This is a genomic window from Paraburkholderia flava (assembly GCF_004359985.1).
In the GTDB taxonomy this organism is placed as follows: domain Bacteria; phylum Pseudomonadota; class Gammaproteobacteria; order Burkholderiales; family Burkholderiaceae; genus Paraburkholderia; species Paraburkholderia flava.
On the sequence record NZ_SMRO01000003.1, the window covers coordinates 684,658 to 739,849 of the forward strand.

Consider the following 55,192-nt stretch of genomic DNA (forward strand, 5'->3'; position numbering starts at 1 on the left):
CCTTTCGAGCCCTTGAATCGTTTGAAAAAGCTGAACATGTTCTGGCGTGGCTCGACGGCGGAGTGCGGAGCGACGGTGCGGGATGCAACGCGCTGAAAACCCGTCATTTTATCAGGCCGGCCCTACCGCGTCGTGGCAGCCGCACGCCCGGAGCCGCCGGGCCCGTGTGGTAACGTTGGCGCTCCGGTCCGCCTGCGCGGCACCGCGTTCTGTTCACGCTTTGTCCATTCAACCCGATTCACATGCCCCGTTCTTCTCCTTCCCGCGCACATGGCGCATCGACCGGTCGCGGCAAACCGCACGCGATCCGTATCATCGGCGGCGACTGGAAGCGCACGCCGCTGCCGGTACTCGATCTCGACGGCTTGCGGCCGACGCCCGATCGCGTCCGCGAGACGCTGTTCAACTGGCTCGGTCAGCGGCTCGAAGGGCAGCGCTGCCTCGATCTGTTCGCGGGTAGCGGCGCGCTCGGTTTCGAAGCGGCGTCGCGCGGCGCGGCGCGCGTGCTGATGGTCGAGCGCAACGCGCGCGCCGCCGCGCAACTGCGTGCGAATCAGGCGCATCTGTCGGCCAAGACGATCGAAATCGCCGAAGCCGATGCGCTGCGTCTGGCCGCGAGTCTCGCGCCCGGTTCGTTCGATGTTGTGTTCCTCGATCCGCCGTTCGACGGGGATCTGCTCGGCCGCGCGCTCGAACTCGTGGTGCCCCTGCTGAGTGCCGACGGCATGCTTTATGTCGAATCGGGCGAGGCGCTCGACGTCGCGCAGATCGAAGCGCTCGCGGGTTGGAGCGTCGTGCGGCAGGGCAAGGCGGGGGCGGTTCACTATCATCTGCTGCAGCGGGACGGCTGACGTTCCGGGCAGCTGTCTCGTCTCGTCTAGTCCGACGATGCGTCGGTGTCGATCAGATATCGAACGAGCAGATCCCCGAGCGGCGTGAGCGCGTTGAAATCGCGAACGCACAGATGAAGACGCCGCGACGCCCACGTGTCGACGATCGGCAGAACCACGAGGCCTGGACGATACAGGCTCGTCACCGATGCGCGTGACAACACCGCGATGCCGACGCCGGCTTCGACCAGCATGCCGACGTCCTCGACGCTTTTCAGCTGCACGCGATAGTTGATCTTGTGTCCGAGACGGGCGGCGCGATCGCCGAGATGAATCTCCAGCGCGGCATCCTTGTGGCCGACGAACGCATCGTCGACGATATCGGCGAACAGCACGTGCTGCCTGTCCGCGATGCGATGCGTGCGGCTCGCGACGACGACGAGCTGATCGTCGGCGACGCAGCGGGTTTGCAGTGTGCCGATATCGGTGATGTCCGCGACGAGGCCGACTTCCGCGCGCCCCTCGGCGACTGCGAGGACGATCTCGCGGCTCGGACGCTCATCGATATCGACCGATAGATCCGGATACGCGGCGAGAAACCGGCAGAGTTTCTGCGGGACGAACACGGCGAGCGCGGCGGTATTCGACAGCAGCGCAATGCGCCCCTTGAGCCCCGTTCCATACGCGCGCAGTTCGCCGCGCATCTGTTCCACCTGACCGAGAATCTGCCGTGCGTGGCGCATCAATGCCTTGCCCGCTGCGGTCGGTGTGACGCCGCGACGAGTGCGGTCGAGCAATGGCGTACCGAGCGCGGCCTCCATCCCCGAGATGCGCGCGCTCACCGATGCGAGCGCGAGATTGGTCATCTGTGCGCCCTTCGTGAGGCTGCCATGCTCCACGACGGTCAGGAATAACCGCATGTCGGTCAGGTCGAACCGCATTGTCGTCCCTTCGGTTTTGGCGAAGTCTAGCATTGGAAATGGCAGATTGTGGAACACGGATTTTGTTCTTACGATGCGTCCATGAACCACCTTCTATTCCTCTCTGCTGCGGGTCTCGTCGCCGGTGCAATGAATGCGCTGGCGGGCGGCGGCTCGTTCGTCAGCCTGCCGGCGCTGATCCTCGCCGGTGTGCCATCGGTTCAGGCGAATGCATCGAGCACGGTGGCGCTGTATCCGGGCGGCCTCGCGAGCGCGTGGGCGTATCGCGACGGGCTCGGTCCGGTCGGCGCCGTCGGGTTGCGCCCGCTGCTGCTGTCGACGCTCGTTGGCGGGATGCTTGGCGCTGTGTTGCTGCTCGTGACGTCGTCGGCGGCATTCAATTTCGTGCTGCCGTGGCTGCTGCTGCTTGCGAGCCTCGCGCTCGCGTTCGGACGCGCGCTCGGCGAGCGGTTGCGGCAACGCTGGCGCATCCGGCCGTGGGCCGTGCTGATCGTCCAGTTCGCGTTAGGGATCTACGGCGGCTACTTCGGCGGCGCGGTCGGCATCATGATGATCGCCGTGTGGGGTTTGCTCGACAGTAGCGACGTGAAGCGCCTGAGCGCGCCGCGGACGCTGCTGGTCAGCGCGGCGAACACGATGGCGGTGCTTACGTTCATCGCGGCCCGCGTCGTGCACTGGCGCGAGACGGCGGTGATGCTGGTCGCGGCGATCGTCGGCGGGTATGGCGGCGCGCAGATCGGCCGACGGACGCCCGCGAAACTGATTCGTGTGGGGACTTTAGTGGTCACGGCGTGCATCACCGTGGCGTTCTTCGTGCGGGCGTATTTCCCGAAGCTGGCGGGATGACGGTGCCTGGCTTCGGAGCGGTTGAACCGATGCAACAACGGGAGGCGGACATGATGACGGCCCTTCTTGAAACGATCGGCGCACTGGGCGTGCTGGCGAGCATCGCGGCGAAGTTCTCGCTCTTCGGCTGGGGGCGTGGCGGCAGGAGTAAAGCCGGAATCCCGCGTCGCTGATTGCGGCGGGGCGTTCACGTATGATCTGTCGATCGGGGTCGGCTGGGTGCCGTGCACGGGGATGCGGCTGTCGGGTCAGGGATTGCCCGATAGTTTTTCCACTCGCGTGAAAATGAGGAATAATGCGCGTTCGAAAACAGGCGCCGTGACGGCTAGCCCCTATGGCGAGCGGTCACAGGCGGCAAGTGTGTCCCGACGATGCGCATTGATATGCCCATTTGTCTGAAGAGAGGAGAAGTCGCATGGTAGTCGCCGTGTACCCAGGTACCTTCGACCCGCTGACGCGCGGTCACGAAGACCTCGTTCGGCGTGCATCGAGCATTTTCGACACGCTGGTAGTGGGCGTCGCGGACAGCCGCAACAAGAAGCCTTTCTTCACGCTCGACGAACGTCTCGACATCGCACACGAAGTGCTCGGCCATTATCCGAACGTGCAGGTGATGAGCTTCAAGGGGCTGCTAAAAGACTTCGTCCGCAGCAACAACGCGCGTGTGATCGTGCGTGGCCTGCGAGCCGTGTCCGACTTCGAATACGAGTTTCAGATGGCGGGGATGAATCGCTATCTGCTGCCGGACGTCGAGACGATGTTCATGACGCCGTCCGATCAGTACCAGTTCATCTCTGGAACCATCGTGCGCGAAATCGCCCAGCTGGGCGGCGACGTCAGCAAGTTCGTGTTCCCGTCCGTCGAAAAATGGCTGCACGAGAAAGTGGCCGCGCTGGGGCAGGATAACGGCTGAGCGAATGCGGCGGGGGCTCGGATCTCCGCCCCTCGCATGCACTGCTGCGATCGGTCGAATCAATCGACGACGATCGAATACCTCGCGAACGTCTGCGCCAGATCGGCGAACGCGAACTGCCGGTTCGCGATAAACACACCCATGCGCCCGCGCGCTTCCTTCAAGCCGCAGAAACGCTCGACGACGTGATACTCCGGTCGATCGAGATAATCGTCGAACAGGATCGTCGTCCCCTCGCGCGCGCAGATCAGCGTGTATAGAAACGACGCGACACGAAACCGTCCGTCGACGAGCACGAGCTGCGGAACCAGGCCCGCTGCGTTTGCAGCTTCCCACGGCATTGCAGCGTATCGGTGATAGTCGGCGATGCGTGCATCGTCGACCGGGCGTCCCCATGCGCCCACTTCGCCGAGATCGCAGTGAACGAGATGGACCTGCGTGCCGTACTGCTTCGTTCCTTCGCGGACGGCATCGATCCACACGCTCGATGTATCGACCGCAATCAGATTCTTTACACCCGATCTCGCCGCGAATACGGTGCTGCCGCCGCATCCGTATTCGAGATACGTGTCGATGCCTGCGATGTGTTCAGTGAAGGCGGCGAGGCCGCCTTCGTCCATATGCGGTGAGTCCGGTACGTTCACGACTGTGGTTTCCGTTTGATTCGGTTTGGTGGCGGTTTCCGAGTCTACCTGAGCGGGTTCTCGTGGCGCGGTGGTTTCAGCGGACGCGCCGATTGTGCGCGAGGCGTAAAATAGCGCTTTGGCGCGCATCGGGTCGCGACTTCACGGGGCCTGCATGTATGGTCCCGCGAATGAACCGGACGAGCCGTCCCATTTTTCTCGATGTCCTGGAAGCAGCATGGCCCTGATGATTACCGACGAGTGCATCAACTGCGACGTGTGCGAGCCCGAGTGCCCGAACGACGCAATTTCGATGGGCGCGGAAATCTATGTGATCGACCCGGGCAAGTGCACCGAATGCGTCGGCCATTTCGATGAGCCGCAATGTCAGCAGGTGTGCCCGGTCGAATGTATTCCGCGCGATCCGCAGCACGTCGAAACGCCTGACGGCCTGATGGCGAAGTATCACGCGCTGCAGGCTGCGAAGAGCCAGTAGCGCCCGCATCTTGCGCGGGCGCGTGTTCCTCACTTTCCGTCGATCATCCCGCGCAACGCGCCGAGCAGCGCATCGCATTCGGCATCGGTGCCGATCGAAATGCGCAGATGCTGGTCGATACGCGGCGCGTTGAAGTGCCGCACGAAAATCTCCCGTTCCTTGAGCTTCGTCATGAGCGTTGCGGCGTCGTGCGTTCGATGCCGCGCGAACACGAAGTTCGCCGCCGACGGCACGACGTCGAAGCCGAGCGCGGTCAGTTCCGCGGTGAGCCGCGTGCGCGCGGCGATTACTTTTGCGCAGCTGTCGCGGAACCACGCGTCATCTTCGTAGGCGGCGCGCGCGGCGACTTGCGCGAGACGATCGAGCGGATAGGAGTTGAAGCTGTCCTTCACGCGGTTCAGCGCGTCGATCAAGGTCGGATCGCCGAACGCGAAGCCGATACGCATGCCCGCGAGTGAACGCGCCTTCGATGCGGTCTGCACGACGAGCAGATGCGGATAGCGGTCGATCAGTTTGATCGCAGACTCCGCGCCGAAATCGACATACGCCTCGTCGATCACGACGACAGATCCGGTATTCGCCGCGACGAAACGTTCGATTGTCGCGAGCGGCAGCGGCTGGCCGGTGGGCGCATTCGGATTCGGGAACAGCACGCCGCCGTTCGGCGACGCGTAGTCGTCGAGATGCAGAGCGAAAGTGTCGTCGAGCGCGACGGTCCGGTATGCGACGTCGTAGAGACGCGCGTAGGCCGGATAGAAGCTGTACGTGATGTCGGGAAACAGGATCGGATGGTCGTGCTTCAGCAGCGCCTGGAAGACGACCGCGAGCACTTCGTCGGAGCCGTTGCCGGCGAATACCTGTTCGGCCAGGATGCCGTGATGCGCGGCAACCGTCTCGCGCAACGCGCGGGCGGTCGGGTCGGGATAGCGCCGCAGCGTATCGCCGGTCGCGCCGAGTTCGTCGCGGATCGCGTCGACGACGCGCGGCGACGGCGGGTACGGGTTCTCGTTGGTGTTCAGCTTGACCGGATGCGAGAGCGCAGGTTGCTCGCCCGGCGTATACGGCGTGAGACGGCCGACGATGTCACTCCAGTAACGGCTCAAGCGTGCCTCCTGCGAATGGCTGACTACGCGATACGAAGACGAAGAGGGCGCGTATTACGACGCGCGATGCAACTGCATCATCGCGCGTTCGAGTTCGCCCTTCACGATCTGCGGCATCACCGCGAGCGAGCGCTCGATCGACGCATCGATGACATCCTGTTCTTCCCGGCGCGGCGGTTTCAGCACGAAGTTCGCGACGTCCGGTTTCGCGCCGGCGCGCGCGTTTTCGGGGATCAGGTCACGCGGATGGCCGATACCGATCCGCAGACGCCAGTACTGCTGCGTCGACAGATGCGCGGAGATGTCTTTCAGGCCGTTGTGGCCGCCGCTGCCGCCACCGAGTTTCAGCTTCACGGTGCCGGGCGGCAGATCGAGTTCGTCGTGCGCAACGAGAATCTGGTCGGGCAAGACCTTGAAGAAATGCGCGACGGCGACGACCGATTGCCCCGAGCGGTTCATATAGGTCTGCGGCTCGAGCAGATGCACTTCCTCGCCATGCAGCCGCGCCTTCGCGTAAAAGCCGTGGAAGCGTCGTTCGTCGCGCAGCGTGGTACCGGCCTCGCGCGCGAGTTGATCGACCAGCCAGAAGCCGGCGTTGTGGCGCGTCGCGGTGTATTCGGCGCCCGGATTGCCGAGCCCGACGATCAGCTTGATCATGATGGAGAACGGTGCACGGCAAGAAGCCGCAACGCCGGAAAAAAGTCGAAAAAAAACCCGCCGGGGCGAACCTCGGCGGGTCACGTCGACCGTTTCATTGAAACGGATCGAGAGGATAGCGTCGCTTGAACGATCAGGCGGCGGGCGTTTCGCCCTTACCTTCGCCTTCGGCAGCAGCATCATCCGCGACGGCACCAGCCGGAATCGTCGCCGAAGCGATGACCGGGTTTTCTGCGTCGACGTGCGCGACCAGCGCGACACCCTTCGGCAGCGTGATGTCCTTCGCGTGCATCGTTTGACCGGCTTCGATCTTCGCGAGATCGACTTCGAGGAATTCCGGCAGATCGGCCGGCAGGCACTCGACTTCGATTTCGTTCAGCACGTGCGAGATAACTGCGCTCGACTGCTTCACGGCCGGGTTGCTTTCCTGGTTCATGAAGTGCAGCGGAACGCGCGTGTGCAGCTTCTTCTTCGCGTCGACGCGCTGGAAGTCAACGTGCAGCACGAGCTGGCGGAACGGATGGTATTGCACGTCGCGCAGCAGAACCTGTTGTGCCTTGCCGGCGACTTCCAGGTCGAGGATCGACGAGTGGAAAACTTCCTTCTTCAGGGCGTGCCACAACGCGTTGTGATCGATCTCGATCAGTTGCGGTTCAGCACCAGCGCCATAAACGATACCCGGGGTCTTGCCCGTGATACGCAGGCGGCGGCTCGCACCCGTACCTTGCAGATTGCGCTCGAAAGCGACTACTTTCATCTTGATTCTCCATTAGCTGCCCGCGACCAGGCAGTAAAACGGGGCCGCTCGCCTTGCGGCTGGAGGCCCCAGACTCAGCGGTACGAACTTTCGTCTGTCCGTACCGATTGTGCAGACATGCAGCAAAAACCTGCTGCACACCCGCAAATGCTTTAACTCTCTGCGAACAGCGACATCACTGAATCGCCGCGACGGATACGTGAGAACGTTTCGGCCAGCAGACCGGCACTCGTCAGCGAGCGGATCTTCGCGCACGAACGCGCTTCTTCGCCGAGCGGGATCGTATCCATGATGACCAGTTCGTCGAGCGCCGATGCCGCAATGCGCTCGCCCGCGCCGCCCGACAGTACCGGGTGCGTCGCGTAGGCAAATACCTGCTTCGCGCCGCGTTCCTTCAGTACCTGGGCTGCTTTGCACAGCGTGCCGGCGGTGTCGACCATGTCGTCCATGATCACGCAGGTCCGGCCTTCCACTTCACCGATGATGTTCATCACTTCGGCGATGTTCGCTTTCGGACGACGCTTGTCGATGATCGCGAGATCGCAGTTCAACTGCTTCGCCAGTGCCCGGGCACGCACCACGCCGCCGACGTCCGGCGATACGACCAGCAGATCTTCGTAGTTCTGCTTGCGCAGATCGCCGAGCAGCACGGGCGTCGCGTAGATGTTGTCGACCGGGATGTCGAAGAAACCCTGAATCTGGTCAGCGTGCAGATCCATCGTGATGATCCGCTCGACGCCCGCGATTTCCAGCATGTTCGCGACGACTTTCGCCGAGATCGCCACACGGGCCGAACGCGGCCGGCGGTCCTGGCGGGCATAGCCGAAGTAGGGGATGGCGGCGGTGATCCGGCCTGCGGATGCGCGCTTCAGCGCATCGACCATGATCATCAATTCCATCAGGTTGTCGTTCGCCGGTGCGCAGGTGGACTGCAGAACGAAGACATCTTTGCCGCGGACGTTTTCCTGGATCTCGACCTGGATCTCGCCATCCGAGAACCGGCTGACCATCGCCTTGCCGAGTGGAATACCGAGGATGTTGACGACTTCCTGTGCAAGCGCGGGATTTGCGTTGCCAGTAAAAACCATCAGGCCGTCATGGCTGCTCATCGTGCACCTGCTTCAGGCTGGGGGCGAGGGAAATGCGAGAATTTTTGGCAGGGGAGGAAGGAGTCGAACCTTCGAATGCCGGAATCAAAATCCGGTGCCTTAACCAACTTGGCGACTCCCCTACACTAACTTTGAGCTTCGCCGGATGCAGACCATCCGACGATGCAAAACTTATGACGCGAAGCCGTAGAGTGGATGCGAATCCAGGCTTGAGGTGACTGCGCTGTTCCAGCCGACTGGCAGTCTGGCTTGTGCCATCTGCGCTTCGCCGAGACTCTGGAACGCTGCAAAAACACTGGCGCCCGATCCGGTCATCCGCGCGGGTGCGATGTTATCAAACCACTCGAGCACCTGCGCGACTTCCGCGTATTTTCCCACGACAACCGGCTGCATGTCATTTCGGCCGAAACTGTCTGGCCAGCCCGTATTGCAGCTTTGTTGTGCAAGAAAGACCGTGATTGTGAGGGGCTTTGAGTCCCTTGTCAACGCTTTCTCGGAGAAAATCACCGCAGTCGGGACGTGTACTTTCGGGGTGACGACGAGGAAGTGGCGCGCCGGTAACGGCACCGCCTGCAGTGCCTCGCCGACACCCTCCGCGAACGCGTTCTTGCCGAAGACGAAGAACGGCACATCCGCGCCGAGCTTGAGCGCCAGCGTCTGCAATTCGGCGCGCGGCAGATTCAGCTTCCACAGACGATTCAGCGCAAGCAGCGTCGTCGCGGCGTCGGAGCTGCCGCCGCCGAGCCCGGCACCCATCGGCAGGCGCTTGTCGATCTCGATGTCGACCCCTTCGGCCGTACCGGTGTGGGTCTTCAGCAGCATCGCTGCGCGCACCGTCAGGTCGTGTTCGGGCGGGACACCGGCGACTTCGGTGCGGCGGATCACCTGACCGTCGGTGCGGCGCGTGAAATGCAGCGTGTCGCCCCAGTCGAGCAACTGGAACGCGGTCTGCAACGCGTGATAGCCGTCCGGGCGACGTCCGGTGATATGCAGGAAGAGGTTCAGTTTCGCCGGTGCGAGACAGTCGCGCAGCGAATCGGTTGTTTCGATCATGAGCGGAAAACGACGCGTGCCGTTATTGATCCAGCACGAGCTTGATGTCGAGCGGTGGTTGCTGGCGGTTCAGGTCGACGCGCTTGACGCCGGTGGCGGGAGCGTCGGCGTAGGCCAGGTAGTCGATGGTCCAGCCGTCCTGTTCGATTTCCTTCAGACGGCCCGGCTGCTGCGGATCTTCGATAGTCTTCGCATGCGAGGTCGGCGCGGCCGACGGTTGCAGCCAGTACCTCAAGCCTTCGACGGGCAGCGCGAAGCCGATCGCATTCTGCATCAGCGTCGACACGTTGTCGGCGGTGAGCGGCTGGCGGTTCGGCAATTCGAGCGACGCCGAAGCCGGCGACGATGTGATGATCGCGAGCGTCTGCCCGAACGGATTACGCAACTGCACGGTGACCGTGTCGCCGGTTTCCTGCCAGTCGAAGTTGCCGTACGCGTTGCGCTGCTGGCCGTTCTGGTCGTTGTACTGAACCGCGAAGCGGCCGTGGTACGCGCGGCTGGTCTGTGTCGACAGAGACGTCGCGGCATTCGACGTAGATGGCCCCTGCGGCTTCACCGACGCGCAACCCGACAGCGCGACGAGCGCCGCCGCGCACAGCGCGACACCGAACGACGCGCGTCGGGATATGCGCGGCGCAGCAGAGGGAACGAAACGGACGAGACGGGAAACCAGCATCAGAGATCGTTCACCTGAAAGCGTTTGAGCGTATTGACGAGCGTGTCGTTATCCGGCTCCAGCTTGCGCGCTTCGCGCCACGCGGCGCGCGCCTGATCCTGGTCACCGCTCTTCCACAGCACCTCGCCGAGGTGCGCGCCGATTTCGGCGTTCGGTTGAAGCTCGTAGGCTTTGCGCAGCAGTTTGACCGCATCCGCCGTATTGCCGAGCCGGTACTTCACCCAGCCGACGCTGTCCATGATGAACGCGTCGTTCGGTGCGAGCGCCGATGCTTTCTCGACCAGTCTGTCCGCTTCCTGCAGACGCTGGTTGCGATCAGCGAGCGAATAGCCGAGTGCGTTGTACGCCTGCGGATTGTCCGGCTGCGAGCGGATCAGCTTGCGCAACTGGCCTTCCATGATTTCGTAATGGCCGTTCTTTTCGGCGGCCATCGCGTAGTCGTAGGTCAGATCGGGGTCGTCTGGGTAATCGGCGGTGGCCTGCGCGAGCCGTGCCTCCGCTTCCGGATAGTGCTTCGTGTCGAACAGCACCGCTGCATCCGTGCGCGCGATCAGCGCCTGGTCGCGCGGATCCGGGGCCTTGATGTTCGCGAGCAGTTTGCGCGCGTCATCGGGCTTGCCCTGCTTTTCGAGCAACTGCGCACGCGTGATCTGCGCCGGGACGTACTGCTGGCTCGCGGGCGTGATCTTGTCGAGCCAGTTGGCGGCGCCTGCTTCGTCCTTTTGCTCGAGCGACAATTGCGCGAGATAGATGTACGCCTGACCCGCATCGGCGCCCGGCGTTGCCTCTGCTTTCTGCGCGTATTGCGTGAGCCACGTCTGCGCTTCGGCCGGCTTTTTCTGCTGGATCTTGATCAGCCCGAGCGCCATCAACGGCGTGAGGTCGTTCGGGTTGTCCTTGTGCATCACCTCGAACTGCTTCTGCGCATCGTCGAGACGGTCGCTGGCCAGGTAGACCTGTGCGAGCGCGAGCCGCGCGTCGTGCGACTTCGGATTCTGCTGAACGTACTTCTCGATCGCGGCGGTGCCTTCCTTGCGCTCGTCCGGACCCATCTGCGTGAGCGCCAGCGCGGCGGGCAGATAGTCGGGCTTCAGCGTGAGCGCCTGTTCGAGCGACTTGCGCGCGCCCGGCGCATCGTCGGCGAGAATCTGCTGACGGGCGAGCGCCATTTGCGCCTCGGGCCGGTTCATGTCGTTCTTCAACAGATCCTGCAGCACATGCAGGCCGCCGACACGATTCGGTCCGCGCGACAGCAGCAACTGCAGCGCGAGGATGCCGTTGCCGCGATTGTCCGCCGGGATTCGCGCGAGTTCGCGCGCGAGCAGCGGCGACGCGTCATCCGGTTTGCCGGACAACACGAGCAGCGACGCGTCGAGCTGCGCAGCACGTTCCGAGCTGGGCGCATACTGCTGCCACAGTTGCACGGCGGCGAGCGCATCCGACGGACTTTGCGCGGCCAGCGCGATTTCGGTCGCGCGCTGCGCCATCCGCGGATCGTGCGTGTCGCGCGCGAGTGCGAGATAGGTCTGGTAAGCGGGTGCCGCCTGGCCTCTTTGCAGCGCGACTTCGGCTGCGAGTACCTGGAACACGATCTGGCTGGAGAGCTGAACGTCCGGCAGATCCTTCGCTTCGTCGGCGCTTTGCGGGCCGAGTGCGTCCGGCAATGTCACCGAGGTGTCATCCGAATCGGACGACGGGTCCTGGGCATGCGCGGGCATCGCGACGAACGTCCACGCGGCGAGCACGGCGACGCCGAGAAGCCGGCGCGGGGATACGGCTGTCGGTACGCGCGACGCGCGAGCGGGGCGCTTCATCAAAAGCTGCTTCACGAAGGACAGGTTCATGGAAATCCGTTCAATGTTTCGGACGATTGTAACGCGCTCGCTACAATACGCGCACAACCACTCACGCAAGTTGCAGACCAGTTAGACATGCCAGAGTTGCCAGAAGTTGAGGTTACCCGTCGAGGAATCGAACCTTACGTTGCCGGGCGCCGCGTGGAGCGCGTCGACGTACGCACGCCCGCACTGCGCTGGCCGATTCCGGACGGTCTCGCCGCGATGCTGCGCGGCCGGTTGGTCCATAAGGTCGAGCGACGCGGCAAGTACCTGCTGTTCGAAGTCGACGAGGGCTGGTTCATCGTGCATCTGGGGATGACCGGCACGCTGCGCGTCCTGCGCAACATGCCGCATCCGCCTGCGGCGGCGAAACACGACCACGTCGACTGGATCTTCGACGAGTTCATTCTGCGCTATCGCGATCCGCGGCGCTTCGGAGCCGTACTGTGGCATGCGCGCGCCGACGGCGATGTGCTCGAACATCCGCTGCTCGCGGGGCTCGGCATCGAACCGTTCGCGCCTGCATTCAGCGGCGCGCTGATGCATCGACTGACGCGCGGTCGCAAGGTATCCGTCAAGCAGGTGCTGCTGGCGGGCGAGGTCGTGGTCGGGGTGGGCAACATTTACGCTTCCGAAAGCCTGTTTCGCGCGGGCATCCGGCCGACAACCCCGGCGGGCAGAATCTCGTTGGTCCGTTACGGTTTGCTGGCGGATGCGGTCCGGGTGACGCTCGCCGCTGCAATCGAGAAGGGCGGCAGCACGCTGCGCGATTTCGTCGGCAGCGACGGCGAGAGCGGCTATTTCCAGCTCGACTATTTCGTCTATGATCGCGCGGGCCAGCCATGCCGCGTGTGCGGCACGCCGATCCGACAGATCGTTCAGGGGCAGCGTTCCACTTACTACTGCCCGACCTGCCAGCGCTAATCGAGTCTCCATGTACGTTTCGGCTTCTTCCTTGCGTTCGTCTTCCGCCGCCGCTATGTCGGTGAACTCCGACAGCTGTCCGGATTTCGCCGCGCGCCTCGTCGCGTGGCAGCGGCAGCACGGTCGTCACGACCTGCCGTGGCAAAACACGCGTGACGCGTACCGCATCTGGCTGTCGGAGATCATGCTGCAGCAGACGCAAGTGTCGACGGTGATTCCGTATTACGCGCGGTTTCTCGCGCGCTGTCCCGATGTCGCGGCGCTGGCCGCTGCACCGCTCGACGATGTGATGGCGCTATGGGCCGGCCTCGGCTACTACTCGCGCGCGCGCAACCTGCATCGCTGCGCGCAGGCGGTGGTCGAGCGGCACGATGGCGCGTTCCCCGCATCGGTCGATGCACTCGCCGATCTGCCGGGTATCGGCCGCTCGACGGCGGCGGCGATTGCGTCGTTTGCGTTCGGCGCACGCGCGACGATCCTCGACGGCAACGTGAAGCGCGTGCTCGCGCGCGTGTTCGGCGTCGAAGGTTTTCCCGGCGAGAAGCGGGTCGAAAACGCGATGTGGGTGCTGGCCGAATCGCTGCTGCCGCCTGCCGCGAATGCCGAAGACGTGAGCGCGTACACGCAGGGATTGATGGATCTCGGCGCGACGCTCTGCGTGCGCGGCAAGCCCGATTGCGCGCGCTGTCCGTTCGCCGACGATTGCGTCGCGAACGCGACCGGGCGTCAGCGCGAACTGCCGGCTGCGCGTCCGAAGAAAGCCGTGCCGACGCGTCGCACGTGGATGCTCGTGCTGCGCGACGGCGATGCGGTGATGCTCGAGAAGCGGCCGCCGTCGGGTATCTGGGGTGGTCTGTGGAGTCTGCCGGAAGCCGCCGACGAAGATGCGCTTGCCGAACGCGCGCATGCATTCGGCGCGGACGGTGTGGTGTCGCCGCTTGCGCCGATGACGCACACGTTCACGCACTTCAAGCTCGATATCGAACCGCGCATCGCCGAACTGTCGCGTGGCGTGAGCATCGGTGCGCTTGGCGACGCGGAGACCGCATGGGTCGCGATGCGCGATATCGACGCGTACGGCGTTCCCGCGCCGGTGCGCAAGCTTCTGGATGGACTGCAGGGATCGTTGCTCTAACGGCGGTGTCTAGAGCAGTTGATGCTGCTGCATGTAGTGATGAACGACGTCGATGCGCGCGCCGGCATCTTCCAGTTCCATCAGCTTCTGTCGTGCGCGTAACGCGATCGGCAAAATTTCGGCGAGCCGGTTCGACACCCACGATGGATCGTCGAACCTGAACGGCTCCACGAACGGCAGATTGCTCGGATCTTTCTCGCGGATCGCTTCGATGATCCGCTCGAGCACTTCCGCGCACGCGCCGAACTTCGCAAGATGCTCATTGCTTTCGAGCGGTTGATCGTCGCCGATCGGCTCCGCCATCCCGACGAGCAGACCCGCGGCCGCGACGCGATGCGACAGCAGACGAAAGCGCCGCGTACCGCGCGCACGGATCAACAGCATGCCGAACGTCTCGACGTCGCAGTCGGAAATTTCCGCAAGACAGCCGATCGTTTCGGGCACAGCCGGTTCATCGGGCTTCGCCACTTCGCCGCCGCTTTTCAGCAGACACACGCCGAATGGCGTCTTCGCGCGCAGACAGTCGCGCACCATGTCCAGATAACGCGCTTCGAAGATCTTGAGGGGCAGCAGCCCGTCGGGGAATAGCACCGTATGCAGCGGGAACAGCGGCAGATCGGCGAGTACGGCAGAAGTAGGCATGACGCAACGCTCGGTTAAGGGCCGCGCGAGGCACGGCCCATCAGGCACGGCTGATCAGATCAGGCGCGGCCGGCTAGGCGACCAGCTTCGACGATTCGCCGACGTCGATCGGCGCGTCCCGGTGCCGCACGATCACGTTTGCCGCGCTCGCGAGACGCGCGGCGAGCGTCTGCGCGATGAATACCGAACGATGCTGTCCACCGGTGCAGCCGATGGCGACCGTGAGATAGCTACGATTGTCGTCGCGGAAGTGCGGCAACCACTTCACGAGAAATGCTTCGATGTCGCCAATCATCTGATGGACGACTGGCAGCGCATCGAGAAAATCGATCACCGGTTTGTCGAGCCCGGTGAGCGGACGCAACTGGCTGTCGTAGTACGGATTCGGCAGTGTGCGAACGTCGAATACGAAATCCGCGTCGAGCGGCACACCTCGTTTGAAGCCGAACGACTCGAACGTCAGCGCGAGCCCGGTGCGTTCCTGTTCGACGAAGCGCTTGACCCACGCGCGCAATGCGTTCGCGCGCAGATTGCTGGTGTCGATCTGATGACCGAACTCCGCGAGGCCCGCGACGAGTTCGCGCTCGCGATCGATCGCTTCTTCGAGTGACGTCAGCAGGCCGACGTCCGCATCGTGCGCGGTCGAACCGGATAGTGGATGCCGGCGGCGCGTTTCGGAAAAGCGTTGAATCAGCGACTGCGTGCTCGCGTTGAGGAACAGCACGCGGACGTCGTGTTCGCGCGCGAGGTCGCGGATCATCGCGGGCATCTCGTCGAGCGAGGCGCTCGAGCGCGCGTCGATCGCGACGGCAAGCTTGTCCTGTCCGTCGCTGACGAGATAGGTGGCAAGTTCCGGCAGAAATCTCGGCGGCAGATTGTCGACGCAGTAGTAGCCCGCGTCTTCGAGCGCGTTCAACGCGACCGATTTGCCGGAGCCGGAAATGCCGGTGATCAGGATGATGCGCATGGAGCCTCGAAATCCGTTCGGTTCATCATAGCACCAGGCTTTTCCAGCGGTGGATGCGTGCCCGTCAGATCAGCTTGCCGGGAAACTGGCTGTCCGGATCCTGCATCGCGAGGCGTTGCCGATCCATGAAATCGCGCAGCGTATCGATGCCGCGCAGTTGCAGGATCGTGTTGCGCACGGCGGCCTCGACCAGCACCGCGAGGTTGCGGCCGGCCGCCACCTGGATCGTGACTTTGCTGATCGGCAGACCGAGCACGTCGACGGTCTGGCTTTCGAGCGGCAGGCGCTGGAATTCGCCGTCCGGACGGCGCACGAGTTGCACGATCAGCTTCAGTTTCATTTTGCGGCGCACGGCGGTTTCACCGAAGATCGTCTTGATGTCGAGCAGACCGAGGCCGCGCACTTCGAGCAGATTCTGCAGCAGCGGGGGGCAGCGGCCTTCGACGAAATCCGGACCGAGGCGCACGAAGTCGACGGCATCGTCGGCGACGAGGCCGTGGCCTCGGCTGATCAGTTCGAGACCGAGTTCGCTCTTGCCGAGGCCGGAATCGCCGGTGAGCAGCACGCCCATGCCGAGGATGTCGAGAAACACGCCGTGCAGCGTCGCGCGCGGCGCGAGGATGCGCGACATATAGAGACGCAGGCTGTCGATGACCGCCGCCGGCGACATCGGCGTGGTGAACAGCGGCGTGGACGAGCGGGTACAGCGCAGGACCAGTTCGGGCGGCGCGGCGACACCGCCGGCGACGACGAGAAACGGCGGCTCCAGCGCGATCAGTTCGGCCATGTGACGCGAACGGTCTTCTTCGCTCTGCCGCTGGTAGTAGTTGGTTTCGGCATCGCCGAGCACCTGGATCCGGTTCGGGTGGATCAGGTTCAAGTGGCCGACGAGGTCGGCGCTCGATGTCGCGGTCGTGACGGTTTCGGTCGAGAAGCCGCGTTCCCAGCCTTCATGCCCCGTCAGCCAGCTGAGTTTCAGCGTGGCGGCGTTGTCGTCGAAGATGCTTTGGGCGTTGATGCTGGACGTGTCCATGAGTCCATGACTCCAGTGGGGGCTGCCTGCTCCCGGTGCCTGTCGTGCGTGCTAGTGCGGCAGCGGAAGCGAGGCCCGCGTGATCGCGGGCTGCCAATCATGCATCAAGGTTGCCACTGAGTCAGCAACTGGTGCAATGCCTCGCGGTTTTCTTCGGTATGCAGGCGTTCGCGGGCGTCGCGATCGGACAGCAGCTGGGCGATTTCCGACAGGATTTCGAGGTGCTGCTGGGTGGCCTGTTCCGGCACCAGCAGAAAGATCAGCAGGGAGACCGGCTGGCCGTCGGGGGATTCGAAGGGGATTGGTTCGGCGAGGCGCACGAATGCGGCGAGCGGCTGCTTCAGACCCTTGATCCGGCCGTGTGGAATCGCCACACCTTCGCCGAGCCCCGTCGACCCGAGGCGTTCACGCGCGAACAGATTGTCGGTGACCGTACTGCGGGCGATGCCGTTCTGGTTTTCGAAAATCAGGCCCGCTTGCTCGAAGACGCGTTTCTTGCTGGTGACGGTTAGGCCGAGGACGACGTTCTCGAGGGGAAGAAATTTGGCTAAACGATTCATGTTGGCAGGCGAAAACGTGGCCTGGATTCTCCTCGCTGTGGCGTTCGAGCGGCGCGTATCGCGCCAATCGGGCCTCGCAGCGGTGTACGGTTAAGCCTGTCTAGCGCTGGGCGCTGGCTGAACGACCCCGATATACGACCGGAAAGTGACCGGACCATTATAGAACAGCGCAGCAACGGATGGTGCGGCGCGCCATCGCTCCCGGCGCGTCATGTGCAGCCTGTGCGGACGTTGCGGTGACCGCGCCGGGCTGCGCCCTTCACGATAAAAAACCGCCCTTGCGGGCGGCTTTTCCGGGTGAGGGAATCCCTCTAATAACCGCTATTGCGGCGGCACTTCCGCCTGCGGCGCGAGCGGTTGGTACTTGATCGCGTCGTGTTGATGGCCTTGCAGGCGATCCTTGTGACGCACCACTTGCCGGTCGAGCTTGTCGATCATCAGGTCGATCGCGGCGTACAGGTCGCCATTCGCGCTCTCGACAAAAATATCCTTGCCCTTCAGATGAAGGTTGATTTCAACCTTCTGTCTCTTGTCCTTTTCCTTATGATTGTCGACCGAGAGGACCACACTGCCGTCGATAACCTGATCGAAATGTCTTAGCACCCTGTCCAGTTTGGTGATCACGTATTCGCGCAACGCAGGTGTTACTTCGAGATGGTGTCCACTGATCTTCAGATTCATAGTGCCTCCAAGCGAGTGGCCGCGTATCCGTATGAGGCAGCACCGGTCGATCTGCTGGCCCGTCCGCGTCGTCCCCGGCGACTGACTGCTGGCGGGCTGTATCGGCCGACCTGCTCCGCTCACCACGGTGCGGCCGGAAAATGCCCGCCGCAACACGCAGCAGGCTACAGAGACTTGCGCAGATTCACTGCTGGGATTCGAAGGGCTTCGCGGTATTTCGCGACGGTACGCCGTGCGACCACGAAACCCTGTTCTGCCAGCAGTTCGGCTATGCGGCTGTCTGAAAGAGGAGATTTCGGGTTTTCCGCTCCTATCAGTTGCTTGATGAGTGCGCGAATGGCCGTTGAAGAGGCCGCGCCCCCAGTGTCGGTCGAAACGTGCGATCCAAAGAAGTACTTAAATTCAAGCGTCCCAAACGGGGTCAGCATGTACTTGCCGGTTGTCACACGCGAGACAGTCGACTCGTGTAGGCCCAGCGTATCAGCAATTTCTCGCAAAACCAAGGGGCGCATGGCAATTTCGCCGTGCACAAAAAAATTCTTCTGACGTTCGACGATGGCCTGCGCAACACGCAGAATTGTCTCGAAGCGCTGCTGGATATTCTTGATCAGCCAGCGTGCTTCCTGAAGTTGCTGACGCAGCGAACCACTGCCCGGATCGCCACGGTTATTGCGAAGAATATTCGCATACAGATGATTGATACGCAGCTTCGGAACCACTTCCGGATTCAGTTCGGCCTGCCATCCATGTGTTGTCCTGCGCACCATGATATCGGGCACTACGTAGTCTGCTTCGGCCTTGCCGTACGCTGCGCCCGGAAACGGTTCGAGCGAACGGATCAACGCGTGTGAATCGCGCAGTTCGTCGTCGCTGGCCTTCAGCTGTTTGCGCAGACGCGTGAAGTCGCGTGCGGCGAGCAGTTCCAGATGATGCGCGACGATATCGAGCGCAAGCGTGCGAGTGGGCGTGACAGGTAGCCGCAGCAGTTGCAGCCTCAAACACTCGGACGCGGAGCGTGCACCGACGCCTGCGGGATCGAAGCTGTGAAGCAGCGCGAGCGTTGCGTTCAGTTCGTCGACATCGACTTCGAGTTCTTCGGGCAGATCGGCAAGAATTTCGTCGAAGGTCGCGGTGAGATAACCATCGTCGTCGAGCGATTCGATCAGGAACGTGACGAGTGCGCGATCGCGCGGACCGGCCTGCGTCACGCGCAACTGCGCCATCAGGTGATCGCGCAGCGACGTGCTCGATTCGTGGATCTGCAGCGGCGGCAGATCGTCGTCGTCCGATGCGTTGCCCGAGCGACCATAGTCGTCGAGATTCCACTGGCTCGCATCCGAATTGCTGTCGCTGCCGAGGCCGTTATATTCGTCGACACCTTGGGGCTCGCTCTCTTCGCGGCGCTCGCTCGACGAGGTCGACGACGACACATTGCTGCTCATCGATTCGACGGGCTGCGAACCGGGCGTCTGCGCAATGACCGAACCGTCGGACGCGACGCGTAGCGGGCTCGCGATCCAGTCGTCCTCGTTTTCGAGCAGCGGATTCTGCGAGATGGCCGTCGCCACTTCCTGCTGCAGTTCGAGCGTCGACAGCTGCAGCAGCCGGATCGACTGCTGCAGTTGGGGTGTCAGCGCAAGATGCTGCGACAGGCGAAGTTGGAGGCTGGCTTTCATGGCAATGTGAGATTCATTGTAGAGAGTTTGCCACGACCGCGATACCGGAGCCATTCACGGAAACGCGCGTGCCCGGTTCCGGTGCGACCGGTCCCGAGTACGATCCGTCAAAAATGCCGGCAGGCGCGAGGAGGCCGCCGCGGCAGTGTGACGCACGGCCGCGGACGGAAGGTGGGGCGAAGCGGTTACATGCGGAGGTTACATGCGGAAATGCTCGCCTAGATAGACGCGCCGCACGTTCTCGTTTTCAATGATGTCGCTGGGGGCGCCGGCCGCGAGCACGCTGCCGTCGCTGATGATGTACGCGTGATCGCAGATGCCGAGCGTCTCGCGCACGTTGTGATCGGTGATGAGCACGCCGATATTGCGTTGCTTCAGGAACTTCACGATCTTCTGGATTTCCAGCACCGCGATCGGGTCCACGCCCGCGAACGGCTCGTCGAGCAGGATGAAGCTCGGGTTCGTCGCGAGTGCGCGCGCGATTTCGACGCGCCGGCGTTCGCCGCCCGACAGCGACAGCGCCGGGTTGCCGCGCAGATGCGCGATCTGCAGTTCGTCGAGCAGTGCTTCGGTGCGCTGCGCGATCGCGTCCTTGGTGAGGCGCTTGCCCTGTTCGTCCAACTGCAGCTCGAGCACCGCGCGAATATTTTCCTCGACGCTCAGCTTGCGGAATACCGAAGCTTCCTGCGGCAGATACGAGAGGCCGAGCGACGCGCGCTTGTGGATCGGCAGCAGGCTGATCGACTTGCCGTCGAGATGAATTTCACCGGCGTCGAGCGGCACGAGGCCGACGATCATGTAGAACGACGTGGTCTTGCCGGCACCGTTCGGGCCGAGCAGACCGACCACCTCGCCGCTTTTCACGTCGAGCGATACGTCCTTGACGACCGTCCGCGAACCGTAACGCTTCTTCAGGCTGCGCACGACCAGCGAGCTGCTGGTGCCCGCCGGCTTGCGATGGGGAAGGGCGGGTGTACTCATGGTGCGCTCGATCCAGGTCCAGGCGCCGGGAACTGCGTCGCCGGCGTCAGCGTGGCGGACGCGCCGTTCAGCGGCGCGGGGCCGCCGTTACGCGGCGCCAGCATCGCGCGGACGCGGCCGTTCGGATTGCCCGGACCGGCGACGTCCTTGCCGGCCTTCGCCGTATAGAAGTCGTTCTGGCCGTCGTACGTGATCACGCTGCCGTGCACCTGATCCATGACCGTCGACAGGCCTTGCAGCCGGCGGACCGTCGCGTTGGTCGTCAGCGTGGTCAGGTCCTGCTTGCCGTCGTAGTCGATCCGTTCGGCGGTGCCGTCGATGTATTCGTCGAGCCCTTCGCGCTTCTGGCGGAAATAGGCGAGGTCCTTGCCGGTGGACGTGCCGGTCGCGTACTGGTAGCCCTGCGGATCCTGATGCACCTCGACGCGGTCGGCCTTGATCACGATCGTGCCTTTGGTCGCCACAACGTGGCCGGTGAAGACGTTGACCTGTTTCAGGTCGTCGTAAGTCATGTTGTCCGCTTCGATGTTCATCGGCTTGTCGCGGTCGGCGCGGTCGGCGTGCGCGAGCGGCGCGAAGCCGGCGAGCGGCAACGCGACGAGCAGCGCGGCGAATGCGGCACGGCACGCTGCGAGCGCGCGCGGATAGCCGGTATCAAAGCGGAGGAGCGATTCGTTCATGCAGTCACGCCTGGAATGGATTACCCGGGTTGCTTCAGGGAGCCGCCGGACGAATCTGACGGGGCGATCGCGCCGCGGACGTTGCCGAAGAGCTGTATGACCCGGGTGACGTTGTTGTAGTTCATGCCGCTGGCCGTCATGACGGACAGGCCGCGCTGAAGTTTAACCGGCTTTTCGGTCTCGATCACATCGTCGTTCACGAGCACGCGGAAATGTTCGGAGTTCGCCTGCATCTGCGGGTCGCCGGCGCCCGGTGCACGCAGGATCTGTGCGTTGCCGTACAGATCGACGATCGATACGTCGCCGTTCACCTTGCCGGTATCGCCCGTCGCGGTGACGATCGGCTTGCCCGGCTGGAATGCGCGGAGCGCGGGCAGCGTGAGATCGCTGTTCTCGTCGTCTTCGTAGTGAATCAGGTGCGTCGCCGTCAGACGGTATTGCGTCGCGCCCGACTGGTCGAGTTCGGATACCGAAAAATTGTCGGCGAAATAATCCGGCGTATGGGTTTTCGGCTTGATTTCGCCCTCGTTGGGCGGCGGCAGCGTGGCCTGCAGCAGCCACCACGTGATGCCGGCGAGCGCAGCCATCGCGACGAGCGGCAGCAGCGAGGTCAGACGAAACTGGTTCATCCGTTCACCCTTCGCACGCGGCCTGCAGCAGTGCGTCGTAGCGCTGCTGCGCGCGCAGCAGCGTGTCGCACAGTTCGCGCACTGCGCCGTGACCGCCGCGCGCCTGGCTGACCCAGTGGGCGCGCGCGAGCACTTCCGGATGCGAATTGGCTGGCGCGGCCGCGAAGCCGACCCGCAGCATCACCGCGAGATCGGGCCAGTCGTCGCCCATGTAGCCGCATTCTTCCGGCGCGATGCCGGTCTCGTCCAGCAGTTGCTGAAACGCGATCATCTTGTGCTCGATGCCCTGATACAGATGCTTGATACGCAGTTCCTGCGCACGCACGGCAACGATGCCCGACTTGCGGCCAGTGATGATCGCGGTGTCGATGCCGCCTTCGCGCAGCAGCTTCGCGCCGTGGCCGTCCATCGAATTGAACGCCTTCATCGTGTCGCCTTCGGCGGTGAACAGCAGGCCGCCGTCGGTCAGCACGCCGTCGACGTCGAAGATCATCAGCTTCACGCGGCTCGCGCGTTCGGTCGCGGTCAGGGGGGAAGTCATCAGATCACCTTCTTCGAAAACAGGTCATGCATGTTGAGCGCACCGATCAGCGTGCCGGCATCGTCGACGACGAGCATCTGATTGATCCGGTGCCGCTCCATCAGTTCCACCGCCTCGACGGCGAGGTGGTCCGGACCGATGGTACGCGGTCCGCGTGTCATCACCGAAGCGATCGGCAGGTCGCGGAAATCGCCGGCTTTTTCCAGCACGCGACGCAGGTCGCCGTCGGTGAAAATGCCTTCGACACGGTTCTGTTCGTCGACGATCGCGGTCATGCCCATCCGTTTCGCGGTCAGCTGGAACAGCGCGTCGCGCACGGTCGCGCTGCCGGTGACCTTCGGCACCTGGTCGTCGGTGCGCATTACGTCGCGCACGTAGGTCAGCAGGCGCCGGCCGAGCGCGCCGCCCGGATGCGAGCGCGCGAAGTCGTCCGCGCCGAAACCGCGCGCGTCGAGCACGGCAACCGCGAGCGCATCGCCGAGCGCGAGCGCGGCGGTGGTGCTGGCGGTGGGCGCGAGATTCATCGGGCAGGCTTCTTTGGAGACACCGGCGTTCAGATGCACGTCGGCCAGTTTCGCGAGGCTCGACTGCGGCCGGCCGGTGATACTGATCAGCTTCGCGCCGAGCCGCTTGATCAGCGGCAGGATTGCGACCAGTTCTTCCGATTCGCCGGAGTTCGACATCGCGACGAACACGTCGTCGGCGGTGACCATGCCGAGGTCGCCGTGGCTGGCTTCCGCCGGATGCACGAAGAACGCGGGCGTGCCGGTGCTGGCGAACGTGGCCGCCAGCTTGCGGGCGATGTGACCTGATTTTCCGATGCCGGAGACGACCACGCGTCCGCGGCAGCCGAGGATGAAATCGATCGCTTCGACAAAGCCGCCGTCGAGCTGATCTCGAAGCCCGCGTACCGCGTCTGCTTCGGTGTCGAGCACCTCGCGAGCGAGCGCAAGTGCCCGGTCGCCATTGATTTTCGCTATCATTCGCGAAGTATAGCAAAGGCGTTTGTTCGCCGCGCCGGGCGAGACCAGCCCGGCGGCCGCCCGTACGGGCCTCTCGATCCTGCTGTGCGCACCCAGAAAGCCGGGTGCCGCGCGGCGGTTCCGCTGACGAACGAGGACGCTTTTCCGATGCGTTTTTTCCGATGATCTCCCCGCTCGAAATGACGCTGTTCCTGCTGCTGGCTTCAGTGGTGGGCGTCGTCGTGTTCCGCTATCTGAACCTGCCGCCGATGCTTGGCTATCTGAGCGTCGGGATCGTCGTCGGTCCGCACGCGGCCGGCATCGTGCCGGATTCGACGGGCGCACAGAATCTCGCGGAATTCGGCGTCGTGTTCCTGATGTTCTCGATCGGGCTGGAGTTTTCGCTCGCGAAGCTGCGCTCGATGCGCCGGCTCGTCTTCGGGATGGGGCTGATGCAGGTACTCGGCACGATCGTGGTGGCGGTCGCGCTCGGCTTCGTGCTCGAGCGCTGGGTGCACATCACGTGGCAGGCGAGCGTCGCGCTGGGCGGCGCGCTCGCGATGTCGTCGACGGCGATCGTCAGCAAGATGCTCGCGGAACGGATGGAGATCGAGACCGAGCACGGCCGCAACATCTTCGGCGTGCTGCTGTTCCAGGATCTCGCCGTGGTGCCGCTGCTGATCGTCATCGCCGCGCTCGGCGGCGATTCGAAGGATCTCGTCGCGGTGCTCGGGCTAGCGTCGGTGAAGATCGTCGTCGCGTTGGCGCTGCTGCTGATCGTCGGACAGAAGTTCATGACGCGCTGGTTCAACGTCGTCGCGCGGCGCCGCTCGCAGGAACTGTTCATCCTGAACCTGCTGCTCGTCACGCTCGGTGCCGCGTTCATCACCGACAAGTTCGGGCTGTCGCTCGCACTCGGCGCGTTCATCGCCGGCATGCTGATCGCGGAGACGCCGTACCGGCATCAGGTGGAAGAGGACATAAAGCCGTTCCGCGACGTACTGCTCGGCCTGTTCTTCGTGACGACCGGGATGCTGCTCAATCCGCGCGTCGTGTGGGAGCATCCGTTCATCGTGCTCGGTTTTCTCGTCGGGCCGCTGCTGCTGAAGACCGTGATGATTACCGCGCTCGCGCGCTTGTTCGGCGCGACGCCGGGCGTGTCGATGCGCACTGGCATCGGCCTCGCGCAGGCCGGCGAATTCGGTTTCGTGCTGCTGAACCTGATTCTCGATAAACACCTCGTCGACGCGACGCTGCTGCAGGCGATTCTCGCCGCGATGCTGCTGTCGATGCTCGCCGCGCCGTTCCTGATCCAGAACGCGGACCGCATCGTGCTGCGGCTGTCGTCGACGGAATGGATGCAGCAGTCTCTGCAGATGACACGCATCGCGACGCAGAGCCTCAAGCAGAGCGGTCACGTGATCATCTGCGGCTATGGCCGTTCCGGGCAGAACCTCGCGCGCATGCTCGAACATGAAGGGCTGTCGTACGTCGCGCTCGATCTCGACCCCGATCGCGTGTCGGCTGCGGCGGCCGCGGGCGAATCAGTCGTGTTCGGCGATGCCGGACGGCGCGAATCGCTGCTCGCGGCCGGTATCCACCGAGCGGCGGCGATCGCGATCACCTACGCGAACACGCCGTCGGCACTGCGCGTGCTGCACAACATTCACGAACTCGAACCGACGTTGCCGGTGATCGTGCGTACCGTCGACGATGCCGATCTCGAGAAGCTGCTCGCGGCCGGCGCGACCGAAGTGATTCCGGAAATCGTCGAAGGCAGCCTGATGCTCGCGTCGCATACGCTCGTCGTGATGGGTGTGCCGATGCGGCGCGTCGTTCGGCGTGTCGAGGAAATGCGCGACGAGCGTTACAGCCTGTTGCGCGGCTATTTCCGCGGCGCCGACGACATCGACGATGACGACGGCCACGAACAGGTGCGGCTACAATCGGTGCCGGTCGACGAAAAGGCGGATGCGGTCGGTCGCACGCTCGCCGAGCTGGGTCTGTCGGATGTCGGCGTCGAAGTGACGGCGATTCGCCGCCACGGCATTCGCGGCGTCGCGCCTGATCCGTCGACGAAGCTGTGCGCAAGCGACATCGTCGTGCTGCGCGGTTTGCCGGAAGCGCTCGCGCAGGCCGAGGAACTTCTGTCAAAACGTCGCCGGGCCAGCGCCACGGCGTAGACCCAGCACAATCGAAGCATCGCTGCGACCCGCCGGGCGCACATCATCCGCATCAGTCAGGGAGAGATCATGTCCAACGTGCCAGCGAACGCGCCGTTCGATGCAGCTGCGTTCGTCAACAGCCAGATTCGCACGGTGCCGGACTGGCCGCAGCCCGGCGTACAGTTTCGCGACATCACGCCGCTGCTGCAGCACGCGAAGGCGCTGCGCGTGCTGGTCGATCTGTTCGTGCAGCGCTATATCGATGCGAAGCTCGATTACATCGCGGGTCTCGATGCGCGCGGTTTCATCATCGGGCCGATTCTCGCGTACGAACTGAATCTCGGCTTCATTCCGATCCGCAAGGTCGGCAAGCTGCCGTTTCACACGGTGTCCGAATCGTATGCGCTGGAATATGGCTCCGCGACCGTCGAGATTCACGAGGACGCGTGCAGTCGCGGCGATCGCGTCGTGATCGTCGACGACCTGATCGCGACCGGCGGCACGATGATGGCCGGCAAGAAACTGCTCGAGCGGTTGGGCGCCGTTGTGGTCGAAGGCGCTGCGATCATCGATCTGCCCGACCTCGGCGGATCGAAACTGCTCCGCGACGCGGGCCTGCAGCTATACACCGTCACTGAATTCGGCGGCCACTGAGCCGCCAACGTTTATCCAACGAGGGACACGCCCATGCCTAATTTCATGCTGTTTCTCGCGACGTCGATTGCGATCACGTTCGCGCCCGGCCCTGACAATCTGCAGGTGCTCGCGCGCGGCATTTCGCAGGGACGCGCGGCGGGCTTCGTCGCGGCGCTCGGTTTCGCGGCCGGCATCACGTTCCATACGACGCTCGCGGCGCTCGGCGTGGCAGCAGTGCTGCGCTCGTCGCCGGTCGCGTTCCAGGCGATCAAGCTCGCCGGTGCCGCGTACCTGGTCTGGATCGGCATCAAGGCACTGCGCAGCCGCGGCCTCGCGACCGCGCACGAGCGCGCGCCGCAACCCCTGTGGACCGTGTTTCGCCAGAGCGTGTTCGGCAACATGCTGAATCCGAAAGTCACGCTGTTCTTCATCGTGTTCCTGCCGCAATTCGTCGATCCGCATGGCGTGCAGAGCGTTACGCTGCAGATGCTCGAACTGGGCGGGCTGTTCATGCTGCAGACCGTCGCCGTGTTCTCGGTGTTCGGCGTGTGCGCGGGAATGATCGGCGGCTGGTTGAAGCGGCGTCCGAGCGTCGGCGTGTGGCTTGATCGACTGGCCGGTGCGACGTTCATCGCGATCGGCATTCGCGTCGCGTTGCGTGATTGATGCACGCTTGATGCACGCACGAGGACATTTCGCATGAGCTTGCCCTGCATCGTCGCCGCGCGCCGTTTCGATCCGGCGGCACACCGGCCGTTCGTGATCGATGGACAACAGGTCGGCTGGATTCGCGCAACCGACGTCGCGTTGCTCGCTCGCTGGCCCGACGTGTTCACCATCGACTCGAAGTGCGTCGTGCTGGCATCGCAGTTCGCGACCGTCGATGCGCGAAGTGCAGCGCTAGGCGCCGTGATCGGCGCACTCGCGGCGGACGGCCGGATTCCCGGCTGGCGCGACGAAACCTACGCGATCCGCAATGCGTTCGAGGCGCCGCCGCTCGCGTACATCGAACGCGCGTCGTCGCGCTTCTTCGGCACGATGACGTACGCGGTGCATCTGAACGGCGTCGTAGAATACGCAAACGGCGTACCGCAGTTGTGGATCGCGCGACGCAGCGATACGAAGGCCACCGATCCGGGCATGCTCGACAACGTCGTCGCGGGCGGGATCGGCTGGGGCTTCGGGATCGACGAGACGATCGTCAAGGAATGCTGGGAAGAGGCGGGTATCGAAAGCGACATCGCTTCGCGGGCCACACCGGGCCGCACCGCGCACGTGCTGCAGTCGTTACCCGAAGGCACGCAGGCCGAGCAGATTTTCATCTACGACCTCGCGCTGCCGCCCGATTTCACGCCGCACAATCAGGATGGCGAAGTGGGCGAGCACCGGCTTGCGCGCATCGACGAAGTCGCGCGCTGGATCGAAGACGGCGCGATGACGGTGGATGCGAGTCTCGCGACGCTCGATTGCCTGCTGCGCCGCCGATGGATCGACGAAGACGCGTGCGTGGGTATCGACGCGCTGTTCGCGCCGCCGCCTTTGCCGCACGGTTAACGCGGTAGCGCGCGTCACACCGCACGACCGCACATTGAAACGAATCAGCGACTGGAAGGGAGTTACCGGGTCATGTCGACCGATCACAGCTTTATTCTGAAACTGTCGTGCGCCGACCGGCCCGGCATCGTCCATGCGGTATCGGGCTTTCTGTTCGAGCGAGGCAGCAACATTCTCGACTCGGCGCAGTTCGGCGACAGCCGCACCGGCGAGTTCTTCATGCGCGTGCATTTTCAGCAGGTGGGCGGCGACCCGGGTCTCGACGCGTTGCGTGCGTCGTTCGACACGCTCGCGCAGCAGTTCGAGATGCGCTGGGAATTGCACGACGCGACGGTGAAGCCGCGAGTGGTGATCATGGTGTCGAAGATCGGGCATTGCTTGAACGACTTGTTGTTCCGCTATCGCACGGGGCAACTGGCGATCGAGATTCCCGCGATCATTTCGAATCACAAAGAGTTTTACCAGCTCGCCGCGAGCTACGACATTCCGTTTCATCATTTTCCGCTCTTGAGCGGAACGCCTGATGCGAAGGCTGCGCAGGAAGCGCGCGTGCTTGAAGTGATCGACGAGCATCGTGCGGATCTCGTGGTGCTTGCGCGTTACATGCAGATTTTGTCGCCGCAGTTGTGTGAGCGACTTACTGGTCGCGCGATCAATATTCATCATTCTTTTCTGCCTAGCTTCAAGGGGGCGAAGCCGTATTACCAGGCGTTCGATCGCGGTGTGAAGTTGATCGGAGCGACGGCGCATTACGTGACGACGGATCTCGATGAAGGGCCGATCGTCGAGCAGGAAGTGGAGCGTGTCGATCACAGCATGACGCCGGAGCAGTTGACGGCGATCGGGCGTGATGTGGAGTGTGTGACGCTGGCGCGTGCTGTGAGGTGGCACGTCGAGCATCGGATTGTTTTGAATGGGAGTAAGACGGTCGTATTTAAATAGGAATTTGGTTTTTGGTTTTTTTCGCCTGGTTTCTTTGCTTTCCGCGCGGTGCTTATTTGCGCCTCGCGGCGCAGGCGTTGCCCCTGTGCGGGGCGGCACCTACTTTTCTTTGCCGCGGCAAAGAAAAGTAGGCAAAAGAAAGCCGCTGAGACGAAGCTTCTCCTTTCCGTGTGTGACCACAGTGGCACTCGCCTAAGTGGACACCACGTTCACCACTGCGTAGTGGTCCGAGACGAGACTTGCCCTCGCATTGTTTGCCATCGTGGCAAGGCAGTCATCCGTTCCGGCGCGCTTCGCCGCCGTGAGGCATAACACCCTTCTTTCAATGTGATCGCCTGGCGGGGTGGCCATTGCACATGCGGCCATATGTTTGTGGCGGCCACTCACCGCGCTCAACGCGATCGCGTTTTGCCTGCGCCCCAATCTTCCAGATGGTTTCCCAAGCAGACCGGTCCGCGCGCACACAAGTGCGCCGCGGGATGTGCGGGTGCCTTGTCACTTCGGTTTGCGGCAAGGGAGACGATCTCGTCTCGGACCATCAGGCAGGGTGAACGTGGCGCCCATTTAGGCGAGGGCCACTGGGGTCACACACGGAAAGGAGAAGCTTCGTCTCGGCGGCTTTCTTTTGCCTACTTTTCTTTGCCGCGGCAAAGAAAAGTAGGTGCCGCCCCGCACAGGGGCAACGCCTGCGCCGCGAGGCGCGAGTAAGCACCGCCGTGCGGAAGAAAAGAAGAGGAGCGCACCAAAAGAAGAGAGCGCCGCGCCGCGAAGATCAAACAAGCTCTCGCCTGCAAAGGCAAAAAGCAAAAAGCAAAAAGCAAAAGCGAAAGAATGACAAAGAACAGAAACGAGCCCTATACCATCCTCAAATAAATCAACTCACGTTTGATATACGCGTAAAAAATCGGCGCGGCGATTACGCCAGGAATCCCAAACGCAGCCTCCATCACCAGCATTGCGACCAGCAACTCCCACGCACGCGCTTCGATCTGTCCACCAACAATACGCGCATTCAAAAAATATTCGAGCTTGTGAATCACGATCAGAAACACAAGCGCCGTAACCGCAGCCGGAAAACTCACCGACAACGCCACCGCGACAATCAACGTATTCGAGATCAGATTGCCGATCACCGGCAGCAAACCGACGATGAACGTCACCAGCACCAGCGTCTTCGATAGCGGCAGCGGCGCATGCATGAGCGGCAACAGCACCAGCAGGAACAGACCCGTGAACGTCGAGTTCAACGCCGATATCTTGATCTGCGCAAAGACGATCCGGCGAAACGCGTCAGCGAACCGGCTCACCCGCGTGACGAACGCTGTGGACAGCGGTAGCCGCTGCGATTGCCTCTGCGCGCCGATCGCGATGATCGCGCCGATGATCATTCCAAGCAGCACGTGCGTGAACACCCGCGCCGCGTTCTTGCCGCCCTGCTGCAACTGGCTCGCATGCGCGTGCATCAGCATCGTCGCTTTCTGCTTCATCTGGTCGGTATCGACCGGCAGGTAAGTCGCGATGAATTCCGGCAGCCGGCCGCGTGCCTGGTCGATTAGCTGCATCGCCTGGTCGAGTAGCTTCTGCACGCTCGGGACGTCTTTCTCGAAATGTTCGGTGACGCCGATCACAAAGCCTGCCAACACACCGACGATCACGATCGACAGCAGCACGACGGACAGCCAGCGCGCCCGCTTGCTCGACATGTGTCGTTCGATCCGCGGGGACATCGTGTGCACGAGCTGATAGACCAGCATGCCCGCGAGCAATGCGCCGAGCAGCTTCAGATGCAGCACCGCCCACATCGCGAACAGCGCGACGATATAACTGCCGATCTCGACGGCCGACAACTTCGGCAGGCTCATGTCGCTCGTCAGCCTGACCGGGCGTGGTCTGAGGTCCTGCACCTGCCCGTCGTCGGGCGCCTCGTTACGCTTGGTCATCGCTCCTTCCCTGTCTCCTGTGTCGATCAGAGTTAGCGCTTTAGCGCTTACTCTGATCCCATGCTGGAGTTGGCGCTTTAGCGCCTTACTCCGGCGTCGATCCCCATCAGTGCTTTAGCGCTTACTCCGGCGTCGATCTCCATCAGTGCTTTAGCGCTTATTCTGGCGTCGACCCATACGTCACTTCACCCCGCACCCCACCTTCACTTCACCGCCGCCAATGCCGCCCGCTTAAGCAACGGCGCAAGATACCGACCGGTAAAACTTGCCTTCGACTTCGCCACCTGCTCCGGCGTCCCCTGCGCGATGATCTGGCCGCCCCCCGCACCGCCTTCCGGACCGAGGTCGATGACCCAGTCGGCGGTTTTGATTACATCGAGATTATGCTCGATGATCACGACGGTATTGCCCTGATCGCGTAACCGGTGAATCACCCCCAGCAGCAGCGCAATGTCGTGGAAGTGCAGGCCGGTAGTCGGTTCGTCGAGTATATATAGCGTGCGACCCGTGTCGCGCTTGCTCAGTTCCAGAGAAAGCTTCACGCGTTGCGCTTCGCCGCCCGACAGCGTCGTCGCCGACTGGCCGAGACGGATGTAGCCGAGCCCGACGTCGAGCAGCGTTTTCAGCTTGCGCGCGATGACCGGCACCGCCCGGAAGAACTCGTGTGCATGTTCGACGGTCATGTCGAGCACTTCGCTGATGTTCTTGCCTTTGTACTGAACATCGAGCGTTTCGCGGTTGTAGCGCTTGCCGTGGCAGACGTCGCACGGCACGTAGACGTCCGGCAAAAAGTGCATCTCGACCTTCAGCACGCCGTCGCCCTGGCACGATTCGCAGCGGCCACCCTTCACGTTGAACGAGAAGCGGCCCGGATCGTAGCCGCGTTCCTTCGCGGCGGGGACGCCGGCGAACAGTTCGCGGATCGGTGTGAACAGGCCGGTGTAGGTGGCCGGGTTCGAGCGCGGCGTGCGGCCGATCGGTGACTGGTCGACGTTGATCACCTTGTCGAAATGCTCGAGTCCTTCGATCGCCTCGTACGGCGCAGGCTCCGCCGACGAACCGTACAGGTGATGCGCGACCGCGTGATACAGCGTGTCGTTGATCAGCGTCGATTTGCCCGAACCCGACACGCCGGTCACACAGGTGAGCAGCCCCACCGGCAGATCGAGCGTGACGTGCTGCAGGTTGTTGCCGTACGCCTCGACGATGCGCAGATGCCGTTCGTCGGGCGATTTGCGCTCGTCCGGGTACTCGATCGTGCGTGCGCCCGACAGGTACTGGCCGGTCATCGATGCGTGGTCCGCCTGCACTTCGTCCGGCGTGCCTTCGGCGATGATCATGCCGCCGTGTTCGCCGGCGCCGGGCCCCATGTCGACGACGTAGTCCGCCATCCGGATCATGTCCTCGTCATGCTCGACGACGATCACCGAGTTGCCGAGATCGCGCAGATGCTTGAGCGTCGAGATCAATCGATCGTTGTCGCGCTGATGCAGGCCGATCGACGGTTCATCGAGCACGTACATCACGCCGGTCAGGCCCGAGCCGATCTGCGACGCGAGCCGGATGCGCTGCGCCTCGCCGCCCGACAGCGTTTCCGCGCTGCGTTCGAGCGACAGATAGTCGAGCCCGACGTTATTCAGGAACGTGAGCCGCGCGACGATTTCCTTGATGACCTTGTCGGCGATTTCGCGCTTCGAACCTTCGAGCCGCAGCGTCTGGAAATAACCGAGCGTGTCGCGCAACGGCCAGCCACTCACTTCGAAGATGCCGCGTGCGTCGCTGTCCGAGCCGATCCGCACGAAGCGCGCTTCGCGGCGCAGCCGCGTGCCTTCGCACGCAGGGCACGCCTGATTGTTCTGATACTTCGCGAGTTCTTCGCGCACCGCGACCGAATCGGTTTCGCGGTAGCGTCGTTCGAGATTCGGGATGATCCCTTCGAACACATGCTCGCGTACCGACGTGCGGCCGCGCTCGTTGATGTACGAGAACGGGATGGTCTGCTTGCCCGAGCCGTACAGCAGGATCTTGCGGACTTTTTCCGGCAGGTCTTCGAACGCGGTATCGATGTCGAATTCGTAGAATGCCGCGAGACTCTGCAGCATCTGAAAATAGAACTGGTTGCGCCGGTCCCAACCCTTCACGGCGCCGGCTGCGAGCGATAGCGACGGATGCGCGACCACCCGCTTCGGATCGAAGAACGTGATCTGCCCGAGGCCGTCGCATTCCGGGCACGCGCCCATCGGGTTGTTGAACGAGAAGAGCCGCGGCTCGAGTTCCTGCAGCGAGTACGAGCAGATCGGGCACGCGAACTTCGAGCTGAACAGATGCTCGGCGTCGGTATCCATTTCGAGCGCGATCGCGCGGCCGTCGGCGAGGCGCAGCGCGGTTTCGAACGACTCCGCGAGGCGCTGCTTCATGTCGGCGCGCACTTTCAGGCGGTCGATCACGACGTCGATCGTATGCTTGTCATTCTTCTTCAGCTTCGGCAGCGTCTCGACGTCGTAGATCTTCGCGACGCCTTCGTTCGCCGTGCCGCCGCCCGAGCGCACGCGAAACCGCACGAAGCCCTGCGCCTGCATTTCCTCGAACAGCTCGACGTGCTCACCCTTGCGGTTCGCCACCACCGGCGCGAGGATCATCAGCTTGGTGTCTTCCGGCAGCGCGAGCGCCGCGTCGACCATCTGCGACACGCTTTGCGCTTCGAGCGGGATGTTGTGATCCGGGCAGTAAGGCGTACCGACCCGCGCGTACAGCAGCCGCAGGTAGTCGTGGATTTCCGTGACCGTGCCGACCGTGGAGCGCGGATTGTGCGACGTCGCCTTCTGCTCGATTGAAATAGCCGGCGACAGCCCTTCGATCAGGTCGACGTCCGGCTTTTCCATCAGCTGCAGAAACTGCCGCGCGTACGCCGACAGACTCTCGACGTAGCGGCGCTGGCCTTCCGCGTACAGCGTATCGAAGGCGAGCGACGATTTTCCCGAGCCGGACAGGCCGGTAATCACGATCAGCTTGTGACGCGGCAGGTCAAGATTGACGTTCTTCAGGTTGTGGGTGCGGGCCCCACGGATACGGATTTGTTCCACGCATTTATTCCATGAGATGGTGGAAAGAGAGGCAAACCAAACCTGCTACTATAACGACTTTTCCAGACCGCCGTTACGGCGTCCTGACGGCGCGCAACAGGCGCGGCGCGGGCGGCGAGGCAACGGTCCAGCGTCGCGCGCAACCGTCGCGGGCGGAGCGTTCTGCTGGTATTTGCGGTCATTTCGCGCGACTGCAAGGCGGCGACGAATCTGCCACTGGGGCGTCGCCTGCGCGCTGCCCGATCATCCAAAAATCGTCCTCGATGTCCAATCCGTCCGCACTCTCCTCACGCATGAGCGCGCCCGAGTTGCGCGCGACCGCGTCGCTGGCCGCCATCTTCGCGCTGCGCATGCTCGGCCTCTTCATGATCATGCCGGTCTTCTCGATCTACGCGAAGACGATTCCCGGCGGCGACAACGTACTGCTGGTCGGCATCGCACTCGGTGCGTACGGCGTCACGCAGTCGATGCTCTACATCTTCTACGGCTGGATTTCCGACAAGATCGGCCGCAAGCCAGTGATTGCCACCGGCCTGCTGATCTTCGCGATCGGCAGCTTCGTCGCGGCCGGCGCGCACGACATGACCTGGATCATCGTGGGGCGGGTGATTCAGGGGATGGGCGCGGTGTCGTCGGCGGTGCTCGCGTTTATCGCCGACCTGACCGCCGAGGAGCATCGCACCAAGGCAATGGCGATGGTCGGCGGAAGTATCGGCATGTCGTTCGCGGTGGCGATCGTCGGCGCGCCGATCGTGTTCCATTGGGTCGGCATGAGCGGGCTGTTCGCACTCGTTGGCGTGTTCTCGATTCTCGCGATCGGCGTCGTGCTGTGGGTCGTGCCCGACGCGCCGAAGCCGGTGCACGTGCGGGCGCCGTTCGCCGAGGTGCTGCACAACGTCGAACTGCTGCGTCTGAATTTCGGCGTGCTGGTGCTGCATGCAACGCAGACCGCGCTCTTTCTCGTCGTGCCGCGCATTCTCGAGGCGGGCGGTTTGCCGGTCGCTTCACACTGGAAGATCTACCTGCCGGTGATGGGCCTGTCGTTCGTGATGATGGTTCCCGCGATCATCGCCGCCGAGAAACGCGGCAAGATGAAAGTCGTACTGGTCTCGGCCATCGGTCTTATCCTGATCGGCCAATTGCTGCTCGGCGCGGCCCCGCATACCATCCTCAGTGTGGCTGCGATCCTCTTTGTGTACTTCCTCGGCTTCAACATTCTCGAGGCGTCGCAACCATCGCTCGTGTCGAAACTGGCGCCGGGCACCCGCAAGGGCGCGGCGGTCGGCGTGTACAACACGACCCAGTCGATCGGCCTCGCGCTCGGCGGCGTGATGGGCGGCTGGCTGCTGAAGGCGGACGGTGCGAGTACGGTTTTCTACGCGTGTTCTGCGCTCGTGTTTTGCTGGCTTATAATCGCCGCAAACATGAAGCAGCCGCCGCGCAAGGCCTGACAGGGCTCATAAGACTCATCGGCGGCAGGCTGCGATCTATCGGTCGAGCCGCCTGCAACGGAATCAACAGGAGAAACTCATGGCATCCGTGAACAAGGTCATTCTCGTCGGCAATCTCGGCGCCGATCCGGAAGTTCGTTATCTTCCGAGCGGCGACGCAGTGGCGAACATTCGCCTTGCCACGACCGATCGTTATAAGGACAAGGCGTCCGGCGAATTCAAGGAAGTGACCGAATGGCATCGCGTGTCGTTCTTCGGCCGGCTCGCGGAAATCGTGTCGGAATATCTGAAGAAGGGCTCGTCGGTTTACATCGAAGGCCGTATTCGCACGCGCAAGTGGCAGGCGCAGGACGGCACCGACCGTTATTCGACTGAAATCGTCGCCGATCAGATGCAGATGCTGGGTGGCCGTGGCGGTGCGGGTGGCGGCGGTGGTGGCGATGACGGTGGGTATAGCCGTGGTGAGCCGTCGGAGCGTAGTGGCGGTGGTGGTGGTCGCGCTGTGTCCGGTGGTGGTGGCGGTGGTGCACGTAGCGGCGGTGGCGGTGGTGGTTCGAGCCGTCCGAGCGCGCCGGCAGGCGGCGGGTTTGATGAGATGGATGACGATATTCCGTTCTAACCGAACACGAATCGCAGCAGTACAAAAGGCCCCAGGCTTTTCATCCAGACCAACCGTCTGGGTGGATATCCCGGGGCCTTTTTTTTCCAGCTTGCTCTGAGTCGACGTGCCTCTACACCTTCGACGGCCCCGCACTCTTCCACTTCTCCAGCATGCTCAAAGTCGGAACCGGCGCAAAGTTCATCAGCGCTCTCTCCGTATCGGGACCATGCGCGTTTTCCCACGCACCCAGCAACTGCGCGGTGTCATGCAGATCCGCTCCGTAGACCCGATGCGAGAAGATCAGCGCATAACCCATCCCGCCCACCAGCACGAAGCGCGTGAACACGCCTTCGACCACACCCGGTCCCGCCATCATCGACGCGAGAAAATGTTCGGCCGGACGATCGGACGTCATCGGCACGGAGTTCGTCTTCAGCACCACGCTGCCTCTCGATTTGTTGCCTTCGAGTACCCCGTTGGCCTGGGCGGCGAGATCGTCCGCGGTCTTGATGTCGCGGTACGCGACGACCGATACCATCTCGGTCCAGTGATCGAGATCCGTCTGCCCCGGTGGCGTGAATTCGAACAGCTTGTCGTTGGTCCAGCGGAAAAGATAGTCGGCCCCGTTGAAACGAAATGCCGCTGATGGAGCCGTCTGCGCAGCGACGAAACGAAGCTGCGTCATCGACGCCACCGCCACGAGCCCGGCGATCAGCCGTCGCCGTTTTAACATCCGGATCTGCTGCACGATCGCTTCTCCCTGTTTGATTCGCACGACGGCTGTCCTCGGTCGTTCAGTTCTGCGTGAACGTATTGAGCGAGGAGCACAGGAAACCCGTGCATCCGTTCGCGAGGAAGTATAGCGACACGGGTACGGGTGGCGCACCGAAGCCGAGATCGCCGAGGTACGCCTGGCTTTCCGCGCCTTGTGCATTCGCCTGCTGGATGAACGCGGCGCTCGTCGACTGTGGCGTCTGCGATTGATACGTGAAGGTCGCAGATTGCGACTGATCCTTCACATAGACCGCAGCGCTGTCGGTGCCGAATCCCATGCCGCCTTTGAAGCGGTAGCCCTTCGCGCCTTCGTTGTTCGCCTGCGTCACCAGGTCGCCGGCACTTTGCGCCGGCGTCACGGCATCGTACGTATAGGTCGACGACGACGAGTTGTCCTTCATGTACAGCGACGTGCTCGCCGCATCCAGCTGGACCGGCCCGTAGTACCAGTATCCGTTCTGGCCTTGCCCGTTGGCCTGCGTCAGGAACGCGGCCGAACCGGTCGGTGCGGCGACCGCGGCGTACGTATACGTCGATGACGCATTGCCCTGATGACGATACAGATTGCCGAACGTCAGCGGGCCGTCGTAGCGGAAGCCCTTCGTGCCCTCCTGGTTCGCCTGCGCGATAAAGCCGGCCTGCGTGGCGTCCGCAGCCTGGAATTCGTAGCTGTACGTGTTGGAGCCGTCGTTGATGAAGACATTCTTGATACTGCCGCCGTCGCCCGAAAAGGATACTTCGGCGATATAGCGGTAGCCCTTCGCGCCTTCCGTATTCAACTGGGCGAGGAACGAGGTTGCGTCGGTGGGCGCTGCCAGTGCTTCATACACCATCGTCCGCACGGAGCCGGAGCCCGTGCCTGTTGTAGGACCGGTGCCGGTCGTGCCGCCGTTGGCGGTACCGCCGCCGGAACTACCGCCATTTTTGACGTCATCACCACCGCAGGCGGACAGCAACAGACACGCGGATGCTGCAATCACGAAGAACTTGGAGGTCATTTTTCACCTGTATTTGTATTTGGCCTGGTTTGTCGGACGCTTTTACCGGCGATGAATCGAAGCTCCGGTATAAATGTGCTGACGGGCATGCTGCTCGTGAAGATTTAATGAACCTGGATACTGGGAAGCTTCGACGGTATCAAAGTAGATAGCTCTATCTACTTTGATACCGTCGTGGATGATAACGATTTTGTGGGTACTATTTTTAAAATAAATTGCTGTCTCGATTTTTGAGGTGTCCGGTCGCGGAAATATAAAGTGGATAATCGTCTCATCCCCTGTTGGAGCGACGTTATTCGCGAGACGATAATCCACCTCAAAATGCCCGAACCGTGAATACGACCCGGCGATCGACGCGCTTTGCAATCTCAGGCGTCGCTGTTTAAACCCGTGCCTGGCAATATCCCGCTGCCTGCGATCACGGCGGATATTTCACTGGACGCCCGCGCGAACCGCCGTTGCTGTAGACGTCCCGCACGCGCCGCTATAATTGCGCTCGACCGTATCCATGGAGATTTCGCTGTGAGAAAGATCGCCGCTTTTGCACTCGTCGCGCTTGCGCTCGCGGGTTGCTCGTCTGCCGAAAAAGAACAGCAGCAGGCGCAGAGATACGAACGCAACGAGGGCAGTCTGACTACCGCGCAACACAATGCGGCGGTCGATTGCAAGCCGGAAAACTGCGACGCGGCGTGGGCGCTCACGAAGCAGTACGTGCAGCAGCATTCCGACACGTCGGTGATTCGTGCGGACGCAGTCGCGATCGACACCGACGTGCCGTTCAGTTCGGGCAAGGTCTCGTTCTCGGCGACTCGGGTCGCGAAGGGGGCCGGCGCGACGCTCGCGCTGTTCGCGCAATGTCCGGGGATGTACGGATCCAACGACGCTAAAGGCTCGGACTATGACAAGTGCGTGGGGAAAATCCTCAAGGGCTTGAACGGTTATGTGCCGTTCCTCAGTGCGCATCTGTCTGGCGGTCAGGCGCACTGAATGTCGTGTGCCGCGGTGAAATCGGCGTTCCGCCACGCGCCGCGCGCATTGAACATTGACCGGACGCCGTTCGTCTTCATTAACGCTCGTGTAGCAGTTTCGAAAAGCGAAGCGTACTGATGCATTCCCTGTCATCCGCGCGCATTCGTTTTCATAGAAAATAGTCTGCATTTCCAATGCATCGTGCGGCGGCGTGGCGATCGCTGCGGGCGCGATGCATCATGCAGACAGGATAACGACCAAAAAGCGTGGGTTCGCAATGAATATCGATTTTCACTATGGGGTCGTCTATGCGGTCGCCCGTCTGGGCGGCATGAGCGTGGACGAGGCGCGGACCGTCGCGCATTCGTGTCAGTACGTCGACGATGCAACGACGGAAGGGCTGCTGAAGTTTGCCGGCGGCGAGACCTTCGAGCGCATTGCCAGCGCGCACGATCTGATCGACTACAAGAACGCCGACGATAACCAGAATCGCCGCATCTGGGTGCCGTTTCACTTCCTGCCCGGCGCACAGGGCGACACGCTCGACCAGCGCGCGGTGTGCCGTCCGAATAGCGACGTCGCGAAGATGATGGTCCGGCGCTCGCTCGCCGCCCACGATGCGTACAACGCGCTGCACCGGCTCGGCGTGACGCTCCACGTCTATGTGGATACGTGGGCCCACCAGGGCTTCGCCGGTATCGAGAGCGACTACAACCGGATTACGCACCTCGAAGGCGACGACTACGATCACGACACCTGGCGCGGCAGATTAAGCCACATGCTGGTCAAGGTCGGTCTGGATGTGGCCACCGTCAGTATCGATATGGTCTCGGGTCTGGGGCATGGCGCCGCGCTGCATTTCCCCGACATGCCGTGGGTGAGATGGCGGTATCGCTGCAAGGGCTCGCATGAATTCGTCGAGCGCGACAATCTGCCTGCGTACATCGAAGCTGCGGACATGACCTGCCGGGTCGTGCAGGCATTCAAGGCGGGGACGCAGGCGTTCGAGACGCAACCCGGTTTGTCGGCGGAAGCGAAGACGGCGATCGGCGCATTGCTTGGCGACAGCCGCAGCCATGATTCCAACGCGCGCCTCACGCGCATCGGCGACGCGATCGCCGCCGGCGAGATTCCTGGTCTGAAGGAAGAACTGCCGCCCTATATCCCGAAGGGGCCGCACTCGTGGAAGCATCTCGCCACCGGCCTCACGGCGAAAGACGACCGGGGGGACGCGCCGAACTGGTCGCAGCACTTCGAAGATTCGGATTACCGGAAATTCCACGACGCGACGAAGGAACATCTCTTCGTGGTCATTCAACAAATCCTGCCGACATTCGGGCTGCGGCTCACGTGAACCTGTGAGCAGCCACAGTCGAAAAACCCCGCACGTGCGGGGTTTTTTGTTTCCGGTGTATGGCGATGCTATCGGCGTGAAATGGTGAGTCTGATGCGGTTCGCGTCCGCCATCGTGATCGCGATTTCCGTACGCTGATCGCGTGGACCCAGATAAAAGTGCTGACGTGCCGGCGAATTCTCATCGTGCGTCGCATCGGGAAGACACGACGCGACGTCTGCCGCGACGCTCTCGAGTGCGCCCGCATGTTCGCCGCCTTCGCCGTGCGGCGTCCACTCGCATTGATAACCGCCAGACATCGCACCGCATTGCACGTTGTCGCCTGCGGGCTGCGCGATACCTTGCACGTCGCTGGTCTGCAATCCGCCGAAGCCGCCGGGTGCTGCGGCGACGATGCGCTTGAGCGCAGGGCACGGTCCGGGCGAATCGTCCGCATGAGCCATCGACGATGCAAACATCGCATACGTCGTCGAGGCAAACATGATTGCGGTGAGTGCTGCGTGAACTGGTTTCATCGTCGCGCCTCCTCGTCGGGTCTTACTTCACCGAACCGTACGGCGAACCGGATTTCATCGGATGATTCGACCCGGCGCCCGATGAGAGCTTAGCGCATCGACGCACGACGTGAACGTTACGGACGAAGCAGATCGTAGCCGCCCAGCATCACCGCGCCGCTCAACGCGATCATCGCAACCGAATGCTGGCCGAAGTAGAGAATCGCGGCGGCCAGCCAGCTCGCGATGAAAAATGCGCCCAGTCGTTTCATGATGTGCTCCGTTGCGCGCTCACAGCGCCCGCCATGCGGGCGATGAAAATCACGCGTGCTGATACCGATATTCCTGCGTCCTGCCGCCGTAACCGTACGACGCTGCCCGCACGTCCTGCACGTAGATATAGCTTTCCTCGTGCAGATTCCCGAGCAGTTCTGAAAAGCCTGCGAACGCGGCCTCGATATAGCGTGCTTTCTCGGCTTTCGTGTTGGTCTCGTCGGTGATCTTGATGTCGAAGTAGACGCTGCTCTTGCCCTGCGCGCTCAGCGATTGTCCGCCGACGATCCAGTCGTCCGGATCGACGTATTCGATCGCGATCGCCGTCACCTTCGGATCTTTACCGAGGATGCGGGTAGTCAGATCGAGCAGCAGCGTAGCGATGCGCTCTGTCGTTTCGCGCGACTTTTTCGCGCTGACCTTCACGTTGAGAATCGGCATTTTACGAGCTCCATTTAGTTAGCGTTGCAACTATCTAGGTAAAAAAATTCAGGGAAGTGCCGAACGAGCGTCGCGAAGCTTCGCAACGGTCTCGCCGAACTCCGTGCTGCCCAGTACCCGCTTGAGCCGCGCTGTTACCGCGGCGCTTGCGCCGTTCAATGCGACCTTGATGTCGACCGCTTTCGATGTCGGGAAAATCGCCACCTCTCGACCGTCGCCATTCGTCCTGCGGCGCTCGATATAACCGCGCGCTTCCAGCCCATCCAGCGCACGCGTAGCGGTAGGCCGCGCGATCACCAGTTGATCCGACAACTCCCGCGCCAGCATGCCGGGGCGATTGATGATCGCCCGCAGCATGAAGCCTTGCGGCGGCGTCAGCTCGAACGGCGCGAACGCATCGGTCCACTCGCGCTCGAGGCGGCGAGCGAGTGCGGTCGTGTTGAAGTAAAGGCATTCGTCGAACATGGACGAAGCTTAGTGCAGTGTAGTTAGCATTGCAACTACTTTTCGAATGCGGCAAACGGGCGTCGAAATGAACCCGTATGCCGCGAGAATCGCCTACTGCACGTCGTTAGCCAGCGCCACGCGAGCCTTCGCCTCAGCGCTACCGTCGACGAAATACTTCGCCGACCAGCTACTGTCGGGCTGCAGGATCAACCGTTCGTGCGTCGTGCCGCTACGCTGTTCCTCGATCGCGATGGCGCGTGCGCGGTAATGCTCGTACAGACGCAGGAACTCCGCGAGATAGATCGCCGCGATCCGCTTGTCGCGGATTTCGAGCAGATTCTCGTCATTGTAGTGCTCGGAGTTCTGGCTCATGTTCGCCGAGCCCGAATAGACGATCGGGTCGGAGCCTTCCGCGTCGATCACGAGAAACTTGTGATGCACGATGACGGGCGCGTACGGCGGCGCCTTTTCGCCGGGAAACACCTGCATTTCCGGCATGAAACCGTCCGGCACGGTGGCCGGCGAAAAGTAGTTCGCATCGATCACGTCGCGCTGATCGCGGCTGCGGTGATACAGCTCGAGATTCGCGAGCTGCGTCGTGTTGACGACCTTGCCGTCGTGTTGCGCGGCCTCGGCATCGGTCGCTGACTTCGCGCTGATGTGATTGACGAGCCCGAACATCATCAGCCCGCGATCGCCAGCGGCGAAGCACGCATCGCGCAACGGCGCGTCGGTCGGCATAAACAGGCAGAACATAACCGAATGCTTTGCGCGTCCGATTGCGTCGACGATCGTATCGATCTGCGTGCGCTGGTTCTTCGGCTCCGGCGAGAAGCACACGCGCACCTGTGCACTGCCGACCTGCATGCTGTCCGACCAGCCCGGCGTGAGCGCGGCAGTCGCCGCGATCGTTGGATTGCTGGAGAGCGCCGCTGCGCGATCGCTGTAGTGCTGCGCGAGCTCGGCGGATTCGAACAGATGCAGCACGTTGGCCTGCTCGGTGATGCCCTCAGTCGTGAAGTTCGCGGAGCCGGTCAGCACGCGGTCGGGCGGCGTGTTCGCTTGCGCGTCGCCGGCGACGATGAACTTGTCGTGCATGATGTGCGTCTTGTCGCGCGGCAGGCAGCGCGCGAGATCGATCAACGCATCGACGGCCGGCTGGTTCGGCGACGGCTGCGCCGGCTTGCCCTTCACCGGCACCGTGTGCGCGTCGTACACGACGGCGAGCGCGTCCTTGCCGTGCGCGCGGCCGAACGTCTCGAACGCGGGGATCGCCCACAGCGAATCGGTCAGGTGATACACCGCCGACACGGCGCGCGCCGCGCCGTCGAAAACCGTCTCGAAGGTCTGTTCCAGATCGTTCGCGAGCCACGTACGCAGCTTCAGCGCCTGCTCGGGCGAAGGCGCTTCGTTATGGCCGAGCTTCATTGTGCTCACCATCCGCGAGAACGCCTGCGAGCTGACCACCGCACGGTTGAACCACGTGCCGATGCCGTCTTCGACGTGTGCCGGCAGCGTCACTGAAACATTCCCGACGTCGCTGCCCAGACGCTGCAGCTGCGTCGGCGTACCGACCACCGGCCACACTTCGTAGGTGAACGTCTTCTGACGATCCGGCGGATCGATGCGCGCATCCCACCACATGAACTTCTGGATCGGCGCTTCGCTGGTCGGTGCATCGCGCTGGATGTCGGCGGCGGGGCCGGCGAACGTCACGCGGTTCGGCAGCCAGCTGCTCGCTTCGCGTGTACGGCCGTCCGCGTGCAAAAAGCCAGGCGTGCGCCGGATCGCGAATCCGAGAAAGTCGTCGCGTGCGTGGCCTTCGGGCCAGTCGAACGCGAGCAGGACAAGTGTCGGGGATACGTAGCTTCGGACGCTGACTTTCATCCATTACCTCTGCGTGGTCGATTTGACGCAGTGTGCAGAAGGCGCTTGTTAAAACGATGACAGCGGCGGATGCAGCGACCGCTCGTCCGCAGAAAAATCCGTTCAACTGAAGAGGCGAGTCAGCGCCTCGCGCGCGTTGGCCACCAGCTGACTTTCGCCGGGCCGCCCCGGCAGCAGATGGAATTCGACCGCGGGCAACGCCGGCAATCCGCTCCCCGGCGGACACGCAACCACCCCCGGCCCGATCGACGACTCGTTCAGACACGAGATGCCGAGCCCCGCCTTCAACGCAAGCTGCAAACCCGCGACACCCGACGCCGAGTGCGAGATCAGATAGGGCACCTTGCGTTCGTCGAGCAGCTTCACGACGAAGCGCTGCAGCTGACACGTCGACGGCAACAGCACGAGTGGATACGGCGCCGTCACGTGTGGCTCGGCGTCAACGGCGCTGACCCACAGCAGGCGCTCGCGCCGGACCACCTTGCCGGTCGACCGGGCACCGACCGTCACGCGACGATTGCCCGGCGTGACGAGGCGCAGCGATAACCCGATATCGAACGACGCGTCGCCGTCGGCATGACTGTCGATCACCGCGCTCGGCATCACGGTCACGTGCAGACGCAGCCGGGGATGCTGCTCCGAGAACGTCTTCAGCACGCGCGCGATGTCGTGCGGCCGGTAGTAGTCGGTGATCGCGATGCGCAGCTCGCCGTCGAGCGAGCGGCCCTGCAGGTCTTCGAGCGCGGCTTCGCTCATCGCGAGAATGCGCCGCGCGTGATCGAGCAGCTTCGCGCCGGCGGGCGTCGCGGTGACGCCCTGCTTGCTGCGCAGGAACAGCGGCTGGCCCGCACGCTCCTCGAGCTTGCGCAACTGCTCGCTGACCGACGACTGCGACAGAAACACCCGCTCCGCACCCGCCGACACACTGCCGGCCTCGGCGACCATGACGAAGGTACGCAACTGGTTCAGATCGAAAGCACGCTGGTTCATGATTCGGATATTCCGATGGAAGTCATCTTATTTTCCCGCTTTTCCGATGGAAGGTCCACCCCTACGATGACGCTAAATCCTCATGGAGGCTGTCATCATGGAATCGAACCTGTCCCGCGCTGCGGCGCGTAATCATCGGTGGAAGGTGCTCGGCGTCGGCTTTGCGGCGAACGCCAGTTTCTCCGCCGCGTTCTCCGGCATCCCGACGACCGCCGTGTTTCTCCGCTCGGGTTATCACATCGACAACAGCGCGCTGGGGCTGGTGCTCGGCATGCTGGGACTCGGCATCGCGGTTAGCGAACTGCCGTGGGGCATGCTCACCGATCGCTGGGGCGATCGTCGCGTGCTGCTGCTCGGACTCGGCTTGACGGCTGCGGCACTGGCCGCGATGGCGCTGGTCGCCGCGCCGCGCCCGGACGCGGTGCCGGGTGTCGCGGCGCTCGCGTCCTGGCTGCTGCTGGTGGGGATACTGGGCGGCAGCGTCAACGGGTCGAGCGGACGCGCGGTGATGGCGTGGTTCCGCGAAGGCGAACGCGGCCTCGCGATGAGCATCCGGCAGACGGCGGTTCCCGCCGGCGGCGGTCTCGGCGCACTCGCGCTGCCGGCGCTTGCCGCGCATGGCGGTTTCGTCGCGGTGTACAGCGTGCTGGCGGTCCTGTGCGCGGTGACGGCGGTATTCGCGTATCGCTGGCTGCATGAGCCGCCGGCTGCGGCGAGCGTATCGGCCGACGGCACGACGACCCGCAACGGCGATGCCGTGTCCGTACCGCGTTCTCCGTTGCGCGATGTCGCGGTGTGGCGGGTCGCGCTCGGCATCGGCGCGCTCTGCGTGCCGCAACTCGCGGTCGTCACGTTCGGTACGGTGTTCCTGCACGACTTCGGCCACGCGGGCGTCGTGACGATCAGCGCGACGATGGCAGCTGTGCAGACGGGTGCTGCCATCGCTCGGGTATGGAGCGGCCGTTGGACCGATCGGCACGGTAACCGTCGCGCTTACATGCGGGCATGCAGCGTGATCACCGCCGTACTGTTTGCTTCGCTCGCGCTGGTGGTCGCCGGTTTTGGGATGCCGCACGGTGCGATGACCCTGGTGTTCGCCGGCATGATCGTCGCGGGTGGCGTGTCCGCATCGGCGTGGCACGGTGTCGCGTTCACGGAACTCGCGACGCTCGCCGGTACGAGCCGTGCAGGCACCGCGCTCGCGATGGGCAACACCGGCGCGTTCCTGACGCTGTTCGTCACGCCGCTCGCGATTCCTCTGTTGCTGTCGATCGGGGCGTGGCCCGCGGTCTGGGCGGTGGCGAGTGTGTTCGCGTTGATTGCGCTGCCGGTGTTCCCGCGCGCAGTGACGGCAGTACGTACGGGCGCTGGGGTGAGCACGACGCGGTCACGCCGCGTTGCGCAGGACGTCCGCTAAGTTGTCCGCAATGGCTGCGTTGCAGATGCCCGCAACGCAGCCGCTCACAATGCAGTGCCATCACACCCCCACGCGATTCGGAATTCTCTGATGGGCATTCGATGCGACGCATGATGTGATCGCAGATAAAGCCATATCAGGGGATCTTCTCGTGACACTTCGCGTCGTCCTGGCGGACGACCATCCGTTCGTTCTGCTTGGCGCCCGCGTTTCGCTCGCGACACACGCCGACATTGCTGTCGTCGGCGAAGCGGGTGGCCCGACGGCGCTGCTCGATCTACTGCGCGCTACGCCGTGCGACGTGCTGGTCACCGACCTCACCATGCCCGAAGCGGATGGCAGCACCGCCGACGGCCTGTGCCTGTTGAACCGCGTGCGCCGTAGCTGGCCGTCGATGCGCATCGTCGTGCTGACCGGCCTGACGAACGCCGCAGTCCTGCGTTCGATTCTCGCCGAGGGCGTCACCGGCATTCTCAACAAGATCGAGCCGATGGACGAACTCGCTGTTGCGATCCGCCGCGCGGCATGCGGACGCGCGTATCTCGGCAAATCGATCCTCGACGCGATCGCGGTGACGGGCGGCGACGCGCCGGCCAGCGTGCAGCAGCGTCGGCTGTCGCCGCGCGAGGCGGAAGTGGTCCGCCTGTTCACGGCGGGCCAGTCGATCTCGGGGATCGCGCGCACGCTCGAGCGCGACGTTCGCACCGTGAGCCGGCAGAAGCGCGACGCGATGGTGAAGCTCGGCGTCAACAACGATGCGGGGCTCTTCATCTACGTGCGAGCGAATGGCTTGCTGTAGATACGCTTTACTGCGGGCGTCCGGGGCGCTGTTTTAAGAACTATCTGATGTCGCTTGGACGATCGCTGAGTCATGCTCGCGACCGGACTCGTCCGTCATGGATCGGACGAGCCGGCGGGATCGCGGGGCCGTTGCCTGCGTTCCGGTCGTCGGCGGGACGCGCCGGTGGTGCGTCCCGCGAGTGATTCACGCCCTGGGGAGCACGTCGTGCAGGGCGTCATCGGCAGATCTACAACATGAAACAGAATATCCGCGTCATCGTCGCCGACGATCACAGCGTGATCCGTGTGTGCGTCGCCCATCTGCTCGCCGCGCAACCGCATATGTCGCTGGTCGGCACGGCCGCCGACGCGCCTTCGCTTGCGACGCTGTTCGAAGCGCGTCCGTGCGACGTGATCGTCGCCGATCTCGGCATGCCGGGCTTCGATGGCGAGAACAACGCCGTGACGATGCTCGGCCGGTTGATGCGGCATCCCGATTGCCCGCCGGTCGTGATTCTCACGATGCTGCGCCACCCGCCGATACTGAACGCGATGCTGGCGCTCGGTGCGACGGCGATCGTCGACAAGCGCGATACCGTCAACGCGCTCATTCACGCAATCGAGGCTGCTGCGCGGCGCAGGCGCTATCTGTCGCAGCATGTCGAACTGCGTACGCGCGGGTCGGCCGCATCGTCGCATGCCGGTCCGCTCAGTGTCCGCGAGTGGGACGTGTTCGGTTATTGCGCGCGCGGCTTCACGGTTGCGCAGATTGCCGACCGCCTCGGCCGCAGCACGAAGACGATCGGTGCGCAGAAGCGCAGCGTGCTGCGCAAGCTGGGCCTCGTGACCGATGCCGATCTGATCGATTACGCGCGGCAGATTGGTCTCGTGTAACGCGTCAACGCAGTTGGGAGCGTCGCGGATACGACGCGTGAATTGCTATCGCGTGGGCTTCCGATTACTTCTTGTAGACGGGGCGCGCGGGTTGGTCCGCGTGCGGTGGGCTAGCGGAGGTTGGAAGGTGACGCGGCGTGACCAGTGGGGGATCGAAGAGGTGGGGTGGCGGGCTTCTGCCGGGCCGGGTGATTCGCTTATGTGGCAAGCGTCGCGACCGCGCTATGCGTCGCCTACGCTCAGCCCGCCGCACGTTGCGCTCGATCCACTCGCCGTGGCCGCGCACGAATTGCGTACGCCGATGAGTGGCGTATCCGGTCTGCTCGATGTGCTGTCGCGAACGTCGCTCGACAGCGAACAGCGCGCGATGGTTCGCACGATGAGCGAAACGGCAGAGGCATTGCTTCGCGTGATCGACACGACGCTCGATCGTGCGAAGCGCGATGCTGCGGCTTCGGTTGTCTCGGCGCTGCCGTTGGATGCGCCGTTCGATCCGCGCGAACTGATCGACAGTGTGCTCGGCGTGGTGAGCGGTCTCGCGCATCGGAAAGGGCTGCGTGTGAGCGTCGATGTCGAGCCGGACGTTGCCGGGCGATTGATTGGCGACGGTGCGAGCTTGCGTCAACTGTTTTTCAATCTGATCGGCAACGCGAGCAGGTTTACCGAGGCCGGTTCGATCGACGTGCGCGTGTCGGTCGAAAGCGGCGATGCGGTGCGGCAGACGCTCGCGATTACGGTCAACGATACAGGGATCGGCATTGCGCCACATCGACAGTCCGATGTTTTTCGACCATTCGTGCAGGCGGATTCGTCGACGACGCGGCGCCACGGAGGCACCGGTCTCGGGCTTGCGATCTGCCGCGAACTCGCGCAACGGATCGGTGCGACGCTCGATCTGCGCAGCGAACCGGGCGTCGGAACCTGCGTGACGCTCCGCGCGACGATGGCGGTGTGCACGTTGCCCCGTGGCCTGCACGTCAAGAAGCAGCAATCGCCCGCGTTACCGCGCCGCGATCGCGCACTCGCTGGCGGTTCGCTCGTGCTGGTCGTCGACGATCATGCGGTCAATCGTATGCTGCTGCGTCATCGGCTTGCGTCGCTCGGTTTTGCGTGCGACGTCGTGAGCGACGGTATCGAGGCGCTCGCCGCGCTCGATCGCACGCGTTATGGATGCGTGATTTCAGATTGCATGATGCCTCGCCTGTCGGGCTACGAACTCGCAAAGCGTATCCGCGAACGCGAACACGAATGTTCCGACGCGGGAGAAACAAAGAGGATGCCGATCCTCGGCATCACAGCGAGCATCGATCAAGACGAACTGGCCGCGTGTCACACGGCAGGCATGGATGACTGCATCGTGAAGCCGGTCGATGTCGAACAGCTGCGTGCGTCGTTGAGCCGCTGGTTCGATGTGAGCGTCGACAATATCGAGATGCAGGACACACTCGACCTGACGCGACTGACCCAATCATGGGGCAGTCCATCGATCGTGAAAACGTTATTAGAGACCTTCGTTGCGGCAGTACGCGACGATATCCGCGCATTGCAGCCACTGCTCGATCGCCCCGACGTGCAGCGTCTGCTTGCATGGCATCACCGGATCGCGGGTGCGGCGAGCGTACTGCAACACGCGCCGCTGCTCGCGGCACTCGACATCTATCGCAGCAGCATCGAAACGAAGTCATCAAACCAGCTGCGTGCCGACGGTATCGCGCTGGCCGCACAATGCGACGCGATGCTCGACAGCATCGAAAGGCAAATCGCTCAGCTTAAGAAGTAGGCGCAAGGCGGCCTGGAAAAGAAGCAGCAACAACGCGCAGAAAATGCGGGAAAAAAAGCACGAAAAAAAACGCGGCCGAAGCCGCGTTCAAGCTTGGAGACATCCTTCGATGAAGGAGTCACTTCTCGCGACCTGAAGGGTAGCAGGGCACACGCAATCCATTGCATCCGAATCCTGCAATTGATTATTTGCAAATCGGCAGAGATCGTCCGATCGCGCCAAAGTGTTCGTAGCATTTCAATGTACGCGACTGTCATCGATTTGCCCTAGTATGTGTTCACACCGTGCGGGCAGTGACCTTCGCGGCGCGAGATGGTCGGTACCGTCTGGAGAAAAAAGATGAATGCGATTCGCAAGCTTAATCTGGCTGTCCTCGTGTGGGCGCTCGCGGCAGGTGCGGCCTTCGCCGATACTGTCGCGTTGAAAGCCGACCTCGAACCGTCGAGCGAAGTGCCGCCGCGCGTGAGTCACGGGCACGGGATGCTCAACGCATCGTTCGATACGTCGACGAAAACGCTGCAATGGAACGTCACGTACGAAGGGCTGTCCGGCCCCGCGACGATGGCGCATTTCCACGGACCGGCACCGGTCGGTCAGAACGCGAAGGTGCAGGTGCCGATCGAGAAGAGCGCGCTGCCCAGTCCGATCAAAGGCTCGGCGACGCTGACCGAACAGCAGGTGACGGATCTGATGGCCGGCCAGTGGTACTTCAACGTCCATACTGCGCAAAATCCGTCGGGCGAAATTCGCGGACAGGTGTTGCCGGCTAATTAATTCGGCACGTTAGCGTGGACCGCGAGGGCACCGCGTTTAGAGCGCGGCGTCGACCGGTGCCCGACGGAACGCACGTACCATGACGGATTCGCCGTTCAGGGAGTCCGTTCCGATGAGTTGGCAAAGCACCGTCGCCTGCTGGTTCATGCGCAGGAAATTTCGACCGCAGACGTTGCGGCCGACGATCAACGCGGAGCATGCCCGCGCGCTGACCGCGAAGCGCGCCTGGACGCCGCGTGTGCCGGCCGGCTGGACACTCCGCGAACAGTACGCACCCGATGACGCGCCGATGCTCGGCGAGTGGTTCGAGCGCGACGGTCCCGCCGCGCTCGCGCCCGCACCGGTGATTCTCTATCTGCACGGCGGCGGCTATTACTTCTGCTCGCCGCGCACGCATCGGACGATCGTTTTCGGCCTTGGAACGCGCACCGACGCGCGCGTTTTCTCGCTCGATTACCGGCTCGCGCCCGAACATCGTTTTCCGGCCGCACTCGACGATGCGCTCGCCGCGTACCGTCGGTTGCTCGCGGCGGGGACGCCGGCGGAATCGATCGTGATTGCAGGCGATTCGGCGGGCGGCGGTCTCGCACTCGCGACGCTCGTCGCGTTGCGCGATGCCGGCGACACGCTGCCGGCGGGCGCAATCCTCTTCTCTCCATGGACCGATCTGGCCGCGACCGGCGCGACGATCCGCACCAACGACGGTGCCGATCCGATGTTCTCCGGTCCCGCAATCGGTCGGGCGGCGAAGCTGTATCTCGGCGATACACCGTCGACGAATCCGTATGCGTCGCCGCTCTACGCCGATCTGAGCGATCTGCCGCCGCTCTTCATGCAGGCGGGTAGTACCGAAGTGCTGCTCGACGATTCGCGACGCGTCGCCGAGCGTGCGCGTGCGGCGAACGTGCCCGTCGAATTTGAGATCTGGCCGAAGATGCCGCACGTGTGGCAGATCTGGGGGCCGTTCATTCCCGAGGCCGGCCGTGCGCTCGATCGCGCGGCGGATTTCGTGCGGCAGGTCACGCGGGTGCGTGACGATCAGCCGTCGAGCGCGATGTCGATCGTCTGATACGCGGCCTGGACGGACTCGGTGCCGTACTGACGCTCCAGCTTGCGCACGGTGAAGTGGCCGTGCGCGACCTGCTGGAAGTGGTCGATGAAAACCGTGTTGACCATTGCGCCGAGCACGGCGCCGATCGCGGGAATCGATTTCGCCGCGACCTGTTCGCTGACCTGCACCGAGAAGCGCGCGGCGATCGTATTGACGAGCCGCAGCAACGCGGCCGAGCCGTGCGTCGCGAAACCCTTGCTCGCAATCTCCGACGATGCCTTCGACACCGCCTGTGCCAGCGCGCCGCGCGTGATGAAGTAGCCGAGTTCGGCATCGTCGTCGGCCTTCGACGCGGTGCCCATGCCGAGCACCGTCAGACACTGCAGCTGCGTTTCCACTGAAGACAGATCCTCGCCCTCGCTGCGCGCGATATCGCAGATCGAGCGGAACATCAGCGTCGTCGTGACCGGCAGTTCGACCGGCAGCGCAAACAGCCCGAATGCGCCGCCGGCTGCGCCGGTTGTCGCGACGGCGAACTTGTGCAGCAGGTTGCTCGGCTTGTCGGGGGCGGCGGGCACATCGGCCGGATTCGATCGCCCGAGCGTGCGCAGCGCGAGCTGCAGACATTTGCGCAGCGCAAGCTGCGTTGCGTCGCTGACCTTGTCGTGCGCGAAGGCCGGCATTTTGGTGATCAGCTTCTCGATCGGCGCGCCGACGATCCCCGCGAGTTTCATCGTCAGCGCGGGGCTTTCGAGTTCGTATTTCGCGCGACGCAGCGCCTTCAGATCGTCCGGCGACAGCACCGACGATACAAGCGGATTCGACTCCATGGACCTCCCGGTCATTGTTTTACGCGACGCGGCCCGGTGCACGAGCCGCCGACTGAGCCAGTTTAGAACGCAACGACGTGGTATGATTCCCAATCGTTTGACGCGTCAACTGTTGCACGATCAAAAATGCCCGTCCATACCGCCGCCCACCATTCGAGTGGGCAAGTCCTGCCGTTCCGGGAATCGCTGCTCGCGATGCTCGGCGTCTCCTTCGTCACGATGCTCGTCGCGCTCGATCAGACCGTCGTCGGCACCGCGCTGCCGACCATCGTCTCCGAGCTCAAGGGTTTCGAGCTGTACGCGTGGGTCGCAACCTCCTATCTGCTGACCTCGGTCATCACCGTGCCGATCTTCGGTCGCCTCGGCGACTATTACGGACGCAAGCCGTTCGTGATCGCGTCGATCGTTGTGTTCACCGGTGCGTCGGTGCTGTGCGGCGCCGCCAACAACATGCTGTTCCTCGTGCTCGCGCGCGGCCTTCAGGGGATCGGCGGCGGCATGCTGGTCGGCACCGCGTTCGCGTGCATTCCCGATCTGTTTCCCGATTCGGTCGTGCGTCTGCGCTGGCAGGTGCTGATGAGTTCGGCGTTCGGTATCGCGAACGCGGTAGGACCGTCGCTCGGCGGTTTTCTGACGCAGTACTACGGCTGGCGATCGGTGTTCTACGTGAATCTGCCGGTCGGTCTGCTGTCGCTGTTTTTCGTGTGGCGCTATCTGCCGCATCTTCGGCACGTCGCGCATGAAGGCAAGATGCGGCTCGACTGGCCCGGCGCGTTGTTGATCGCGATTGCGCTCGGCTGTCTGCAACTGTTCGTCGAAATGCTGCCGAAACACGGCGTCACGTTCGGCGCGGTCGCGCTGCTCGCGGTGAGCGTCGCGTCCGCGTATGGCTTGTGGCGTTGGGAAAAGCAGTTTCCGCAAGCGATCCTGCCCGTCGACATGTTCCGCAACCGCAGTCTGTCCGCGCTCTTCACGCTCGCGGTGCTCGGCGGCTTCACGATGTTCTCGCTGCTGTTCTACGCACCACTGCTGTTTCAGGGCGGCTTCGGGATGTCGCCGAAGGACGCGGGCATCGTCATCACGCCGCTCGTCGTGTTCATCACGATCGGCAGCATCGCGAACGGCCGGATCGTGTCGCGTGTGCGCAATCCGAATCTGATGCTGTACATCGGCTTCGTGCTCGTCGCGCTCGCGTGCTTCGGCACCGTCGTCACGAGCCGTTCGATGCCGCAGTGGATGCTGATGTCGTTCATGATCATGGCCGGCCTCGGGCTCGGCTTCGTGATGCCGAATCTGACCATCTTCGCGCAGCAGACCGCGGGCCGCGAACACCTCGGCATCGCGACGGCGCTGCTGCAGTCGCTGCGGATGATCGGCGGGATGATCGGCACCGCGTTGACCGGCACGCTCATCACGCACATGTACGCGAGCGGCGTGCGCGATGCGCTCGAACGCGATCACGCAACACAGTGGTCGAACGATCTCGGCGATCCGCAGATCCTGATCAATCATGAAGCGCAGCAGACGCTGCTCGGCCAGCTCGCACACGCCGGCCACAACGGCGCGATGCTACTCGAAGCGGCGCGCGAGGCGCTGGTCGGCGCGATTCATCTGGGGCTGGCGCTTGCCGCGCTGGTCGCGGTCGTATCGGTCTGGCAAAGCCGGCGCGTGCCGCCGATCAAACTTCACCGTCAGATCGAACCGACGGTTCACGTGGACTGATACAGATGGAAGAACAGGACCGCGTCGCCGTCGTGCAGCAGTTCGGTCGCACGTATCGTGCGTTCATGTCGGCGTTCGAACTGCATGTCGGCCATCCGATGCCGCGCTGGCGGATTCTGCTCGCGTTGCACGAGCAGCAGGGCGAGTCGTCGCAGAAGCGGCTCGTCGAGCGGCTGCGGATCGATCCGGGCGCGCTTACGCGTCAATTGAAGGCGCTCGAACAGATGGGCTGGATCGCGCGCAGCATGGATACGCGCGACAACCGGATCACCAACGTGAAGCTGACCGAGGTGGGTCGCTCGCTGACCGAAGCGAGCCTGCCGCGCCGCAATGCATTCCTGCACGACACGATGGCCGCGCTGCCCGACGATGCGCTTGCCGCGCTGTCGGGCGCGCTCGGCCTGCTCGAAGCACGCATCGGCGAGGTGGCTGCAACCGCACCGCAGCCCGCCGACGCGAGTTAAGCGATACGTTGAATCAGAAGAACGTTTCGATCACTTCCGTCACGCGATACTTCGAATCGACGACCAGCAGCTGACGCCACTTGTCGAACGTCAGGCACGGATGCGAGATGTCGAACGCGATCATGTCGCCGACTTTCAGATCCGCGCCTACCGGAATCCGCAGATACGCGTGCTGATCCATCAGCCCGAATATTTCCCAGCCTTCGTCCTTCGAGATATCGCGCGGCGTGTTATTGCCAGACCCGGTACCCGGACGATAGTGACGCGCCGGCTCGGGCAACCCGGCATCGAACGCCGAGTCGCGTTTGCCGAGGCCGATGATCGCGCGATCCGGCTCGGGAATCGACTGCACGTACGCCCATAGCTGCAGCGCGGGCAGCAACCCTTCGCCCATTTTTTTCGCGACCGGATTGCGCGCGAAGATGTCGGTCTGCGCTTTGCGATAGACGCCGACGTCATGCGTCAGATAGCAGCCCGGCCGCAGCACGATCTCGACGCGGCTTGCTTCGGTGGCTTTCGAGAACTCTTCCGCGACCACGTCGTACCACGCTGACCCGGCGCCCGACAAAATCGCCGGCGTACGCGCGAAACGACCCGCATCGGCGAGCGCGAGCGTGGTCTGCACGGCGCCGCGCAGAAACGCGCGCACTTCGTCTTCTTCCTTGAGCACACCTTCATACAGTTCGACGCCCGCGAGCTTCAGTGCATCGGGGTAACGCGCGATCGCGTCGAGCACCGCATCGCGCTGCGCGTCATCGCGTACCCCGGTGCGTCCGCCGGACACGCCGAGTTCGAGCAGCACCTGCAACTGCTTGCCGACCGAGTCGAAGAAACGACCCAACTGCTCGACACCGTCGACCGAATCCACCAGACAGAAGAACTCGAAATCGGGATCGCTCAGCAGCTCCGCGATCATCATCATGTTGCGGCGGCCGACCAGTTGATTCGCCATCAGCACGCGCGAAATGCCGCCGTGATACGCGGCGCGCACCTGATGCGCGGTTGCGAGCGTGATGCCCCACGCGCCGGTTTCGATCTGGCGGCGGAACAGTTGCGGCGCCATCGTCGTCTTGCCGTGCGGTGCGAGCTTCACACCGTATTCCGCGACGAACGCCTGCATCCATTTCAGGTTGTGTTCGACGCGATCGGCGTACAGCACGGCGGCCGGCAGGCTCACGTCTTCGTCGAGCAGATTCCATTCGAGGCGCGCGGCGTCGGTCAACTGGAT

At 63.2% G+C, this 55,192-nt stretch carries 57 protein-coding genes and 1 tRNA gene (2 of these 58 running past the window's edge); 24 read left to right on the plus strand and 34 right to left on the minus strand.

Features of this window, described 5'->3' with window-relative positions; genetic code table 11:
• Window positions 1–38: the beginning of a signal recognition particle-docking protein FtsY gene (gene ftsY, locus E1748_RS25560; RefSeq protein WP_133650050.1), read on the minus strand. 1,147 nt of this gene lie to the left of the window's left edge; the window shows 38 of its 1,185 coding nt (coding positions 1–38); the start codon lies at window positions 36–38; its stop codon lies off the left edge, out of view.
• A gap of 204 nt (window positions 39–242) precedes the next feature.
• On the opposite strand from ftsY, the gene rsmD reads away from it, so the two are divergent.
• Complete coding sequence (gene rsmD, locus E1748_RS25565; protein WP_133650051.1) at window positions 243–851, plus strand: 16S rRNA (guanine(966)-N(2))-methyltransferase RsmD; 609 nt, start codon at window positions 243–245, stop codon at window positions 849–851.
• A 26-nt stretch (window positions 852–877) separates the two neighbouring features.
• Here the strand turns inward: rsmD and E1748_RS25570 are convergent, their stop codons facing one another.
• The gene (locus tag E1748_RS25570) at window positions 878–1,771 is read right to left on the minus strand and encodes a LysR substrate-binding domain-containing protein (RefSeq protein ID WP_133650052.1); all 894 of its coding nucleotides are present in this window, start codon (window positions 1,769–1,771) and stop codon (window positions 878–880) included.
• Window positions 1,772–1,852: 81 nt separating this feature from the next.
• On the opposite strand from E1748_RS25570, the gene E1748_RS25575 reads away from it, so the two are divergent.
• The 3 genes from E1748_RS25575 to coaD all read left to right on the plus strand — a co-directional run bounded on the left by E1748_RS25575 (window position 1,853) and on the right by coaD (window position 3,530).
• Entirely contained in the window at window positions 1,853–2,617 is a 765-nt protein-coding gene (locus tag E1748_RS25575; protein ID WP_133650053.1) for a sulfite exporter TauE/SafE family protein, read from the plus strand.
• A gap of 50 nt (window positions 2,618–2,667) precedes the next feature.
• The gene (locus E1748_RS31955) at window positions 2,668–2,790 is read left to right on the plus strand and encodes a hypothetical protein (protein ID WP_276324136.1); all 123 of its coding nucleotides are present in this window, start codon (window positions 2,668–2,670) and stop codon (window positions 2,788–2,790) included.
• 242 nt (window positions 2,791–3,032) lie between these two features.
• Window positions 3,033–3,530, plus strand: a complete 498-nt coding sequence (gene coaD / locus E1748_RS25580; RefSeq protein ID WP_133650054.1) for a pantetheine-phosphate adenylyltransferase — start codon at window positions 3,033–3,035, stop codon at window positions 3,528–3,530.
• Between the two features lie 59 nt (window positions 3,531–3,589).
• Here the strand turns inward: coaD and E1748_RS25585 are convergent, their stop codons facing one another.
• Window positions 3,590–4,174 (minus strand): class I SAM-dependent methyltransferase, encoded by a 585-nt coding sequence (locus tag E1748_RS25585; protein WP_133650055.1) that lies wholly within the window; start codon window positions 4,172–4,174, stop codon window positions 3,590–3,592.
• A gap of 217 nt (window positions 4,175–4,391) precedes the next feature.
• On the opposite strand from E1748_RS25585, the gene E1748_RS25590 reads away from it, so the two are divergent.
• Complete coding sequence (locus E1748_RS25590; RefSeq protein WP_133650056.1) at window positions 4,392–4,649, plus strand: YfhL family 4Fe-4S dicluster ferredoxin; 258 nt, start codon at window positions 4,392–4,394, stop codon at window positions 4,647–4,649.
• A gap of 29 nt (window positions 4,650–4,678) precedes the next feature.
• Here the strand turns inward: E1748_RS25590 and hisC are convergent, their stop codons facing one another.
• The 8 genes from hisC to E1748_RS25630 form a co-directional block, all read right to left on the minus strand.
• Window positions 4,679–5,752: a histidinol-phosphate transaminase gene (hisC, locus tag E1748_RS25595; protein WP_133650057.1), complete on the minus strand. Its 1,074-nt coding sequence runs from the start codon at window positions 5,750–5,752 to the stop codon at window positions 4,679–4,681.
• A 54-nt stretch (window positions 5,753–5,806) separates the two neighbouring features.
• Window positions 5,807–6,409 carry an aminoacyl-tRNA hydrolase gene (gene pth / locus E1748_RS25600; RefSeq protein WP_133650058.1) on the minus strand — a complete coding sequence of 201 codons (603 nt, stop codon included), beginning with the start codon at window positions 6,407–6,409 and terminating at the stop codon, window positions 5,807–5,809.
• Between the two features lie 133 nt (window positions 6,410–6,542).
• Complete coding sequence (locus E1748_RS25605) at window positions 6,543–7,166, minus strand: 50S ribosomal protein L25/general stress protein Ctc (RefSeq protein ID WP_133650059.1); 624 nt, start codon at window positions 7,164–7,166, stop codon at window positions 6,543–6,545.
• Between the two features lie 152 nt (window positions 7,167–7,318).
• Entirely contained in the window at window positions 7,319–8,275 is a 957-nt protein-coding gene (locus E1748_RS25610) for a ribose-phosphate pyrophosphokinase (RefSeq protein ID WP_133650060.1), read from the minus strand.
• A gap of 45 nt (window positions 8,276–8,320) precedes the next feature.
• Window positions 8,321–8,397: transfer RNA gene (locus tag E1748_RS25615), tRNA-Gln, on the minus strand.
• Between the two features lie 49 nt (window positions 8,398–8,446).
• Window positions 8,447–9,328, minus strand: coding sequence for a 4-(cytidine 5'-diphospho)-2-C-methyl-D-erythritol kinase (ispE, locus tag E1748_RS25620; protein WP_133650061.1), 882 nt, complete (start codon window positions 9,326–9,328; stop codon window positions 8,447–8,449).
• A 22-nt stretch (window positions 9,329–9,350) separates the two neighbouring features.
• The gene (gene lolB / locus E1748_RS25625; RefSeq protein WP_133650062.1) at window positions 9,351–10,004 is read right to left on the minus strand and encodes a lipoprotein insertase outer membrane protein LolB; all 654 of its coding nucleotides are present in this window, start codon (window positions 10,002–10,004) and stop codon (window positions 9,351–9,353) included.
• Complete coding sequence (locus E1748_RS25630) at window positions 10,004–11,848, minus strand: tetratricopeptide repeat protein (RefSeq protein ID WP_133650063.1); 1,845 nt, start codon at window positions 11,846–11,848, stop codon at window positions 10,004–10,006. Before E1748_RS25630 ends, lolB begins: the two co-directional genes overlap by 1 nt.
• Before the next feature lie 87 nt (window positions 11,849–11,935).
• Between E1748_RS25630 and mutM the strand changes: the two genes are divergently transcribed.
• Window positions 11,936–12,766 carry a bifunctional DNA-formamidopyrimidine glycosylase/DNA-(apurinic or apyrimidinic site) lyase gene (gene mutM / locus E1748_RS25635; RefSeq protein ID WP_133650064.1) on the plus strand — a complete coding sequence of 277 codons (831 nt, stop codon included), beginning with the start codon at window positions 11,936–11,938 and terminating at the stop codon, window positions 12,764–12,766.
• A gap of 55 nt (window positions 12,767–12,821) precedes the next feature.
• Window positions 12,822–13,901, plus strand: a complete 1,080-nt coding sequence (gene mutY / locus E1748_RS25640; RefSeq protein ID WP_133650525.1) for an A/G-specific adenine glycosylase — start codon at window positions 12,822–12,824, stop codon at window positions 13,899–13,901.
• A 9-nt stretch (window positions 13,902–13,910) separates the two neighbouring features.
• On the opposite strand, the gene E1748_RS25645 is transcribed toward mutY, so the two are convergent.
• The 11 genes from E1748_RS25645 to kdsD form a co-directional block, all read right to left on the minus strand.
• Window positions 13,911–14,543 (minus strand): LON peptidase substrate-binding domain-containing protein, encoded by a 633-nt coding sequence (locus tag E1748_RS25645; RefSeq protein WP_133650065.1) that lies wholly within the window; start codon window positions 14,541–14,543, stop codon window positions 13,911–13,913.
• A gap of 73 nt (window positions 14,544–14,616) precedes the next feature.
• A complete protein-coding gene (gene rapZ / locus E1748_RS25650) occupies window positions 14,617–15,510 on the minus strand; it encodes an RNase adapter RapZ (RefSeq protein WP_133650066.1) in 894 nt (297 codons plus the stop codon).
• A gap of 64 nt (window positions 15,511–15,574) precedes the next feature.
• Window positions 15,575–16,543 carry an HPr(Ser) kinase/phosphatase gene (gene hprK, locus E1748_RS25655; protein ID WP_133650067.1) on the minus strand — a complete coding sequence of 323 codons (969 nt, stop codon included), beginning with the start codon at window positions 16,541–16,543 and terminating at the stop codon, window positions 15,575–15,577.
• Between the two features lie 104 nt (window positions 16,544–16,647).
• A complete protein-coding gene (gene ptsN / locus E1748_RS25660) occupies window positions 16,648–17,103 on the minus strand; it encodes a PTS IIA-like nitrogen regulatory protein PtsN (RefSeq protein ID WP_133650068.1) in 456 nt (151 codons plus the stop codon).
• 321 nt (window positions 17,104–17,424) lie between these two features.
• Window positions 17,425–17,784: a ribosome hibernation-promoting factor, HPF/YfiA family gene (hpf, locus tag E1748_RS25665; protein ID WP_133650069.1), complete on the minus strand. Its 360-nt coding sequence runs from the start codon at window positions 17,782–17,784 to the stop codon at window positions 17,425–17,427.
• A 164-nt stretch (window positions 17,785–17,948) separates the two neighbouring features.
• Window positions 17,949–19,460 carry an RNA polymerase factor sigma-54 gene (locus E1748_RS25670; RefSeq protein WP_133650070.1) on the minus strand — a complete coding sequence of 504 codons (1,512 nt, stop codon included), beginning with the start codon at window positions 19,458–19,460 and terminating at the stop codon, window positions 17,949–17,951.
• Between the two features lie 198 nt (window positions 19,461–19,658).
• Window positions 19,659–20,441: an LPS export ABC transporter ATP-binding protein gene (gene lptB, locus E1748_RS25675; RefSeq protein WP_133650071.1), complete on the minus strand. Its 783-nt coding sequence runs from the start codon at window positions 20,439–20,441 to the stop codon at window positions 19,659–19,661.
• On the minus strand, window positions 20,438–21,121 hold the full coding sequence (lptA, locus tag E1748_RS25680; RefSeq protein WP_133650072.1) for a lipopolysaccharide transport periplasmic protein LptA: 684 nt from the start codon (window positions 21,119–21,121) through the stop codon (window positions 20,438–20,440). Before lptA ends, lptB begins: the two co-directional genes overlap by 4 nt.
• A gap of 20 nt (window positions 21,122–21,141) precedes the next feature.
• The gene (gene lptC, locus E1748_RS25685; RefSeq protein ID WP_133650073.1) at window positions 21,142–21,750 is read right to left on the minus strand and encodes an LPS export ABC transporter periplasmic protein LptC; all 609 of its coding nucleotides are present in this window, start codon (window positions 21,748–21,750) and stop codon (window positions 21,142–21,144) included.
• Between the two features lie 4 nt (window positions 21,751–21,754).
• Complete coding sequence (locus E1748_RS25690; protein ID WP_133650074.1) at window positions 21,755–22,291, minus strand: KdsC family phosphatase; 537 nt, start codon at window positions 22,289–22,291, stop codon at window positions 21,755–21,757.
• The gene (gene kdsD, locus E1748_RS25695) at window positions 22,291–23,274 is read right to left on the minus strand and encodes an arabinose 5-phosphate isomerase KdsD (protein WP_133650075.1); all 984 of its coding nucleotides are present in this window, start codon (window positions 23,272–23,274) and stop codon (window positions 22,291–22,293) included. Before kdsD ends, E1748_RS25690 begins: the two co-directional genes overlap by 1 nt.
• Window positions 23,275–23,435: 161 nt before the next feature.
• Between kdsD and E1748_RS25700 the strand changes: the two genes are divergently transcribed.
• From E1748_RS25700 to purU, 5 genes are all read left to right on the plus strand, one after another.
• On the plus strand, window positions 23,436–25,436 hold the full coding sequence (locus E1748_RS25700) for a monovalent cation:proton antiporter family protein (RefSeq protein ID WP_133650076.1): 2,001 nt from the start codon (window positions 23,436–23,438) through the stop codon (window positions 25,434–25,436).
• A gap of 69 nt (window positions 25,437–25,505) precedes the next feature.
• On the plus strand, window positions 25,506–26,072 hold the full coding sequence (locus E1748_RS25705) for an adenine phosphoribosyltransferase (protein WP_133650077.1): 567 nt from the start codon (window positions 25,506–25,508) through the stop codon (window positions 26,070–26,072).
• A gap of 33 nt (window positions 26,073–26,105) precedes the next feature.
• Entirely contained in the window at window positions 26,106–26,720 is a 615-nt protein-coding gene (locus E1748_RS25710) for a LysE family translocator (RefSeq protein ID WP_133650078.1), read from the plus strand.
• Window positions 26,721–26,753: 33 nt separating this feature from the next.
• Window positions 26,754–27,608 carry an NUDIX hydrolase gene (locus E1748_RS25715; RefSeq protein ID WP_133650079.1) on the plus strand — a complete coding sequence of 285 codons (855 nt, stop codon included), beginning with the start codon at window positions 26,754–26,756 and terminating at the stop codon, window positions 27,606–27,608.
• A 72-nt stretch (window positions 27,609–27,680) separates the two neighbouring features.
• A complete protein-coding gene (purU, locus tag E1748_RS25720; RefSeq protein WP_133650080.1) occupies window positions 27,681–28,550 on the plus strand; it encodes a formyltetrahydrofolate deformylase in 870 nt (289 codons plus the stop codon).
• Window positions 28,551–29,404: 854 nt separating this feature from the next.
• Here the strand turns inward: purU and E1748_RS25725 are convergent.
• Entirely contained in the window at window positions 29,405–30,490 is a 1,086-nt protein-coding gene (locus E1748_RS25725; RefSeq protein ID WP_133650081.1) for an AI-2E family transporter, read from the minus strand.
• Window positions 30,491–30,693: 203 nt separating this feature from the next.
• Window positions 30,694–33,573, minus strand: coding sequence for an excinuclease ABC subunit UvrA (gene uvrA, locus E1748_RS25730; protein WP_133650082.1), 2,880 nt, complete (start codon window positions 33,571–33,573; stop codon window positions 30,694–30,696).
• Window positions 33,574–33,836: 263 nt separating this feature from the next.
• Between uvrA and E1748_RS25735 the strand changes: the two genes are divergently transcribed.
• Window positions 33,837–35,024 (plus strand): MFS transporter, encoded by a 1,188-nt coding sequence (locus E1748_RS25735; RefSeq protein WP_133650083.1) that lies wholly within the window; start codon window positions 33,837–33,839, stop codon window positions 35,022–35,024.
• Window positions 35,025–35,103: 79 nt separating this feature from the next.
• Entirely contained in the window at window positions 35,104–35,643 is a 540-nt protein-coding gene (locus E1748_RS25740) for a single-stranded DNA-binding protein (protein WP_133650084.1), read from the plus strand.
• A gap of 112 nt (window positions 35,644–35,755) precedes the next feature.
• On the opposite strand, the gene E1748_RS25745 is transcribed toward E1748_RS25740, so the two are convergent.
• Entirely contained in the window at window positions 35,756–36,400 is a 645-nt protein-coding gene (locus E1748_RS25745; RefSeq protein ID WP_133650085.1) for a hypothetical protein, read from the minus strand.
• A 19-nt stretch (window positions 36,401–36,419) separates the two neighbouring features.
• On the minus strand, window positions 36,420–37,397 hold the full coding sequence (locus E1748_RS25750; protein ID WP_133650086.1) for a hypothetical protein: 978 nt from the start codon (window positions 37,395–37,397) through the stop codon (window positions 36,420–36,422).
• Window positions 37,398–37,919: 522 nt separating this feature from the next.
• Here E1748_RS25750 and E1748_RS25755 point away from each other — a divergent pair.
• Together E1748_RS25755 and E1748_RS25760 are read left to right on the plus strand one after the other, a co-directional pair.
• The gene (locus E1748_RS25755; RefSeq protein WP_133650087.1) at window positions 37,920–38,384 is read left to right on the plus strand and encodes a hypothetical protein; all 465 of its coding nucleotides are present in this window, start codon (window positions 37,920–37,922) and stop codon (window positions 38,382–38,384) included.
• A gap of 259 nt (window positions 38,385–38,643) precedes the next feature.
• Window positions 38,644–39,720: a DUF6765 family protein gene (locus E1748_RS25760; RefSeq protein ID WP_133650088.1), complete on the plus strand. Its 1,077-nt coding sequence runs from the start codon at window positions 38,644–38,646 to the stop codon at window positions 39,718–39,720.
• Window positions 39,721–39,788: 68 nt separating this feature from the next.
• Here the strand turns inward: E1748_RS25760 and E1748_RS25765 are convergent, their stop codons facing one another.
• The 6 genes from E1748_RS25765 to E1748_RS25785 form a co-directional block, all read right to left on the minus strand.
• On the minus strand, window positions 39,789–40,235 hold the full coding sequence (locus tag E1748_RS25765) for a hypothetical protein (RefSeq protein WP_133650089.1): 447 nt from the start codon (window positions 40,233–40,235) through the stop codon (window positions 39,789–39,791).
• A 116-nt stretch (window positions 40,236–40,351) separates the two neighbouring features.
• Window positions 40,352–40,486: a hypothetical protein gene (locus E1748_RS31960; RefSeq protein WP_276324137.1), complete on the minus strand. Its 135-nt coding sequence runs from the start codon at window positions 40,484–40,486 to the stop codon at window positions 40,352–40,354.
• A gap of 49 nt (window positions 40,487–40,535) precedes the next feature.
• Window positions 40,536–40,928: a tautomerase family protein gene (locus tag E1748_RS25770; RefSeq protein WP_133650090.1), complete on the minus strand. Its 393-nt coding sequence runs from the start codon at window positions 40,926–40,928 to the stop codon at window positions 40,536–40,538.
• Between the two features lie 48 nt (window positions 40,929–40,976).
• Window positions 40,977–41,393 (minus strand): MarR family winged helix-turn-helix transcriptional regulator, encoded by a 417-nt coding sequence (locus E1748_RS25775; RefSeq protein ID WP_133650091.1) that lies wholly within the window; start codon window positions 41,391–41,393, stop codon window positions 40,977–40,979.
• Window positions 41,394–41,486: 93 nt separating this feature from the next.
• Window positions 41,487–43,262: a phospholipase D-like domain-containing protein gene (locus tag E1748_RS25780; RefSeq protein ID WP_133650092.1), complete on the minus strand. Its 1,776-nt coding sequence runs from the start codon at window positions 43,260–43,262 to the stop codon at window positions 41,487–41,489.
• 102 nt (window positions 43,263–43,364) lie between these two features.
• Complete coding sequence (locus E1748_RS25785) at window positions 43,365–44,252, minus strand: LysR family transcriptional regulator (protein WP_133650093.1); 888 nt, start codon at window positions 44,250–44,252, stop codon at window positions 43,365–43,367.
• Window positions 44,253–44,349: 97 nt separating this feature from the next.
• Here E1748_RS25785 and E1748_RS25790 point away from each other — a divergent pair, with 97 nt between their 5' ends.
• From E1748_RS25790 to E1748_RS25815, 6 genes are all read left to right on the plus strand, one after another.
• Entirely contained in the window at window positions 44,350–45,669 is a 1,320-nt protein-coding gene (locus E1748_RS25790; protein ID WP_133650094.1) for an MFS transporter, read from the plus strand.
• Between the two features lie 151 nt (window positions 45,670–45,820).
• Window positions 45,821–46,468 (plus strand): response regulator, encoded by a 648-nt coding sequence (locus tag E1748_RS25795; RefSeq protein ID WP_133650095.1) that lies wholly within the window; start codon window positions 45,821–45,823, stop codon window positions 46,466–46,468.
• A 236-nt stretch (window positions 46,469–46,704) separates the two neighbouring features.
• On the plus strand, window positions 46,705–47,343 hold the full coding sequence (locus E1748_RS25800; RefSeq protein WP_133650096.1) for a response regulator: 639 nt from the start codon (window positions 46,705–46,707) through the stop codon (window positions 47,341–47,343).
• A gap of 199 nt (window positions 47,344–47,542) precedes the next feature.
• Window positions 47,543–49,123, plus strand: a complete 1,581-nt coding sequence (locus E1748_RS25805) for an ATP-binding protein (protein WP_133650097.1) — start codon at window positions 47,543–47,545, stop codon at window positions 49,121–49,123.
• 339 nt (window positions 49,124–49,462) lie between these two features.
• Complete coding sequence (locus E1748_RS25810; protein ID WP_133650098.1) at window positions 49,463–49,897, plus strand: CHRD domain-containing protein; 435 nt, start codon at window positions 49,463–49,465, stop codon at window positions 49,895–49,897.
• A 112-nt stretch (window positions 49,898–50,009) separates the two neighbouring features.
• Window positions 50,010–50,966 (plus strand): alpha/beta hydrolase, encoded by a 957-nt coding sequence (locus tag E1748_RS25815; RefSeq protein WP_133650099.1) that lies wholly within the window; start codon window positions 50,010–50,012, stop codon window positions 50,964–50,966.
• Here E1748_RS25815 and E1748_RS25820 read toward each other — a convergent pair.
• Window positions 50,936–51,778, minus strand: coding sequence for an EcsC family protein (locus E1748_RS25820; RefSeq protein ID WP_133650100.1), 843 nt, complete (start codon window positions 51,776–51,778; stop codon window positions 50,936–50,938). The two genes, E1748_RS25815 and E1748_RS25820, sit on opposite strands and share 31 nt — an antisense overlap.
• Window positions 51,779–51,904: 126 nt before the next feature.
• Between E1748_RS25820 and E1748_RS25825 the strand changes: the two genes are divergently transcribed.
• Window positions 51,905–53,500: an MDR family MFS transporter gene (locus E1748_RS25825; RefSeq protein ID WP_133650101.1), complete on the plus strand. Its 1,596-nt coding sequence runs from the start codon at window positions 51,905–51,907 to the stop codon at window positions 53,498–53,500.
• Between the two features lie 5 nt (window positions 53,501–53,505).
• Window positions 53,506–53,964 (plus strand): MarR family transcriptional regulator, encoded by a 459-nt coding sequence (locus tag E1748_RS25830; protein ID WP_133650102.1) that lies wholly within the window; start codon window positions 53,506–53,508, stop codon window positions 53,962–53,964.
• A gap of 13 nt (window positions 53,965–53,977) precedes the next feature.
• Here the strand turns inward: E1748_RS25830 and E1748_RS25835 are convergent, their stop codons facing one another.
• On the minus strand, window positions 53,978–55,192 hold the 3' portion of the coding sequence (locus tag E1748_RS25835; protein ID WP_133650103.1) for an amino acid deaminase. The gene runs 75 nt beyond the window's last position; 1,215 of the gene's 1,290 nt are visible here — the last part of the coding sequence; its start codon lies off the right edge, out of view; it ends in the stop codon at window positions 53,978–53,980.

What these genes read in the sequence shown, in the direction of transcription:
- E1748_RS25770 (WP_133650090.1), bottom strand. Translation starts at nt 40,928, where the DNA reads ATGCCGATTCTCAACGTGAAGGTCAGCGCGAAAAAGTCGCGCGAAACG.
- E1748_RS25690 (WP_133650074.1), bottom strand. Translation starts at nt 22,291, where the DNA reads ATGACTTCCCCCCTGACCGCGACCGAACGCGCGAGCCGCGTGAAGCTG.
- hprK (WP_133650067.1), bottom strand. Translation starts at nt 16,543, where the DNA reads ATGGACACGTCCAGCATCAACGCCCAAAGCATCTTCGACGACAACGCC.
- E1748_RS25715 (WP_133650079.1), top strand. Translation starts at nt 26,754, where the DNA reads ATGAGCTTGCCCTGCATCGTCGCCGCGCGCCGTTTCGATCCGGCGGCA.
- purU (WP_133650080.1), top strand. Translation starts at nt 27,681, where the DNA reads ATGTCGACCGATCACAGCTTTATTCTGAAACTGTCGTGCGCCGACCGG.
- E1748_RS25610 (WP_133650060.1), bottom strand. Translation starts at nt 8,275, where the DNA reads ATGAGCAGCCATGACGGCCTGATGGTTTTTACTGGCAACGCAAATCCC.
- E1748_RS25815 (WP_133650099.1), top strand. Translation starts at nt 50,010, where the DNA reads ATGAGTTGGCAAAGCACCGTCGCCTGCTGGTTCATGCGCAGGAAATTT.
- kdsD (WP_133650075.1), bottom strand. Translation starts at nt 23,274, where the DNA reads ATGATAGCGAAAATCAATGGCGACCGGGCACTTGCGCTCGCTCGCGAG.
- lolB (WP_133650062.1), bottom strand. Translation starts at nt 10,004, where the DNA reads ATGCTGGTTTCCCGTCTCGTCCGTTTCGTTCCCTCTGCTGCGCCGCGC.
- rsmD (WP_133650051.1), top strand. Translation starts at nt 243, where the DNA reads ATGCCCCGTTCTTCTCCTTCCCGCGCACATGGCGCATCGACCGGTCGC.
- E1748_RS25810 (WP_133650098.1), top strand. Translation starts at nt 49,463, where the DNA reads ATGAATGCGATTCGCAAGCTTAATCTGGCTGTCCTCGTGTGGGCGCTC.
- E1748_RS25790 (WP_133650094.1), top strand. Translation starts at nt 44,350, where the DNA reads ATGGAATCGAACCTGTCCCGCGCTGCGGCGCGTAATCATCGGTGGAAG.
- ispE (WP_133650061.1), bottom strand. Translation starts at nt 9,328, where the DNA reads ATGATCGAAACAACCGATTCGCTGCGCGACTGTCTCGCACCGGCGAAA.
- E1748_RS25725 (WP_133650081.1), bottom strand. Translation starts at nt 30,490, where the DNA reads ATGACCAAGCGTAACGAGGCGCCCGACGACGGGCAGGTGCAGGACCTC.
- E1748_RS25590 (WP_133650056.1), top strand. Translation starts at nt 4,392, where the DNA reads ATGGCCCTGATGATTACCGACGAGTGCATCAACTGCGACGTGTGCGAG.
- mutY (WP_133650525.1), top strand. Translation starts at nt 12,822, where the DNA reads ATGTCGGTGAACTCCGACAGCTGTCCGGATTTCGCCGCGCGCCTCGTC.
- E1748_RS25805 (WP_133650097.1), top strand. Translation starts at nt 47,543, where the DNA reads ATGTGGCAAGCGTCGCGACCGCGCTATGCGTCGCCTACGCTCAGCCCG.
- pth (WP_133650058.1), bottom strand. Translation starts at nt 6,409, where the DNA reads ATGATCAAGCTGATCGTCGGGCTCGGCAATCCGGGCGCCGAATACACC.
- E1748_RS25750 (WP_133650086.1), bottom strand. Translation starts at nt 37,397, where the DNA reads ATGACCTCCAAGTTCTTCGTGATTGCAGCATCCGCGTGTCTGTTGCTG.
- E1748_RS25710 (WP_133650078.1), top strand. Translation starts at nt 26,106, where the DNA reads ATGCCTAATTTCATGCTGTTTCTCGCGACGTCGATTGCGATCACGTTC.
- ptsN (WP_133650068.1), bottom strand. Translation starts at nt 17,103, where the DNA reads ATGAATCGTTTAGCCAAATTTCTTCCCCTCGAGAACGTCGTCCTCGGC.
- E1748_RS25570 (WP_133650052.1), bottom strand. Translation starts at nt 1,771, where the DNA reads ATGCGGTTCGACCTGACCGACATGCGGTTATTCCTGACCGTCGTGGAG.
- E1748_RS25575 (WP_133650053.1), top strand. Translation starts at nt 1,853, where the DNA reads ATGAACCACCTTCTATTCCTCTCTGCTGCGGGTCTCGTCGCCGGTGCA.
- coaD (WP_133650054.1), top strand. Translation starts at nt 3,033, where the DNA reads ATGGTAGTCGCCGTGTACCCAGGTACCTTCGACCCGCTGACGCGCGGT.
- lptA (WP_133650072.1), bottom strand. Translation starts at nt 21,121, where the DNA reads ATGAACGAATCGCTCCTCCGCTTTGATACCGGCTATCCGCGCGCGCTC.
- E1748_RS25775 (WP_133650091.1), bottom strand. Translation starts at nt 41,393, where the DNA reads ATGTTCGACGAATGCCTTTACTTCAACACGACCGCACTCGCTCGCCGC.
- E1748_RS25780 (WP_133650092.1), bottom strand. Translation starts at nt 43,262, where the DNA reads ATGAAAGTCAGCGTCCGAAGCTACGTATCCCCGACACTTGTCCTGCTC.
- E1748_RS25735 (WP_133650083.1), top strand. Translation starts at nt 33,837, where the DNA reads ATGTCCAATCCGTCCGCACTCTCCTCACGCATGAGCGCGCCCGAGTTG.
- E1748_RS25785 (WP_133650093.1), bottom strand. Translation starts at nt 44,252, where the DNA reads ATGAACCAGCGTGCTTTCGATCTGAACCAGTTGCGTACCTTCGTCATG.
- E1748_RS25830 (WP_133650102.1), top strand. Translation starts at nt 53,506, where the DNA reads ATGGAAGAACAGGACCGCGTCGCCGTCGTGCAGCAGTTCGGTCGCACG.
- E1748_RS31960 (WP_276324137.1), bottom strand. Translation starts at nt 40,486, where the DNA reads ATGAAACGACTGGGCGCATTTTTCATCGCGAGCTGGCTGGCCGCCGCG.
- E1748_RS25700 (WP_133650076.1), top strand. Translation starts at nt 23,436, where the DNA reads ATGATCTCCCCGCTCGAAATGACGCTGTTCCTGCTGCTGGCTTCAGTG.
- hpf (WP_133650069.1), bottom strand. Translation starts at nt 17,784, where the DNA reads ATGAATCTGAAGATCAGTGGACACCATCTCGAAGTAACACCTGCGTTG.
- E1748_RS25800 (WP_133650096.1), top strand. Translation starts at nt 46,705, where the DNA reads ATGAAACAGAATATCCGCGTCATCGTCGCCGACGATCACAGCGTGATC.
- E1748_RS25740 (WP_133650084.1), top strand. Translation starts at nt 35,104, where the DNA reads ATGGCATCCGTGAACAAGGTCATTCTCGTCGGCAATCTCGGCGCCGAT.
- E1748_RS25765 (WP_133650089.1), bottom strand. Translation starts at nt 40,235, where the DNA reads ATGAAACCAGTTCACGCAGCACTCACCGCAATCATGTTTGCCTCGACG.
- rapZ (WP_133650066.1), bottom strand. Translation starts at nt 15,510, where the DNA reads ATGCGCATCATCCTGATCACCGGCATTTCCGGCTCCGGCAAATCGGTC.
- E1748_RS31955 (WP_276324136.1), top strand. Translation starts at nt 2,668, where the DNA reads ATGATGACGGCCCTTCTTGAAACGATCGGCGCACTGGGCGTGCTGGCG.
- mutM (WP_133650064.1), top strand. Translation starts at nt 11,936, where the DNA reads ATGCCAGAGTTGCCAGAAGTTGAGGTTACCCGTCGAGGAATCGAACCT.
- lptC (WP_133650073.1), bottom strand. Translation starts at nt 21,750, where the DNA reads ATGAACCAGTTTCGTCTGACCTCGCTGCTGCCGCTCGTCGCGATGGCT.
- E1748_RS25760 (WP_133650088.1), top strand. Translation starts at nt 38,644, where the DNA reads ATGAATATCGATTTTCACTATGGGGTCGTCTATGCGGTCGCCCGTCTG.
- E1748_RS25825 (WP_133650101.1), top strand. Translation starts at nt 51,905, where the DNA reads ATGCCCGTCCATACCGCCGCCCACCATTCGAGTGGGCAAGTCCTGCCG.
- lptB (WP_133650071.1), bottom strand. Translation starts at nt 20,441, where the DNA reads ATGAGTACACCCGCCCTTCCCCATCGCAAGCCGGCGGGCACCAGCAGC.
- E1748_RS25820 (WP_133650100.1), bottom strand. Translation starts at nt 51,778, where the DNA reads ATGGAGTCGAATCCGCTTGTATCGTCGGTGCTGTCGCCGGACGATCTG.
- E1748_RS25705 (WP_133650077.1), top strand. Translation starts at nt 25,506, where the DNA reads ATGTCCAACGTGCCAGCGAACGCGCCGTTCGATGCAGCTGCGTTCGTC.
- E1748_RS25645 (WP_133650065.1), bottom strand. Translation starts at nt 14,543, where the DNA reads ATGCCTACTTCTGCCGTACTCGCCGATCTGCCGCTGTTCCCGCTGCAT.
- E1748_RS25630 (WP_133650063.1), bottom strand. Translation starts at nt 11,848, where the DNA reads ATGAACCTGTCCTTCGTGAAGCAGCTTTTGATGAAGCGCCCCGCTCGC.
- E1748_RS25605 (WP_133650059.1), bottom strand. Translation starts at nt 7,166, where the DNA reads ATGAAAGTAGTCGCTTTCGAGCGCAATCTGCAAGGTACGGGTGCGAGC.
- E1748_RS25670 (WP_133650070.1), bottom strand. Translation starts at nt 19,460, where the DNA reads ATGAAAGCCAGCCTCCAACTTCGCCTGTCGCAGCATCTTGCGCTGACA.